Source organism: Gammaproteobacteria bacterium (genome assembly GCA_016705365.1).
In the GTDB taxonomy this organism is placed as follows: Bacteria; Pseudomonadota; Gammaproteobacteria; order Pseudomonadales; family UBA5518; genus UBA5518.
Genome location: JADIYI010000009.1, coordinates 1 through 57671 on the forward strand (window position 1 = coordinate 1; position 57671 = coordinate 57671).

Below are 57671 nucleotides of genomic sequence, written 5' to 3' on the forward strand. Positions count from 1 at the left end.
GAGGAATCCTCAGACTGGCCAGCTCGGTGGCGGCGTGCAGTTGCAGCAGCTTGCGTCGCGCCACGCGCTCGATGTTGCTGAAGCGCGGCACCGACTGGCTATGGAACAGCCTCTCGGTGTCGGAACAGGCGAACGCGTGGATCATGGGCGAGCATGTTCCGTGGCACGGAACCTGTCAAGCGGAAAGGGTGGTTCCCTCACTCCCACTCAATTGTCTCGCACGCTCGCAAGCTGCTGCTGCATCAACACTTCTTTCTCGAACCTTGCGATTTTACCGTCAGTCCGACCGACGATTTGCGCCGCTTGAAGGCGTGGCGTGCCGATAGACTACGAACCATCGACTGCAGAATCCTCAAACAGGCACCCCAAACCAGGATCGCCTGATTCTGCTTGCGCTGCGTTGTGCCGCGAACTGGTCTCGAGGTTCGAGACATCTACCGCGCCAGTCAGCAACGCAGATCCAGTTGTCCTCGCGCATGGCCGAACGGAACCTTCAGCGTGTCACTCCAGCCACGCACCCGTCGTCACCACATGAGGCGCGAGATGGGTCACCGGCACTCGAGGTAATCTCAGGCGTCTCGCCCAACCGGGCATAGACCAGCAGTTCGCCGATAACCGCGCCCAGATGCAGGTCCTCGACCGCCCAGTCGACTGAATCGAACGCGACCTTCGCCGTCGAACACCACAACGCTGGGGTTCCTGTAGCTCCATACGCACGCATCGTCAGCGGAATCGAACTGTCGTGCGCCGCCTGATCGATCCCTGACGGGGAAGCGAACCGGTATTCACTCAGGAACGCCCGCAGGGCCTTCGGCCCCATGACGTCGTGGTGCTCGAAGACCGTGTGCAGCCCGATCACCGCGACCCGCTCGCTCGGGAAAATGGCGTTGATGCGTGCCGCTTGCGGCAGGCCGTCGGACACGCACCCCGGGCACAGCATCTGGAACGCATGCAGCACGACAACCTTGCCTCGAAGGCCGGCCAGCGTCACGGGATGAGGGGTATTCAGCCACTCGCTGACTTGCCAGGGCGGTGATGGGGTGTCTGTCTCAACCATGCTTGGCGTCCATACTGGAAGAAGCCCGACGCCTGCGCGCCGGGCTATTTGAACTCGCGAGTGGCTACGCGACGCGGCGCAGCTTCACCGCCGGAAAATCCACGGGGACAGCGAACGCAACGTTCACGTAGTTAGTGAACAAGTTCAGAGCCACGTGTGCGACGATTTCGACGATCGCTTCGTCGCCGAAGCCTGCATCGCGCAAGGCTCGCACGTCGGAGTCACTGACCTTCCCCCGATCATTGACCAGCTTGAGCGCAAAGCGCAGCGCGGCCTGCGTCGCGGCATCGGCAGAGCCTCCGGCCTGGGGCGCTGCATTCTCGGCGGTCGCACCGGCGTTCCGGCCGAGCGCGTGTGCGCGGCCAGGCAGTACTCGCATGCGTTGCGATCGGCCACCGCCACCGCGATCTGCTCGCCGAGCTTTGCCGGGATCACACCGGCACTAAGGGCACCGAACGCGCCCCACATGGACTTGAGCGCGGCCGGGGAGTTGGCGACAGTCCAAAACATGTTGGGCGTGGTACCGAAAGCACCGTGGATCGCATCGAGGAGGGTCTTGCTCTCGGCGCGGGCTTCGCTTCTATCAATCAGAGGTACACGATTCATGTGATTTCCTTGGTTCTCAGGAGAGTCTTGAGGCAATGGGTCGAAGTCGGCAACGGAGCAGAGATCAGAACCTGCCCTCGCGCACATACGGGTAGCTCCACAGGATGGTCTGCATCAGCACGGACTTCACCCAGGCGGCGTGCATCTTCTCGACATCTGCCGGCGAGGCGCCCTTCTTGGCGAGGAACGGCTTGAGCGTCGTCGTGACCGGAATCGTCAGTGCCGACAGATAGCGAAAGTTCACTGACGGCACGCTGTCGGCTTTGTCGGTATGATTCTTCTTTGATTCGTGTGGCGACGGCCGATTTCGTACTGATAGTCCAGCCACGCCTGATCGTAGTTGGCATCGGCTGTGTCGAGTATCCACTGCGCGAATCGCTTCCGGACAGCAGCCAGATATGCCGCGTCAGGTGCCCCGGTCTTGTTGTTCTTGAAGGACGCAACGAGCTCGGGGGTCGATGCCACGAAGCCGTACCAGACATCGAGGATTGCATCCGTCTGATCGGCAAGGATCGCCTTGCTCATGCGCAGGTAGCGGACGTCCTCATCGGTGAAGATCATCGTCTTCTTAAGCGATTCAAGATCCTGCAGGTGTACGGCGCCCTGGCCAATGACTTCTGGCCATGGGTATATCCGGGAACTGCGGGCCCTGTCTGCGCCATTGCCCCGTGGGACACGAAGGCGGACAGGGAGCCCACCAGCACGGTGGCAAGCACTACACGAGTTTTCATGAATGTTCCTCTGGTCGATTGCGGGAGTGGCGGTTCTGCACTTCGGTGCACAGACCCAGTATCCAGCCCGATCCGGACTCCGTGTTATCCTACCGTCGCTGAAACATATCTTTCGTCCATCCGGCAACCTATGCCACGAACTACGCCCGTATCCATAGATCGCCTCTCCGCCCTTCTCGATCGCTTTCGCGTTCGCACCCACCTGTTCCACGCCGGTGCGCTCTGCGGTGTGACTCGCTTCGAGGAAAAGCCCGGGCGCGGGTTCTTGCACGTGCTGCGCCGAGGGGAGCTTGTCGTCACACATCCACGACGCAGCGGCGGCCCTGCCAGGATCAAGGTGAGCGAGCCGACGCTGCTGTTCTACCCGCGCCCGCTTGAACATCAGTTTCGCAACGCGCCGGTTGATGGATCGGACTTCGTATGCGCCACTGTGGATTTCGAGGGTGGCGCCCGACACCCGATCGTTGCCGCGCTACCGCCGGTGCTGGTCGTACCGCTGGCAGCGGTGGACGGTCTTGACCAGACCCTGGCACTGCTTTTCGCCGAGACCGAGCGCTTGCGATGCGGCCAGCGCCTGCTCGCCGACCGCCTGTTCGAGGTTCTGCTGGTGCAGTTGCTGCGCTGGCTGCTGGATCACTCCGGAGCAGTGGGTGCGTCTGGCGGACTGATGAACGGGCTAGCCCACCCAAAGCTTGCACGCGCGCTGACCGCGGTGCACGAAAGGCCATCTGCAGATTGGACGCTGGAGTCGATGGCCAACGTCGCGGGCATGTCACGCAGCGCATTTGCGTTGGCGTTCAAGACGAAGGTCGGCGTGACGCCGGGCGACTATCTCCTGCAATGGCGCATCTCTGTGGCCCAGTCAAGACTCAGGGCTGGCGCATCCGTCAAGGGCGTGAGTGAAGAGCTGGGGTATGCGAGCGCCGCATCATTCTCTCGCGCGTTTTCTCATGCGATTGGCCCATCGCCCAGAAAATGGCTGCAGATGGAGAGGATGAAGCGGTCTGACGGACGTTCTCCTCTCAGGATGCGGACAGACTTCGCTCGAAGGCTTTCGTGCGGCCAGTCCAGACTGCCAGCACCCATGCCTCCGTCCTGTATGCCCATTTGGCGGCGATAGCAGCCGAACGATCACGACTGGAGGCCGCGCGCCTGCTGCGTAAGACTACGCATGGCGCGCACCTCGTGAGCAGCGCTTCAGCGCGTGGGAGTCTGCCCCTTGCCGGGCATGAATGCCCTGAACATGAACCATGCAAACGCGACAACACCCACGCTGAAGACAACGTCGCCCGGCACCTCGCCCAGACCAGCGCCTGCATCAGCGGGCTGTGAATGAACTCTGCCGAACGGGCATAGGCATAGCCGTGTTCGATGCTGGCGTAGGTCTGCAGGACGCCCTGCGGGAGCAGGGGACAGGAAAGTCATCATCGCGATGCCGATGTTGAGTGACCAGAATGCGGTCCCGAGCCATCTCTGGTTCCACAGCGCGACGTCCGTGAGCCCACGCATGCAGTAGAGCGTAAGGCCCAGGCCGAGCATGCCGTACACGCCGAACAGGGCGGCATGGCCATGATTGGCCGTCGTATTCAATCCCTGCATGTAATAGAGCGCGATCGGAGGATTGATGAGAAAGCCGAACAGCCCTGCGCCCACCAGGTTCCAGAACAGGACGGCGGAAAAGAACATGAATGGCCAGTGGTAGGTCCGCTGCCATGCGGCTTCATGTTCCACTTTGTACCTTGCATAGGCCTCAAAGCCGACCACGAGCAACGGCACCACTTCCAGGGCCGAAGCCATCGCGCCGACCGCAATCGCTGATGTCGGAGTGCCGGAGAAGTAGAGGTGATGGAAGGTGCCGAGCACACCGCCGAACAGGAAAATGATCGTCGCGAACAGCACCATCACAGTTGCCGTGCTGGTCCTCAGAATTCCCATGCGGACAAAGAGCAGGGAAATGATGGCGGTGGCGAAGACCTCAAAGATACCTTCGACCCACAGATGCACTACCCACCAGCGCCAGTATTCCATCACGGCAATGTGCGTGTGCTCGCCCCACATTAATCCGGCACCATAAAGCAGGCCGATAGCCAGCGCCGAAACGAGCACCAGGTAGATCAGCGATTTGCTGCCTTTTTCCTGAAGCACCGGCCACAGCGCACGCACCACCAGCGCGACCCAGAGCAGAAGGCCGACAAGCAGGTATATCTGCCAGAAGCGGCCTAGGTCTACATATTCATAGCCCTGATGCCCGAACCAGAAGTTGGCCTTCAGCGTTCCGAACAATCTGTGTACGGCGGCCCACTGGCCGGCGAAGGACCCGACCACGATAACGAGCAGACTGATGAACAGGAAATTGACGCCAAACCGCTGGTATTTGGGATCACGTCCCGCCAGCATGGGCGCAACGTAGAGCCCGGTCGCCAGCCATGCGGTGGCGATCCACAGCACGGCGAGCTGAGTGTGCCAGGTGCGTGTGACGGCGTACGGCAGATATTCGGCGAACGGCAGGCCGTACAGCCCTTGTCCCTCCACCGCATAGTGTGCGGTGACGATGCCGAGCAGCACCTGCGCCACAAATAGTGCGCACACCACCCAGAAGTACTTCGCGGTCGCCCGCATCGAAGGCGTGATGGTCGCACCGCTCAGCACATCCGACGCTGCCATGCCCTTTTCCGGAAGCATGTCGACGCGCCAGACATCGAACTGCTTGGCGTAGTAGGCGATCAGCGCGCCGGCAGCAGCGAGCAGCAGAATCACTGAGGCCAGGCTCCACATCAAGGTGCCGGTGGTTGGCGTGTTTCCAACGAGCGGTTCGTGGGGCCAGTTGCTGGTATAGGTGATGTTCTGACCAGGGCGGTTCGTCGTCGCGCCCCATGCCGTCCAGAAGTAGAACGCTGAAAGCTGCTTGGCTTCCGTAGCCGACAACCGGCCATGGACCGGGAAGGCATAGCTGCGGCGCAGATCGAGCGAGGCTGCGTCATCGCCTACATACAGGCTGACGAAATGCGCCTGCACCTGCTTGATGGCCAACGCGCGCGTGTTGCTCACGGTTATGACGCCCGATGCGGGGTCATAGGTGTTGGCACGCATCTCGTTCTGCAACGCAGCCTTGCTGATGGCATCGGCTTGCGCCGGGGATACGCCTGTCGGAGCATTGGATGACGACAATGCCAGCAGCGCCTGCGCTTCCCGGTGCAACCAGTCAGCGCTCCAGTCTGGAGCCAGGTAGCTGCCATGGCCCCAGATCGACCCTTGTTCCATGCCACCGATCGACTGCCAGACATTCTGCCCAGTCTCGATATCGGCGCGAGTGAACAAGGTCTCGCCATTCTTCGCTGTCACCGCTTCAGGGATGGGTGGCGCCAGCTGGTAGATCTGCCGCCCCATCAGCAGCAGAACGCCAAACATGACGAACATGCCCACCGCCAGAACTGTCCACAGCCGCTTCACGCTGAATGTGGTTGCGTATTCCTGCATGACCCTGCCCCCTGGTTCTGAGGAGTCGGCGGTTGTCGCCAACGTCGCCAAAGTTGATGCTTATTAAAGATGTATATGCTATACCTCTTTTATGAGGTTGTCCGTTCAATCCGACTATGCCTTGCGAACATTGATGTTCCTGGCAGCACGGGACGGCCATCATTCGATCGCCGAGATTGCCCGCGCCTACGGCATCTCGAAGAACCACCTGATGAAAGTGGCGCAGCGGCTGACGGCCGAGGGATTCGTCGAAAGCGTGCGCGGCCGGGGCGGCGGACTGAAACTCGCGCGATCCGCTTCTGTGCTGAACGTCGGATCAGTATTTCGCGCCATGGAAGATACCGGGTCGTTCGTGGAATGCTTCGACGCAGCGACCAACACCTGCGTCGTGACACCGGCCTGTGGTTTGCGGCATGCCTTGTCAGGCGCACTGGAAGCCTTCGCGCGGCATCTTGATCAGTTCACGATTGCCGATCTTGTCCCAGATATTGAGGGCTATGCCCGCCTATTGGGGCGGCGAAAAACCAACGTCTCGAAGTACCGGCCAATGGGTACTACATGAGCAGCACACAGCCGGAAGCCGAGAGGCGAACCCGGATCGTTGAGCAACTCCAGGCTGACACTGGCATTGACGAGGTGATGATCGAGAAGCTGGTGCATGCGTTCTATGCCCGGGTGCGCTGCGACGAACTGATTGGCCCAATATTCGCGGCACGCATCTCGGAATGGGACCACCACCTGCAGCGCCTGTGTCAATTCTGGTCGTCGGTAGTCCTGATGAGTGGGCGCTACCATGGATCGCCCATGCAGAAGCATCTGGCGCTGCCAGTCGAGGCGGCGCACTTTGATCGCTGGCTTCAGCTATTCAGGCAGACGGCCCGCGAAGTCTGCACCCCGAAGGCCGCAGCCGTCTTCGTTGAGCGTGCCGAGCGCATTGCCCGCAGCATCGAGATGGGGGTTGCCAGCAGTCGTGGCGTGCTGCTTGCCAGCGGTCAGCGCCTGGTACACGCGACGCCGGAGGCATGATTGTGAACAATTTACTTCCCGCTGGACTCACTGCCTACAAGCAGACGCCGATTTTCGATCAGGACAGCCTGCCGGCAGGTCTGCGCCGCGAGCACCGCACCAAAGCCGGTGTCTGGGCGCTCATACACGTAGTTGAGGGCAGCCTGCTCTACCGCATTCTGGAACCGCCCAGCGAACAGGTTTTGCTGGTCGGCGTGCCAGGCATCGTCAGTCCCGAGCAGCCTCACGAAGTCTCGCCACTCGGTCCGATGAGGATGTTCGTGGAGTTTTACTCGGCGGGAAGAGTTGAGCGCGAGCCGCATACCAGTCAGGTCCTATGACCGCCGCTACATCCCGATAGCCGCCCTCCATCGCCCTTAGAGCCTGGCGGATGGTTTATGAAGCAAGGCTTTGAGTCACCATAAGTGAGCATTTCGGACCAATCTCAAACCACCTGCGCGGCGTGAAGCCAGTTCCCGGAAGTTTCACAACCGACCTCAGGCTTGTCGCCCTCGATACCCCGTAGTTGGCGCCGCCCGGCCGACGGATCGACGCCGGCCGCGAGCAACCGCCGCGCCGCCCGATGGCGAGACTGAGCGCGTGTGAATGGGACGTCCGGATAGGTCCCAAGGGAAAGCGACTTGCGCTTGCCGCCGTATCGGCACTTGATGCAGTTGCATGCCGATAGATCGCGAAACATCGCCACCAAAGCCACCGCCTTCCGTCCCGTATCCGTTGACTGAACCACACGATCTCCCGATCAAGATGTCGCGAGGCCTGCGTAATGTCATTTCTGCTCCCTTCACTCGAATGGCCTCCCCTCGCCAACTTCCTCATGGGTCACGCCGTCGCGGATGTGATAGATCCGCTTGAACGTCGGAATGATCTTCTCGTCGTGGGTGACGACGATGATGGCGGTCTCGAACTGACGCGCCATTTCATTGAGGATGCGGATGACGACCATGGCGCGCTCGCTATCGAGTGGCGCCGTAGGCTCGTCGGCCAGAATCACCGGCGGGCGATTCACCAAGCCACGCGCGATAGCCACACGCTGCTGCTCTCCTCCGGAAAGCTGCGCGGGCATGGCCCGAGCCCGGTGCTGCACATCCAGCGCCGTGAGCAGCGCCAAGGCCTGCTGGCGCGACTCCGCATTGGCGACGCCTGCGAGCATCGGCAGCAGCGCCACGTTGTCGGTGACGTCGAGAAACGGGATCAGGTAGGGCGCCTGAAAGACAAAGCCAATCTTGTCGCGCCGCAAAGCGCGCAGGTCACGCACCTTCCAGCCGTTGTCATAGATCGTCTCATCGCCAAGCGTCATGCGACCCGCGGTCGGATCGATCACCGCGCCCAGACACTTGAGGAGCGTGCTCTTGCCGGAGCCCGACGGGCCGATCAATCCGACCACTTCGCCCGGAGCAACGACCATGTTCACATCTTTCAGGGCATCCACGGCCGTGTCACCCTGACCGTATCGTTTCCGCAAGCCCTCGATGCGAATGCCTTTGCCGCTCATTTCAACCCCCGATGGCCTCGGCGGGATCGACCTTCAGCGCCATGCGAATGGCAACCAGGCTGGCGAGCACGCAGATCAAGAGCACGGCGAAGAACCCCGCTATTGAGTCGGTCGGGATCAGCAGCACGTACTTGGGGAAGAGTGGCGCGGCGAAGGTTGCGGTGATCTTGCCGACGACAAACCCGATGACACCGAGTGCCAACGCCTGCTGCATGATCATTGCGGCGATCGTCCGGTTGCGCGTTCCGATCAGCTTCAACACCGCGATCTCGCGGATCTTGTCCATGGTCAGCGTGTAGATGATGAACGCGACTATCGCGGCGCTGACGACCGCCAGGATCACCAAGAACATGCTGATCTGCTTTGCAGACGTCGCGATCAGCTTGCCGACCAGAATGCCTTCCATCTGCGCGCGCGTGTAGACGGTCAGCCGCTTCCAGCGCCGGATGGAGTCCGCCACGTCGTCGGGCGCATGACCCGGCTTGAGCCCGACCAGCACCGCGTTGACGAACGAGTTCGTGCTCTGGGAAGCGAGCACGGATTCCAGCAGACCGGGGACGCCGGGTCGATTGAAGGCCGGATTGGCTTCGGTGCGACGCCGGCTTTGCCAGATCGCATCGTTGTCCTTCAGGAACTGCGCTTCCTGGGCGTCCTTGAGTGGAATGAACACCATAGGGTCGCCGCTGGATGAGACCATGCGGCGCGTCAGCCCCACGACCAGATAGAGATTGCGGCGAATGGCAATGCGATCGCCGAGTTTGAAGCCGGCGGCGATATCCACGACGGCCTCGTAGTGACCACGCGTGATCTGGCGTCCGGCGACGAGATACGGCGGCCATCCCGGCGTGGCACCCAACGCGCCGGGAGCAATGCCGACCACCATGGTGCGCACATCCGCCTCGCCCTTTCGCACCTGCATGGTCAGGTAGGTCACGTTCGCCGCCTGCGAGACTCCGGGCATCGCCAGGATGGTGCGATAGGTGTCGTCGTTGAGGCTCGACGGCTCGGCATAGGGACCCAGCGTGTCCCGCTGCACGACCCAGAGATCGGCGCCACTGTTGTCGAGCAGCGCCCTGCCGTCATCCACCATACCCCGATAAACGCCGGCCATGATCAGCGTGACGCCGATCAGCAGGCCGAGACCGAATCCAGTGAAGACAAATTTTCCCCAGGCATGGAGAATGTCGCGGCCGGCCAGGCTGATCACTCCGCGACTCCGGCGATTTGATCGACCACCTTGACGCGGCTTCGGCCCGTCAGGGCTTTCTCACTGTAGGTTACGATCTGATCACCGGTACGTAGGCCCTCGCGCACTTGCACGAAGCCATCGAGATCGGACGCACCGACAACGACCGGCGAGAAGCGCAGCGCGCCGTCCACGAGCTGCCAGACACCGACCTTGCCGCCTTCACGTCGGACGGCGGCGTTCGGAATTACCGGCGAGGCCGGGAGCGCCGGCAGGTCGACGGTGACTTCGGTCAGTTCACCCAACGGCGGGATCGGGTCCGGCAGGTCATCGAACGTCGCCTTGGCGAGCGTCTCCTCGGTGATCGCATCGGCCTTGGGCTCCACACGCAGCACGTGTCCTTGTACGCTCGCGCCAGCGCGCGACCGCAATGCGATCCGCGCCGGCAGTCCTGCGGCCAAACCCGCCGCACTGATCTGATCGAAGCGTATGTTGATCCACAGGCTCTTCGGATCGATGACTTCCACGACCGCCTGGCCGGCGACGATGGTCGTGCCCGGGTCGGCATTGCGCGCGACGACGACCGCGTCCACAGGTGAGATTAGGCGCAGATTGCTCCGTTGCGCGACCAGTCCTTCACGGTCCGCGCGTGCCCGATCCACATCTTCCCTGGCCGCGGACAACGCAGCATTGGCGATCTGCAGCTCCTGTCGCTTGGTCGTGACCAATTCCTCGCTGACCGTGTGGACGGTGAACAACTGCTCGTACCGGCGCGCCTGGGCCTGTGCGTAGACTTGTCGTGCTTCCGCCTCGCTCAGCGCCGCTTCTGCACGCTTGAATGCCGAGCCCTGCGATCGAACGCGATCATCCAGATCAACGGGCTCCATCTCGCCAAGCACCTGACCTGCCCTGACCTGATCACCCACATGAACATCCAGGCGTCTGACACGCCCGGCAAAGGTGGGTCCGATCTGGTAGGTGTAGCGAGCCTCGACGGTGCCGATACCGAACAACGCGGGCGTGATTGCTCGAGACTCAACGTTCGTGACGGTCACGGCCACCGGCGCCAGCGGGCCAGATCGAAGCCCAACGTAGATGAAGAGTGCGAGGAGCGGAACGATCACGGCGATGAGCGCCAGCGTGCGACGCTGCAGCGGCAGGCCTTTCATGGCGTCCCCCGAATCCCACGCAGGTAGATCTCAAAGACGCGTGGCGCGTCGCGTCGGATGCGGGCGACATCGCCTGCCAGGAGCGACTGCATGACCAAGCCCTGGATCGTGCCAATGAATAAGATGGCAGCAGCCTCGCTGTCGAGAGCGATATTCAACTCCCCCTTTGCCTTGCCTGCTTCGACCAGCTCTTGCAGCCGTTGTCCGTACTTCTGGACAAGCGTTCGTGCCAAGCGCTTGGCACCCGACTTCTCTGCGCGCTGCAACTCTCCAAACATGATCCGCGGCACGCCGGGGTGTTCGACCACGAAATCCACGTGCGTCATGAAGATTGCCTCCAGTGCGGCGACCGGAGACCTTGCGGATTCGGCGGCTTGGTTCACCCGGGAAAGCAGACGTTCCGCCACCCATTCCATGACGGCCTGCAGGATCGCGTCCTTGGTGGGGAAGTGACGAAACAGCGCGCCATGGGTCAAGCCCATGCGCGTGGCAATGGACGCAGTGGTGATGTCGTTGGGATTCTGCTCGGCCGCCAACTGAACGACGGCTTCGACCGTCACGGCGCGCCGCTCATCTGCGGGCAGGGGCTTTGCACGGCTGGGCATCGTCGTCATCGCCTCTAGTGAGTAAGTGCTTACTAGCTTATCACACAGACGGTTCGCAACGAGTAAGGACTTCCCCGGGCATGAGGTCAGCCCCCCCCCTACCCCTGCTCACCGCCGCCATTTCAGTCACTCACGGTGACTATTCCGGACGATCCGCAAACCGCTCACCCCGCCTGACGCCAGAGCCCGGGAGTTACGGCGGCTACCGCACTGCCGTCGCCGTCCATCAACCGCAGTTCGCGCCGCCGGAGCGACGGATCGATACCCCCTGCGAGCAACCGTCGGGCAGCCCGATGTCGCGCCTGCGCCCGGGCGACAGGGACGTCCGGATAGGTCCCGAGGGAAAGCGTCTTGCGCTTGCCGGCGTACCGATAGTGGTAGTGCCAGTACCGCCCACCCTGGGGCCGAACGAGCAGATACAGATTTCCGCCGAAGGAGATCTTGCGCGGGTATCGAACCTGCCCGTCGATCCGCGGACGCTCACGCGGCCATTCCAGGCCAGTGCGTGAGTTCTGGTGCATTGGCGAACATTGCTCGCCGCCTGCACCGTGAGGCACGGCGGAACCCGCCAGAGCCGCGGTCCACGAGTCCTTGAGAGAACGGGTCCGTCCATTCGCTCCGCTGTGCACCGAATACTGCTGCTTGCGAATCCGATGGGCGAGTTCAATGCCGGCGAGCGTGGTCGCGGCCGAGCGGAAACTCTTCAGTCCCAGCATGGGCGCGCAGCGTTGCTTGATGGCGCGATGGTCCTGCTCGACCACGTTGTTGAGATAGCGGCGCGCCCTGACCTCCACGTCTCGCCAGCGGAGATCTTCTGCCGCCAGCAAGCGCAATCCGCGGTGCGTGGCGCTGTTGCCGTCGACGTTGATCTTCTTCGGCCATGGCACGCCCTCCTGGCTGACTGCCATGCGGAAAAACGCCTGCGCCGCCTCCATGGTGCGATCACTGCAGAGCAACGACGCTACCGACTTTCCGCGCCGATCCACCGCGCGATACAGGTAGTGCCGCCCGCCCCGGACCGAAACTGCCGTCTCATCCATGCGCCAGGACGATCCCGGCGATCGCGCGAACCGCGACCAACGCCGTTCGTACTCGGGCACGTAGCGCAACACCCAGCGCATGATCGTCGTGTGGGACACGACGATCCCCTGCTCCGCCATCATCGCGACCAGATCGCGATAGCTCAGCCTGTAGGTGATGTACCAGCGCACGCAGGTTTCGATGGTCTCGGCGGAGAAGCGACGGCCGCTGTAGATAGGGTCGCGCGCAGTACGTCTGGCCATCCGGTCCGTCCTCTAAATGGGAGGCGAATTCTAGGGCCCGGACGCCAATGCACCAGAACCCAGATTGACCGTCAATACATTCCGCTTACAGAAGGCGGCCGGCGATAGATGGCGAAAGACAATCGCCCTACTAGAACTTCAGAGCTGCCGATCCGCGTCCTTCGCGGAGCCCTATTTTCAGCCATCGCCAAGACATCACCAACCTTGGCACACCCCACCGGCAACAACCGTCGCTGTAGTTGCAGGCGTTGTAGTTGATCTTCGTCAATCCCAAGCAAGCCGGACCGGGCCGGGAGGTTCGGGGCATCGGCCCGGTGCGGAGCAGAGCAAGGTACACGGGTCAAGGGGTCCGGGGGTCCGGGTCCGCACCAGGCGGCGCGGCACCTACCCGCGTGTCCACGGGTAGGCGTTTCCGGCGCCAGGATCACGGGGTCCCGCGCATGACCGGGTAATCGCCGTTCCGAAACAGCTTCATGTCGCCGTTCGTGGTCTGAATCCTGACGCCCACCACGTTGGTCTCCGGCGGCGCGGCTTCCGTGAACGCCTGCCACTCCTCGTCATTGAAATTGGTTCGCCCGTGGATGAAGAACTCTTGCGGCGGCGTACCGTGCTTCTCGGTAAAGGTCTCAAGCACTTTGGCGATTAGCCCTTTTGCTTCTGCCGACTTCAGGTGGAACTCCCATTCGCCAGTCTTCCACGGCCCATTCGCTCCCCGAAACACGACACCGTCGCCTTCATTCAGAAACATCTGTGCCGCGCAGCAAGCGTGTTGCTTCATCATTCGGAATCAGCTTGAACACGAGTCCGATGTAGCAGACGCCTGGCCGGACGGCCGCCAACTTCCAAGGCGGATCAGGTTGCGTCTTGTAGTACAAGCCCGTCGACAAGTTCCACGCCACGCTGGCAGGTTCCTGCAATCGCCGCTTTGGATATCCGGCCTTGTTCAGGAATGCCTCAGGGGCCAGGGTCGTCTCACGGACCAATTGGGATGTATGTCCGAGCCTCAGCAACCTCGCCTTCACCTGTCGGTGAAAGTCAGGAACGTCATCAAAGATCTCCTCGTCAGTCTGGTCGATGACTCCAGCAAAGAGCGGAATATCCGTCTTGTCTCGCTGCGACTTCGCGAACTCGCCAGGATTCAACTCAAGACCGATCCGCCGCGCCAGTGGTTTGCAGCGCTCAAAGACAATCTCCGGAAGAACGAATATCCAGATGTCCACCCGGCGCTCCTCGTTCCGGTCGAAACGCTCAATCTCTCGGACAAAGAGATCCACCGCCTTGCGTACCGCCTCATGTTGGTTGACGGTTCGGGTTGCCTCATCCAAAGCGTCGAGGTCGATGGTTCGTTCCACGAACTCACCGGACCCAGCATCAGGCCAAATGCTTCCTCGATGCCAGGGAAATTGGACAAGTGAAGCCGATGCTCCTTGTCCATCTTGCCTTTGGGGGAATGGAGATGAAACCACCAAGCCTGATGGCCCAACCCGAAAATAGGTCAATCCTTCCTTCGTTCCAAGGACGCCAACCGAAATCTCCTTTGAGCGTACCGGGCCGTTGTGCGGACCGTAGAGGAAAAGGCCATCCTTAGGGTGATCAGAAACCTGTCGATGCCCGAATGCTAGATCCGGCTCCGGCACGTAGATCACTTCCATCTGCTTGCCCACGCGCTCACTGCTCATCCCCAAGCGCGCCGCCCCGAGCGTGGAATCATCCTGCTCCTCGACATCCCTCCTCCAAGGCGTCCGGCAACTCCGTTGTGACGGGAGCTGTGACTCGATCGGCCTCGCGGCCAAGCTGAACCAAACTCCTCTAGCCAGGGGTACTTCAATCGTGGTCTTGCCAAGTGACAGGACTTGAAGGAATGCCATCAAGCGGCCGTGCCACGCCTTGTTTCGCCATCCCTTACAGACGCTACGCCGAAGGCTGTGCTGCTTGTCCTTGTCAAAGACATCGCCTGCCTTTTGGCTGGCGAGCGTCGAGAACAGTACCCTTGCTTTGAATCGCAGGTGCGGCTCAGGCCACAGGCTTGGAATCACCGTCACTCCGTACTGCCAGACTCTGCCTGCGGCCGTATTGCACAACATCGACGCGCGGCGGCGACTTCCATTGCTCCATGCGATGAACTTGCCAATGGGCACGGTCTCGTCGGTGACGTGAAATCCGATTTGCCTAGACGAGTACTCGTATGGACGTAGTCCCTGGCAGCACAGAAACCGTTCCACGCCCGACGCAGCATCGAGACCAGCAAGCGCTCCGCCTCCTTGGCATGGATACGAGCATCACCGCTGCCCTCTCCAGGAATTTCCGCCATCGGAATCTCCACGCGGACAAAGAAGCGCCCCAACTGAGCAAACCGCTCGTTGACTTCCTCAGCCGATGCGAAGGTGAAGAATCCGTGCTGAAAGGGCTCCACTGGAAAGGGTGCATCCATACAAGCCTTTGCCAGCACGTCTATGTCCATGGCACCCGAAGGCTGGAAGTAACGGATGAACGGGGGAAACGACTCAATCCGCACCCAGTTGCTCGTCAACACCTCGGGTGCCGATTGAACTCGGATGGCGAGGCGATTCTTGTAGGCCTCCCAACTCGCGTTAATCGCGGCCGTGGGACTTCGCGGGACCCCTGCCGCTCAGGGCCTCAAGCAGCTCCCGCAATCCTTGCCCAGCTTCCGACGGGGTCGATCCGCTGCAACTCGCCGATTCCGAAGAGCTTATGTGCAGCGAGTCGCAGGGGAATGATGAACTTGTCATCCCCCGTTGCTCTGACGACATCCTTACCGATACCGATCTCCTCCTGGACTCCTCTTTGTTCAAAGTGACATCGCGACAGCACAGAAGCATCTTGACGGCACGATCCTGAAGCGTGTTCGTGAGTGTCTTCCGCCACCTCTCACCTGGCTCCAGGCTCAGAATGTCTGCGAATACCGAATAGCCAGCCGCCTCCAAGCGCGGAGCAATCCAGAGTACGAACTCGTCATCCTCCGGAGTCGCTTTGCTGATGAAGAGGACATCTCTTCCAGGCGATGGATGCGATTCGTCTGCGCTCATCTCGGGCAGTTCATTCGAAATCCGAATTCTTAAACTTTAGGACTTTGCTGTTTTCTTTCACGGTTCGTTGCAGACCCGCGTCGAATCCGGCTCCCGACTCCGCCTGAATCTCCACCGATATCTTCACCGCCACCCCTGTCCGAGTCGTGAAGTTCTGAACTATTTCGTCAACGACGTCCGCAAACTGCTTCTTTGCCAGAATCGGGTCGAGGTCAACGGTCCCATAGAACTGCGTCTTGGTTGGCTCACTCGACGGGCCTGCCGGAATCCCGCCAGATCCACCCTTCCCTTCAAGAATTGCACCGACCGGCGCAGGCCCATCGCCCGTCCATGTGCCCGGTGCCTTTGCGCGGGAAGCGTCTTCAGCGGCGCGAAGGTTCTCCAGATCGCGGCGGTCGCGGGCTCGATGAGCAGCAGCGACGAATCGAGTATGGGCGTCGTAGACTTTCCGTAGATGAAGCCGAGATACTTCTCTTGCTCCTTGCCCTGAGCGAAAGCAAAGAAGTCGCGACTCTCTGCGCCTGCCGCCAATGTCCGCTGGAAGACGTTGTCGTCCTTCAACCGCGGCAGCATAGCTGCTGACAGCTCTGCTGCCAAACGTTGAGCGCGCTGACCTCCTTAGCGTCGTCCTTCCAGAACCAGTCCTTTAGCACCTTGGCAAGATGGATCGGCGCCCACTCGGTGATAAGCAGCTCGCTTTCCTTGAGCACGCGCTCGATTTCCTGTGACCAGTTCTGCGCGCCCGGGTTGACCTGGAAGTGCTCCCACCGCAGCTCGGACAAGCCCTTGCCGGGTCGGGCCTCCTGCATTGGTGCCACGATCCACTTGTAGGTCTCGCGGATCATTCGGCGCACGGTCTCCTCAGCTTGCTCCAGGCTGGCGTTCGCCTGCTTAGCCATCAAGTTGTCGAGAACGATGCGGTTGTCCTTGTAGTCGGCGACGATGCTGCGCCAGGCTAAGAACGAGCGGACATGGTCCTTCAGCCGGCTGACGCTGTCGTAGTCGGCCGCCAAGAAGATCAAGCGGTTCTGTTTGATCCGTGGCTGCTCGCCGCGCTTCTTCAGGATCTCAGCGGCGCGGTCAATGGCCAGACTCTGACCACTCTTGCTGAACGCCGCGTCGGGAGGCAGCACCACCAGACGCAACGCCCAGTCGTCGGGCACGTCGCCGCTGTCCGTGAATACATGAGTGCCACCGAACACACCGCTAGCGAAGCCGCGCTGCACGCGCTCGCGTACGGTCGGGAACACATCCTCCTTGTCTTGGAAACGGCGCTTGCGCTCCTCCATCTCGCGCCGCAGGTTGGGCCGCGTATCGAGCCAAAAGCGGTTGTTGGCATGGTTGAGATAGTGGAGGCGCTCACCAAGACGTCGCAGGGCGTCCTTGAATAGTCCGATCTGTTGGCCAGGTTGAATGATGCCGAGAATTACGCGCTCGAGCTCCAGACCGCGCACGAGTTGGTTCGTGGTGCTGGGGCGCTGCCGAGAACACCGACCACGCCGCGCGGCAGGCCTGTACGCTCCCAAAGCGCGTGTCCTTGTTCTCGATCTCGGTGGTCTCAGCGCGCTCTCCGTCCACGTCGCGCTCCAGTACTGGGTCCCATCCAGGAGGCAGGTAGTAAATGACCTCGTTACGCACGTCCGCGTCGTATAGCGGTAGGCTGCCCGGCATGATCAGCGGGTCATTGTTGCCGTCCTTCCACAGGCGATGGATGACCTTGGCCATAAGCTTCAGCACCCCGCGCGTGCGTTGAAAGCTGTCCAGCGTGGACCAGTCCTCGTAGAGCCGATCGAACACCTCGGGGTGGATGGGGTAGGCGTGGACCAGACGATCGAAGTAGCGGCTTTCCTGCGTCTCCTGCGGGAAGTCGTCGCGGTTTGCGGTGTAGAAGTCCGCGAAGGCACGACACACCGACTCCATCGCCAGCTTGTCGTTGATCGACGCGAACAGGCGCCGCCGAACGATCTCGAAGGCTTCCTCGGTGGCTACCGGCTTCCACAACGCCTGCACCCGCCCGAAATAGTGCGCTAGCGCTTCCAGCGCCTTGACGCCGCGCTGACTACCCGCTTCCTTATCCGACTCGCAGGCAGCGACGCCAGCAGCACTGCCGTCGGAACAGCCTTCAGTGCCTCTGTCAGCGCCTGCACGAACGACAGGTTGGAATCGAACGTGCCCCACTGGGAGGGCCTGCCCTCTTCGAACTGCCGCACATAGGCAACCAACTCGTAGATCAGGATCACGCACGGCGCGCATCGCGCCAGAAGCGTTGCCAGCACCGCCTTGCCCGGTGACGTTCCCGACGTGTCGGCATCAGCCACCAAGGCGTAGCCTTCCGCGCCGCCGAGTTGCCAGGCTAGATCGCCCCACAGCGTGCGAACCACTTGCGCATCGCGCTTGATGGGTTGGTTGGGCGACGACTTGATGCCGTCGAGCACGGCGATGCGAGCGCGTGGCAGTTCCGTGATCTCCGCTGAGTCCAGGATAGCCGCGACGCCCTGCAGGTCGCTGGCCGGAACCTCGCCCTTGGCCAAGTGATAGACCGCAAGCATCGTGTGGGTCTTGCCCCACCAAACGCGGTCTGCAACTGTATGACGGGGTCGCCGCCCTTGCCGCATAGGCGTTTGACCACCGAGTCGAGGCAGCAGGCGCATGCCCTCAGTAATGAAAGTGCGCTGAAAGAACAGCTCGGCGTTCTGGTATTCGGGTGCGGCCGAGCCTTGATGAACTCTCGAGATATCGGCCGCGAACTCAGCCTGTTGGAACGACCCCTTGAGAACATCCTCGTGAGGAATAGCGACTTCACGCCAAGGTTTAAGCGCCATGCTCTTCTTCCCCCTCGCCTAGACTTCTAACTGCGTTTGCGAACCGAAATGACCCTTCACGCGCGAGGCAGCCTCGACGTTGACCCAAGACGTGATCAGTTCGTTGTACGCCTCTAGCGTCGTCCGCCCAACCCTTGCGCTCGCATAGGTGCAGAGGCGATAGGCAAGGAGCGGATTTGGTCCGCGCGGGCCGGCATGCCGGCCAATAGCTCACCTGCCATAGGTTTCGCCGACCCAACTGCAGCGCTCGAATCATTGGTGCAGGGCTTCCCCAAATTGGCGTGTTGTTATCGCTCTCTGGACGCCAATCTGCGGGGTATTCCGCCGGCTTGAATAGGCGCACGCTCCCTGCACCGGACTTAACCACTCCCGAAGCGGCTACCGCTTGGACGCTGGTTCCCTTCGCGCGAGCCAGCACGTCGGCTTGCCCAAAATCACCGCCTACCCAACCTTGCTCGTCGAACCAGGCTAGGCAGAACCGAGTGTCGGCATCGAAGTCGTCCGCGCCTTCTGTCAAGGTCTTGTTGATTAGAGTTAGTGCCGTATGGACGGACATCGGAGTGCCATCCGCCTCCAGCACCGCCGAATACTTCGAGAACACCGCCATGCCTGGGCCAATCACTGCTTGCGCAAGATCGACTGGAGCTACGGGCGAAGCGCCCTCGACTCCACCGATCATTTCATCAAGCGCTTCCGCGAGGTGCTCCTTGAGCTCCCGCTGGAAGTCTCTGCGAGTGGTGCTTCTCGCGTCGGAGTCTCGTTTGCGACATACAAGAACGATCGACGATGCCAATGCGTTTGCACCGATAGCACGGCCTCGGCTACCGCGCTCCGTCCGAACTGGCCAAGTTCCAGTAATGACAAAGTTGGCGTTGATCACGGACTCCAAAAAAGCTCTCCCAGCCCGACGACGCTGTGCCGCGTGCTCCCGTATCGCTTTGCTTGAACGCGTAGTAGATCGTCACCGGCACTGTGTCATTCGCTTTGGCATGAATCTGGCAAAGCGCCTGAGTCATTCCGTCCGTGAAGTGGCGCATAGCGTCTTCGATCTTCGCGTAGAGGCTATGCGATGCAACTAACTCGTCTTCCTTTGGGGTCTGCCTGTAGCGAAGATCGCTGGAAACACATCGCGCAGACAGACTCGCATCCAGATATAGAAGAAGTCTGATAAGTTCGAATATGGAACGTTGTCGTAGTAAGGAGGGTCGGTGGAAACTACGGTCTGGTTCTCTGTAGGAACAGTTCCTCTTGCAGCGTCGAGCTGGAACGCATGGCCAGGCGCATTTGCGGGCAACAGATCGATAACACGCGCGATCCAGCCTAACGCACTGATCCACGACCCTCCGCCATCAGAGAGCGGATTGTTTTCACCGTAGTCCCAAACTATGGGTAATGCGTGCATGGTGAACGCGTTTTTTACGAACTCCCCGCCCGACTCCCATGACGTCAAAGTGTTCCAATAGTCGGCTGCACGGCCAATGCCGCAGGCGAGATAAACGGAGATGGCTTCCGCGTACGCCGTCGCTCCTGATCCGCCATCGCGGAGTGCAATTCCGTCATCTGAGAGACCGGCTCGAATTGCATCGAGCTTTACTACCTCGCGGGACTCGATCACAAGGGACGAGAACGTGCTTAGAGCCAACTGCTGCCGAAGATTGAACAGGCTTGCAAAAGTCTTCATGCCGTAGACCACTACGTTGGTGCATCCCGCCCAATGAAGGATCTCAGCTTCCGGGGCGGTCGGAACCAGTCCGGAAAAGTCTGGCGGCACGACGTCGCTGGCCGGGATGTACGCCTTACCTTTCGGCGTCTTAACGACAACAGCCATAAGCCGCTGCCCCATTCGACCGGCGATGCCCTCAGTTCGCCGTCACGCGCAGAAAGCTGAAAAGACTTCGCAAGCGGTACGTGACATCCTCTTGCCGCCGGGTTCGGGCTTGCCACGGTACGACACCAAAGCCACGTAACTACGGTGCCTTTTCCGCCGCCGAGTCGGCGAGGCAAGTCCACCTGTGGGTATTGCGAGGCAAGTCGTTCGACTGCGTGCTTCCATACCCAATGGCCATAGCGTCTAAGGTCTTCGGAAAGTCCCCTCGCACCAGTCCAGCTCTCATCTAAGCGCGCCTGCTTGGCCGCATACTCCGCTGGCCCTACTGGCGGTAGGTTCCTAAACCTAGGGGGTATTTCCAGCATCGCTTTGTTGAGCACCACTGGACTGGGTTCAGGTCAGTGGCGTAGGTCTCAAAACCCAAGCGCTGCGCCTCAAGGAAGAAGGAACCGCCTCCCGCGAACGGATCTGGAAGACCGGTAGAAGATCAGGATCGACCCAGGCAGTCCGGCATTGAGTTCGCAAGTTTCTCTCCAAGACTTTCGAATTTCTTCGCGAGCTCGATCGAGGACTTCCTGGTTTTCAGTGTTCTCCCATTTCACTAGGTCTCGGATGATGTTGAAGAGGCGTTCGCGCTCCAACTTCGCCTTCTCTTTGTTTACGCCCCTGCCGAGGTGCCGTTCAAATCCTGGATCGTTAACCATTTGGGCAAAAAGAATTGCCCGAGCGGCAGCCAGTGGTCGGCGAGCGAACCAAAGATGAAGGGTCGACGGATGACCATGGCGGATGGACTTTTCCTTCGAAGACGCGATATTGATGTCGTCGAGGGGCAGCGCGACCTCGATCAGTTTCTTGGGAGCCTTAATGGTCGCCATGTGTTCTTGTTCCCTTAGGCCGGCTGCTTCGCGCGGGCGAGCAACTGATCGAGATCGAGGTTGATGCTGGTCACGGCCCAGTCGGGCTCCTGGGTGAAGGGCTGCCGCACGTAGAACGGCCCTTCATGCTGTTCACCTTCCACTATCACGATGGCCAGGATGAACTTGTCGGTCTGGTTGAGCCCGTAAAGGATCTCGTTGCGCGTGACCGTGATCGTGGTCTGGCCCTTGGCGCGGCCCTTGACCTCGATGTGCCGCGACAGTGGCAGCTTGCCGTCCAGCGCCTTGGGCAGGCTGGTGATGTCCCAGCCGCACTTCTCAGCCGACACATCGATGACGTCGTGTCCCAGCGCGCGCTCGGCGTTCATTACGGCGCGCATGGCGATATGCTCGACGCGGGCCCGCGCGGCGGCGTCGGCCGTCCATCCCGGTTGGCCTTTGCGTTGCAGAAGCAGGCCCGCGGGGATGACCAGCGAGCCGCCCAGGATCACAGGCGTAGCGGAAATGACGTGGCGCATGGCCAGCAGCTCCTTTCGCGCGACTCGCGGCGGGCGGTGAGGTCATCAATAGTGCGGCGGACGTTCTCCAGCGTCAGGCGCACGTCCTTGCCGGCCGCGATGTCGTCCTGCAGCTTGATGTAGCGGTCGGACCAGAAGTTGATCTCCCTGACCAGGCGCTCGTGGACGGCGGCCAGCGTCTTGTCCACGGTCTTCTCGCGACGGGTACGGACTTCTTCGAAGTGCTCGGGCACGAGGTGCGTCGAAGCATGGGCCAGCGCGACCTGCTCCAGGTCCTTGGCGATCCAGGGTGCGGCCAGCACATCCTCGATCAGCGCCAGATCGGCAGGCGCCAATGGTTCCAGGTCCAGGTGCGGCGCCCAGCCGGCGTTGATGGCGTTGCCCTTGGGGTCGATTTCGACGAACTGCATGCGGCGTGACACCACTGCGTCGGTCGGCGCCTTCCTTCACCGCGTGGTCGATGATGAACATCACCTTCGGGGTCAGGCCCATGTCTGCGGGGTCGACCAGCACGGCACCCTGCTTGAGCTTGTTGCGGTGCTGCTTCGAGCACCAGGTCGGTCACCGACTGCATCAGCGGGTGGGCCGGGGTGCAGCAGGCTGGCCATCGGCGCGCCGACACGATCCAGCACGCGGACGTACTGCTTCTCGAAGCACACGCGCTCGTAGCGGCGCAGCACGGGGTCGGCATTGCGTCGGTCACGCCCGGTGATCTGGCGGTCGCGCTCGCGGATGATCGCCGGGACGTTGGTGATTTCGTAGCGACCCGGTTCACGCGGGCGCAGTTCGCCGCCCAGCTGCTGGAAGGCCTGGCTGAAGAAGGCGCGGATGAAGTAGGGCTGCAGCTTGCGGGCCTCGGCCTTCTCCATCTCCTCTTTGACGGCGAAGAGGCGCTTCTCGTCCATCACCTCTTCGCACAGGGCGTTGCGCTTGATGATGTCTTCAATATGGCGGGTGTCCAGCGCGCCATCCACCTGGCGGTGCAGCCGGGCGCGCACCTCGGGATCGTCGCCGTAGCGGATGGCGTCGATCAACAGGTCCTTGAGGCTGCACTCCTCGAACACCTCGCCCAGGATGTCGAACACCCGGCCCTCCAGCGCCGCACGCTCGATCTCGATCTTCTCGAACAGGCGCTGGAAGACATCGCCCTCGCGCGTCTCCGGGCCAGCATGTTCCAGAGGTGGCAGACCTCGGTCTGGCCGATGCGGTGGATGCGGCCGAAGCGCTGCTCCAGGCGGTTCGGGTTCCACGGCAGGTCGTAATTGACCATCAGGTTGGCGTTCTGCAGGTTCACGCCTTCGCCGGCGGCGTCGGTGGCGAGCAGCACGCGCGCGGTCGGGTCGTTGCGGAACAGCTCCTGCACCTTGCGGCGCTCTTCGCGCTTCACGCCGCCGTGGATCATGACCACGGCCTCCTCGCTGCCGATCAGGCCGCGGATCTTTGTGGCGAGGTAGTTCAGCGTGTCGCGGTGCTCGGTAAAGATGATCAGCTTGCGCTGGCGACCCAAGGAGTCATGCATCTCGGGCGTGTTCTGCAGCAGCCTCGAAAGCTCGTCCCACTTGCGGTCCTGGCCGGAATGCACCACCTGGCGGGCCTGCTCTTCCAGGTCTTCGAGGATGATGATCTCTGCCTCGAGCTCCTGGATGGTCTGGGCGGCCGTGGCCTGGTCGACGACAGCTTCTTCGAAATTCTCGTAGTCGTCGGGCGACAGCGCGTCGGCAGACTCCCAAATGTCATCGGGAACACCGTTGGTCCCGGTGCCGACGAGCGTCTCGGCCAGCGACTTGCCGCGTTGGCCCAGCTTCTCTTCCTCAACGCGACGCTTGAGCTTGTTGCGGCGGCGCTTCAGCGACTGGTAGATCGCCTCGGGGCTGGAGGCCAGCCGGCGCTGCAGGGAGGTCAACGCGAAGCCGACGGTGCCCTTGCGACCGCCGTCCGCCAGCTGGTCGGCACGGGCGAATTCGATCTTCACGTAGTCCGTGACGGCAGCGTAGAGCGCGGCTTCGAGATCGGAGAGCTTGTAGTTGGTGGTGTAGGCGCGGCGCTCGGGGAACAGGCGGAGTGCCGTCGAACTTGAGCATGTCTTCCTTGACCATGCGGCGCATCAGGTCGGTGACGTCGACCTTGTGCGCGCCGTCGCGGAACTTGCCGTAGAAACGGTCGCTGTCCAGCAGCGACATGAACAGCTGGAAGTCCTCTTCCTTGCCGTTGTGCGGCGTGGCCGTCATCAGCAGGAAGTGGCGCGTGATCGAGCCCAGCAGCTCGCCGAGCTGGAAGCGCTTGGTCTTGTTGACCTTGTTGCCGAAGTAGCTGGCCGACAGCTTGTGCGCTTCGTCGACGACCACGAGGTCCCAGTGCGAGAGGCGCAGCTTCTCCTGCAGGTCTTCAGCGCGGGCGAGTTGGTCGACGCGTGCAACCAGCAGGTCGATGTCGTCGAAGGGATTACCGCTTCGGGACTGCTCTACCTGTTCGCGCGAGAACAGCGAAAATGTCAGACCGAACTTCTCGAACATTTCGTCCTGCCACTGCTCGACCAGGCTGCCCGGCGCTACGATCAGCACCCGCTTGGCGTCGGCACGCATCAGCAGCTCGCGGATGAAGAGGCCCGCCATGATGGTCTTGCCGGCGCCGGGATCATCGGCCAGCACGTAGCGCAGCGGCTGGCGCGGCAGCATCGACTCGTAGACCGCCGTGATCTGGTGCGGCAGCGGCTCCACGTTCGATGTGTGCACGGCCATCATCGGATCGAATAGGTGGGCCAGGTTGATGCGGCAGGCCTCTCAGGGCGCGAGCCTGCACTCCCGCGGGGCGCAACGCCAAGGCCGCCCGGCCTCAGCTAGTGAAAGGTTGGCCTCGTCCGCGCGGAACAGCATCCGCTCCAGGAGCTTTCCGTCTGCGGTCTTGTAGTAGACGGTCAAGGCGTTGTCGCCGACGGACTCCGTAGTCGACGCGCACGACTTGGCCCGGTTCCAAACCGGCGATCACTGCGCTCTTCTGGATCTGTTCGAGTTTCCAGCACGATGCTAGTGATCCCTGTCGGTGCCTGAGTAACCCGGCGCAAGCAATAGGTTGGAAACGCCGTACAGCGCCTGTCGATTGCGAAGCCAGAGTTGGTATTCCCCGCCCTTCAGGCTGTGGTCGTTCGTGCAGTCAACATTCCAGCGGCGAAGCAAGTAGCCAGCGAGCGCCGCACGCACTCGAACCTTCAGAACCCCGCCGTTCATGCCGTACTCAGATTCGATGGTGTCCGGGTGCTGAACATTTGCAGGGTGCGGAACGAACTCCAGCTCCGTAATGCGATTCCATTCGATGTCGTCGGCCGACCGTTCGTTGTCCATGACGGGGCCACTCAAGATTCGGGCGTCTGTCAGTCGGGCAAGCACGAAGTCCCGAAACTCTCCCGTTCGGCGATCAAAGGCACGGACGTGCCAGCGCAGACCACTGTCCGCGAGCGCAAACGGAACAATCTCGCGCGTTGTCAGGCCACTCGACATCGCGCGGTAGTAGACCTCCGCCGCGCAGCCTTGATGAATTGCACGGGTCAGTACCGAAACAAGCTCTAGATCGACGTTGCCAGCGAGGCGGGTACCCTCATGGGGCACTACCGGTTTGCGAGGGACGGGCTCGCCGTCTGCATAGCCGCGCGACAGCCAGGTCAGAACCCGGTCAACAGGGAAATCAAAGATGGGCCAGAACCGGGCGGCCCGGACGTACAGCTTGTTCTTGGTGTCGTACTCAAGGTTTCGCGGCGCGAGGTTCCTGTACTCGGCGATATCCCGAGTGGCAGCTGCCGCCCGAATACCGAATCGCGCAACCAGTTCTTGGCGCCGCAATTCGCCGCAATAGCGCAGACGCAGCTCGATGAACGCCAGGCGGTCGCGCTGAGCCTGCGTCAGGTCAGAGGACTTGGGTGAACTCACAGGGCTGCCTGAGTGTTTTATTTAAGAGCATGTCGCCGCACTATTATGATATTGGATCATACGCTATAATGACCGTCGCTGCTAATCATTTTGATGATGATATGCAACATTTCTCAGCTAGTCGGGTGAGACGGGAAGGAATTTGGGGTTCCAAATGGCAACCGCAGAAAACAGTCGAGACGCCCACCCGCTTCATTCGGCGGATCGGTCGACGCTGCGCGAAGCCAATGCTCCAGACGGCGTGCCTTTCCGCGTGCTGTGCCTCGACGGCGGCGGAATGCGCGGCATCTATCAGGCCACGTACCTTCACACCCTCGCACAGCGCGTCGAAGACACCGCGGGCCGATACCCCGACATCGGCGCCACGTTTGACCTTATCGTCGGGACCAGCACCGGCGGGATCGTTGCTTGCGCGCTCGCAGCCGGCACGCCGCTTTCGAAGTCATCAATCTCTACAAGGAACACGGTCGGAAGATATTTCCACGGCAGTGGCTAAGATCCTTGCCCGTTCTGGGCACGGCGGTTCGTGCCTTCTTCCCTGGAAATCGGCGTGGCGAACACGCGCTGCGCCACGCGCTGGAATCTACATTTCGAACTCAGACCGTTGCGGAGGTGTACGCGAGGCGTCAAATCGCCGTAGCCATTCCAGCCGTCGACCTCACTCGCCACTACGCAACCGTCTTCAAGACGCCGCACCTGTCGCGACTGAATGGTCGCGACAACGAGCGAACCTTGGTGGATGTGTGCCTCGCCACCAGCGCTGCCCCGATCTTGCGGTCGGTAGCACGGCTGCCCGACACGAATGGCACCGACGCTCACGTCGACTATGTTGACGGCGGTCTCTGGGCCAACAATCCAGGCCTCGTAGGACTAACCGAAGCCTACGAGATACTTCATAGCCGCCAAGAGAAGCGCCCTATTCACCTCTACACGCTCGGCACGTTGCCAGTACAGGGCGGCGAGGTTCTCAAGTTCAATCGCTCGCGACATCGCGGCGCGCTACGTTGGAAGTTCGGCATCAAGGCGATCGAAGCAGGGATGAATGCCCAGTCGGTCGCCTATGACTACATCGCTTCAAAGCTCGCTGAAATGCGAAACGACGGAAGCTTCGTCATGCGATTGCCGGCGCAGTGCCCGTCCGGCGAACTACACAAGTATCTGCAGAACATGGATGACGCGCGCGAGATCGTCCTGAACGCGCTCTCCCGCCAGGCCTCCTCGGACGTGGACCTCGCGTGGGCCGCATTCGAACAGAATCCCAAGCTTCGGACCCTTCGCGACGCGCTATTGCCAGACACCCACGCTGCCAGTTCAAAAGAGGACCGTCACAATGTCGACAATTGATTGCCACGGCGACCTCAAGGGATACCACGACAAGAAGGTAACCCTCGGAACTGCGGAGCAGGCTGACATGCGCACTCGCCGTGACGCCGGTCGCACGCGCATGAAGAACGGCCTTGCGGCTGCCGAGCAGCCCGCTCCAAGCGCCTTCCATGCGCAAGGCTCCTACGCCATGCGAACGATGGTTCAAGACTCGCAGAATGACTATGACATCGACGATGGTGCGTACTTTGAAAAGGACGATCTCCGCGACGCGAATGGCAACGACTTGGCGCCGCGGGACGCCCGACAGCGCGTTGCAAGCGCCCTAAAAGGACGACCGCCTCGCGTACGACGCAAAAGTGAAAAACAACTGCGTTCGCCAAGCGTACCCGCCGGGCTATCACATCGACATTCCTGTTTACCGGGTCCTGCGCTCCACGGACATTTTTGGCAAAGAGAAAGCGGAATATGAGCTGGCGAGCGGTGACGAGTGGGTCAAGTCTGACGCTCGCGAGGTTACCAGCTGGTACAAGTCGAAAGTTACGTCAGAACTGGATCGCGGCCAGGAGGACACCAGCCAGCTGCGTCGGATTACAAAGCTGACTAAGAAGCAGGCGCGCAGCCGCCTTTCGTGGAAGTCTCAGACGACAAGCGGCATTGCGATCACAAAGCTCGTAGTCGACCACCAACGACTGGAGGCCGGCCGCGACGACCTCGCGCTGCGTCGCACTTGGCAAGCGATCAAGACCCAGTTGGATTTCTCGCAAAGCATTTCTCATCCGATTGCAGGAAACCGCGATCTTGCAAACGAGGGAGATGAGGCGGTCAAGTTCTTCCGTGATCGTCTTGCCGAAGCATTGGAGACGCTCAAGATCCTTGATGATCCAAAGTGCACCAAAATCGCAGGCTCGCGAAGCCTGGAATACGGTTTTCAATACAACCTATTTCTCTGATCTACCGGACGACGGCACAGGCGGCGGGACCAAGGCGAGTGGTCCTTTCGTAATTTCTTCCGGGAAAACCACAAAGCGCGACGACGACAACGGCAGGTTCGGTTGAGACGACGTGGATTTCGAACGCTCCTATGTACCAACAATTGAGCAGGCCTTCGAGACGCAAGCAAGTCTCCGTGGCCGATGGCGTCGATTGGCTTCCGCTGATTCCAATCCCAGCGCCAAGGCACGGAAGGCTGTAGTTGCCTGGAAGTTCGAATTCCGCCGAATGCGGTGAAGTGCCCGAACGTGGATGAACTTTGGGTTCTCCTCGATGATAAGTTTCCCTACAGCCAGCCGCGCGTGCTCTCCCCCGCGCTTCGTGAGGATTCTTGCAATTGGCCGCACATCGAAGATGCGGGCCTGCTCTGTCTTCCATCAACCGGCTTGCGCGATTGCCCAGGACTCCGTGTGCTGCGTCATCTTGAGGATGCGCTTCAGCTCCTAAACCTTGAGGAAGCGGATCGGAAGCGCGACTTTCAGTCTGAATTTGCGACCTACTGGGCACGCGGTGACGTCGGAAAGCCTCTGCCCAGTCATTGGAGTCTCGCAACCCCGGTCGGTCCGTCACGAGAGGTCTTCCGGTATCACAGCGTCGAGGCCAACAGGTACATCTGGGCCGACACGAAACCAGAGCTAGAACATTGGCTAAGAAAATGCGGGCCGAAATCCGAGCAAGAAGTCTATCGAGGGTGCGTGGGCGGTTTGGCTACCCGAAGCCCCTACTCCTGCTCAGTTCCCAAAGCTTGGGTCCCATGTACTAGCGCTCATCCCGTCAGAAGCGAAGGCGCGACTGATCCATCCTGGCGAGAAGCTGCCGATTCTCATGGGCGCACCCACGGCGAACGGTCCGGTTTGGGTCGCAGCCATTCTTGACATCGCATCGGAACGGGATCTCCAGAACGGATTCCGCAGTGGCCGCATTCCATTTGATCGCGCCAAAACGTCTATGGCTGCCCGCCCCGTACGACGACTCAAGGTCGAACGCATCGACGGCTCGTATGTCCACGGGCGTGACCGCAACGAACAATACCAAGCGCTCTCCCGAAAGCGCGTCGCGATCCTCGGTTGCGGCTCTCTAGGCAGCTCCATCGCCAGAATCCTAGCGCAAGGCGGCGTCGGCAGTTTCATGATGGTAGATGACGACATCATGGCCGCCCACAACACGAGCCGCCATTCTCTGGGCAGCAAGACGATTGGTCTTTTGAAGGCCGACGCGCTGGCCGACTCCATCGAGGCGGACTTCCCGCATCACGGAAAGCATGCCCGGCTAAAGAGACGTGTTGAGAACTTGACCAAAAAGGATTGGGAAGAAGTTGCCGAGTGCGATCTCATTGTCAGCGCAGGAATCGACTTCCCCGGCGATATGCGGATCGCTGCGTGGCGTATGAGCGTTGAGAATCCACCTCCACACGTTTGCACTTGGGTCGAAGCCTTTGCAGTAGTCGGACATGCGGTGGCCCTATTTGGCCGTGATGACCTAGGGATACTTTTTGACGCCGACGGGAAGCCGCAAATCGCCATGACTCACTGGCCGGATACGACTCCCGTGCTTTTCAGAGAGGCCGGTTGCGGCAACAGCTTTCAACCACATGGTGCAGTAGACCTGCAGCGGACGGCCACGACAGCAGCTACTCTGTGTTTGGACATACTTGTGGGTACCGTAGCGGACTCCTGTCGTCGTACCTGGCAGGGTGACTTGACGAAACTGACCACACTCGGCGGTGTGCCGTCGCCGGATTTTCAAGTCAGCAATACAGAATCATGTTGGCCATGGGACGCTCTCGCGAGCGCCTCCTCAGGATGAGCCTGTCTTGGCGCTGCCGTGACTTCCGGCAGGTACTCGTCCTATCGGATGAAGTGCTTTCGTACGTTCGTGCGCACAGGCAGCTCGAACACTGTGCAAATGAAGCCGGAGGGCAACTCTTCGGCGTGGTTAGCCCGCAGGAAGTGTTGATAACTGTTGCGACCGGCCCCTATGCCGAAGATACGCGATCGAGATTTAGCTACCGTTCTTCCCCTCAAGCCGCAAATGCAGCAATCGAGACCCAGGAGGGCGGCGGACTCTCTTACCTTGGTGAGTGGCACACTCACGCCGAAGGCAGACCAACGCCGTCGTCGTACGACAAGGCGACGATGTCTGCGATATCCAAGAAGTCCACGCTGCGTGCCGGCGCAGCTACGATGCTGATCGTTGGCCAGTCGGATACCACAGACGGGTTGTATGTCGGAACTTTCGAGAAGGGCCGGTTCCGTCGCTGGCTAGCGGAATCCGGAGGTAAGACCAATGACGGGCTGATGCACCGACTATGGGAGATCTTTCGGTAGGTTCGTAGCGCCAATTTTCCGCGGTTAGCGAGGCCCCCTGCTCTTCGGCGGGGACTGACGCAGCTGAGGGCGAGAACTGGTTGTTAACTCTTCGGCGATCCGATCCCTGTCGGTAGCAGGGTCGCGCAGCGCTCGAGAGAACTTAGCGACGTCAGCGGCAAGACCCACCTCACCACTACGTTCGAGAATGTGTGCAACGCCTCTCCACCCATCTGCGACGTTGCTCCAGGTCTTCAACAGCGATTGCTTGCCAGATTGGGGTCTGACGACGCCGCTAACCAACTCTACGGCTATTGACTCGACACGGGCTCGAATGAAGGACGAATCGCCTCTTAAGCTCGCTCGGTAAATTCCATCCTTTTTGGCGCTTCGACTCTCTCCGCGAACCGCACGCTCGGTGGCATTCGCCGCCACGCCCAGCCCGCGCAGGTGACTCGCGAACTGCGACCGCCAGTGCCGCAGGGTCGCCTTCTTGATGTTGAGCCGCACTCCCTGCTCGCTCACCGCCTTGAGGACCAAATGTACATGCGGATGTGGCTCGTCCGTGTGCAGCACCATCGCGTACCGATGCTGCCCATAGAACTCCTCGCGCGCGAAGTTGCGCACCGCCGAGAGGACCTTCTGTGGAGGCGTGCCTGGTGGCATCGAGAACATCAGTTTGTGGACCAGCTTCGGGGGAGTCCGTTTGCTCGCAGCCGCCAGACTCCCTTGCCGTCTCACGTCATCGACGTCGAGATCCCAGTCCTCCAGCAACGCATCTGCGACGCGCCCCTGCAGCCGCTCTCCGTCGTCGCCCTCCAGTTCCAGGTTCCCCCGCCGACCGATGTAGTCGATGTGCTTGCCGACGGCCTTCAGGTCGTTGCTGCTCCGGGGCAGCACCTTCACGACTGCCTCAGGCGCGCGGTTGACGGTCAGGCGGATCTGCTCGATCTGCGACGGCGTCAGCCGGTCTGCCGCCCGCGGCCCGCCCCGCGCGTAGCTCGCGATGTTCAGCAGCGGCTCCTCCTTGGGGAGCCTAAATGTCTTCGCCATGCCCGCTCTCCCAGCTCGTGACGTTCGCCTTCAGCAGCCCCTTCGTGTTGTCCCGCAGCGCCTCACAGACCTTGAGCATCGCCCGGAACTCCTCGCGCGCCGAGCCGGGAAGGCGCCCTCCGTCATTGGCTGCCCTGGCGATCTGGTTGAGGTTGCGGCCGATCGCTGCCAGCTCGCCGATGCTGCGCCGGAGCGCCAGCAATTCGTCCTTCGGCAGCGGCGCCAACCGGCGGAGGTGGCTTCGGGTCAGGACCGCGACATAGGTCGCCGGGCGCATCCCACGAGCCTCTGATCGCGCGTCCAGCAGCAGGCGATCCTCGGTCCGTAGCCGGATCAGGATGGGGCGCTCACAGGGACCGCCACGGTGTGCGCCGTGACGCCGGACTCCCTCAACCCGACGTGGGGCAGCCTGTGTCCCGGCCGGATCACGAGCAGCCCGCATCTCCCGGATGAGCAGGCGTTTCAGCCAGGCCGACTCGGTCAGATTTTCACGCGCTGCAGCCTCTGCGATCTCTCGCTTCGTCTCTACAGTCACGCGCGCCTTGACGACTTCCGTACAACTCATGGGTCACAATGTGTCCCAACGCTAAGCCGCAGGCTATCCTGCGTTTCAAGCGAAATGACCCCCTAACCTCGCAGCGAATCCGCGCCCCGAAGCCACTCCCCGCCGTCTCCGCTCCTCCCGCTCTGCTCCGCCGACTTCGCCACTTCGGAACGCAATCATCAGCAGGGAGGAGCGACAACCGCCGCCCCTCCCCGCTCGATCGGGCTACAGCACCCCGCGCTCGGCCAGCGACACCACCTGCGCGCCGGCCACGATCAGGTGGTCCAGAACCCGGATGTCCACGATGGCCAGGGCATCCTTCAGACGATGCGTGATCAGCTCATCCGCCTGGCTGGGCTCGGCCACGCCGGACGGGTGGTTGTGCGCCAGGATGACCGCTGCGGCGTTCTGCGCCAGGGCCTGCTTGACCACCTCCCGGGGATGGACGCTGGCACCGTCGATGGTCCCGCGGAACAGCTCGTCACAGGCAATCACCCGATGACGGTTGTCGAGCCACAGGCAGCAGAAGACCTCGTGCTCCAGGCTGGCGAACCGCAGGCTCAGGTACTGCCGCGTGGCCCTCGGACTCTCCAGCCGGTCGCCCCGCACCAGCTTCGTGGAGACGAGCTTCAGGGCCGTTTCGACGAGGGTGTCGTCACTGATGAGGGTGCCGGTCGCCGAGGACCAGCCCGTGCTGAACTTCGCCTCGGCGACGCCAATGGCGCCAGAGGCCGAACGGGTGTTGAGGGAACGAACGATGCGCTGCCGTGTGGTCATGGGAAGTCTCCAGACTGCGCAGGCGGGATTGCCTGCTGGGCGCTTCCCAACACGGCGCGCGGAGCGGTCAAGGATCGAAGACCGCCGCAGGCGGCGACCGCGTCCCCGCGGTCGTCCTTGACGGCGAGCACGGCGTGTTACGCTGAAAGCCCCTCCAGGCAATCCCGCTTTCTTCCTCTCGTCTCCTCGTCTCGGCGGGACAAAAAAAGGGAGAGAGCACCGAAGCGGCGCTCCCTCCCGAATCCCTCAGGCTGAGAGCAGCCCGGACGCCAGATCCCACAGGCCGCTGTTGATGCGCACGTCCTCGCGAATCGAACTGATGCGACGCGTACGGGTCAGACGGCCCGACGCTGACCGCCGGCTGAGGCCGCCACGCATCAGGTTCTCCTGCACGCGGTTCAGCACGCTCCACAGATCGGCACCCGCGTCATCGACGCGCCGCACCGCCAGCAACGCCGAAGGCTGCATGCCGGCCAACGCCGCGTCCTCGAACCGCAGCGCCAACGCGCGGTCCGCGAAGTCGTGCTGCTCGTCCTTGAACAGCTGGCGATGCTCCATGCGCTCGACCTGACCGGCCAGCGACTCGAAGCGCTCCGCGATGTTCAGTGCAGCAGCGACGACCTCATCCACGACGTTGCCGCGATGGGACACGCAGTAGGCCGGGAAGGCACCGCGAGAGACGATCATCCCGTTGGTGCAGACGACCCGGAACAGTCCCATGCGCAGCTGGTAGGCGCTGCTGCCATCGTGACTGTTGAGGAAGACGATCTCCGGGATGCTGTCCCGAAGCTGCACGGTCTCGAAGCGACGACGCAGCCGCAGGATGTGACGCGCATGCACCGGACTGCCACGCCGAGAGATCGCCTGGCGCGCATCGACCGGCACGAACCCGGCGCTCATCAACCCCGACAGCACACGCTCCGTGGGGATGAAGGTGTACTTCGGACTCAGGCTCTGGTGCGCCGCTGGCGCGAACACGGCAGGCACCCTGGCGCGCAGCGCGTCGAGCGACAGCGACCCCGTGAAGACACTGGACACGGTGGAGAACGTCAGCGAGTTGGAAACGGCATTCATGATTCGATCCTCGATTTGATCTGGGGCGGGATTGCCCCGCGCTCCCACCATCACGACGCGCGCAGCGGTCAAGGATCGAAGACCGCCGCAGGCGGCGAGCGCGTCCGCGCTCGTCCTTGACGGCGAGCACGTCGTGATAGGCTCGCCACTCACAGACAATCCCGCCCTCCTCCCTCCTCCGATCGTTCGACGCGCTGGCCCGATGGCCAGACCAGCGCGCCGAGACACCATCAGTCGATGGCAGCGAAGATCGCACCCGCTTCGACGTGATCCTTCGCGTACTCGAGGAGCCAGTGGTAGTGCCGGCTGAAGATGTCAGTGGTGTACTCGAAGGACAGATGGCTGAAGGCAAACAGGCACACCGTGATGCCCGCCGCGTCAGCGCTCATGTGTCCACGGAATCCGTTGCCGTGAATCGTGAGTTCGTAACTGTCTTCGGGTGGGCTCATGTAGAACCCGCCGTTGCTCAGTTCGAAGAACTGCCACAGGCCGCCGTCATAGGACGGGCAGAACTGCGACAGGAAGTCGTAGATGCGACCCTCGACGGTGAGCATATGCATGCCGAAGTGACGTGGCAGCGTTCCAATGCGGGCGTGTTCCGGCACGGGCCAGGCTTCAACGCTCTCGACGGTCGTTGTGGAAGTGTTCATGGATGTTCTCCGAGTTCTCGGGCGGGATTGCCCGCGTCCCGGAGATCACGGCGCGCGGAGGGGTCAAGGATCGTTAGACCGCCGCAGGCGGCGAGCGCGTCCGCGCTCGTCCTTGACGCCGAGCACGGCGTGACAGGCTGCGCACTTCAGTAATCCCGCCCTCCAATTTCCGAGGCTCTTCCGTCAGACTTGTGCGGGAATACATCCGAACGGCGGCCAGGCACGATCAGGGAGAAGGACATGCGCTGCTCGATGACGGGACAGCCGCTGCGTGACACGTCGGACGGCATCTACGACGACGGCGAGTGGATCAGCTGGGACTGGATCAACGGCCACATCGCCGATCAGGAGCTGCGCGGCGAATTCCCCAATGCCAATCTGGAGGTCGTGAAGATCTTTCAGGAGCTGGTCGCGCTCGCCGAAGCGTACAAGCTTGAGACCGGCCGCTACCTGCAGATCTGGGGTGAGCTTGGTGAGCTGTACGCGGAGATCAAGTTCGGCGTCGTGCGGCACCAGCCGGGAACGCAAGGGTCCGACGGACGCATCGGCAACGACTGGGTGGAGGTCAAGACGATCTCCCCCGAGAAGCTCAACGAAGTCATCCAGGTGAAGCGCGCCGGCAACTTCAACAAGCTGCTGGTGGTGAAGATCTCCGAGGACTTCGAGTTCGATGCGCGACTGATCGACCGCAAGCTCCTGCGAAAGGGCAAGGGCAAGCACGCGAAACTTCGGTGGGGCGAGCACCAGGACCCAGCGGCCAAGGACACGGCGCCCTGAACTGTCTGGTCTCTCTTGGCCCGGCTACCGCGTCGGTTCGTCGCGGTCCGTGGTGCGGGTCGCGCGCGCCGGGCGATCGTCCACAACTCGCGGCTCCGGGACCGGCGCGCCGTTCCTGACGGATGCAGCCATCACGGCCTTGATGCGGGTAACGAACAGGTCCCGATCGCGGGGATCGCGGATATTCTTCTCAGCGTACTGCTGCGCCACATGCAGGCTGATGAATGCGCTGCGTAGTTCGGGGCGCTCCGTCATGGCGCGCTTGTCTTCCAGACGGGACTTCACTGCGCGCTCGGCGCTTTGCATGGACTTGGCGAGATAGGTGACTTCCTCCACCCGCCAGCGCGCGCGGTGGAAGGTCCGCTGCTGATCCGTCCTGCGCTCTCCGTCCCGCGCCGGAATCGTCACTGGGTCCGACCCCACGCGCTGCACGCCTACGACAGCGCCGATCTTCGGCTGCGATTCCGATCGCGCGATGGCGCGTTCGAGATCCGTGCCCCACAGCGTTTCGGGGCCGCGGCTGGTCAGCAGCGTCAGGTAGTAGGACGGGCTGCCGTCCGGCTGGAACTGGTAGTTCGCCTTGCCGTGCTCCTGCAGGCGCCCAGTGATGACCTCACCGCGGCGGCCGCGCGGTGGCGAACCTGCTGAACGCTGGTCGCCCACAGCAAGGCTCAGCGGGTGGGTTGGAAGTCCCGATCCTGGCTGCGCGGCGCAACGGTGCGCTCTTCGCCACGCAGCATGACCGGATCGAGGGGCTGACCGAACTCGATGCGCTGCGCGATATGCGAGCGCAGATGATCCACGAACTGCTCGCGTTGCGCCTTGTCGCGGAACTGTTGCTCGGCCAGTGCGCGTCCCATCTGCAGCTGCATATAGGAGCCTTCCAGCTCGGGATGGCGACGGATGGCATCGGCCGCAGGCGTCTCCGTGTTTCGCAGCACTTCGGCCATGCGCTGCCGTTCATCGAGGAAGTCCTTCCGCTCGACGATCCACTGGTTGCGATGGGTGTCGAGCGGCGCCTGGCCGGTCTCGCGACCCTGGGCGTCGAGCTTCGGCGCGAGCACGGTGACAGGCTGCCGGCCGACAGAGCGGACGCCGATCTCGTCTCCGATGCCGGGGGTACTGAGCGATTGCCGAAACGCGCGCTCCAGGTCCACGCCCCAGATCTCGCGGTCACCGCGCGCCGTCTCCACGCGCACGAAATAGGACATCGGCTGCTTTGGATCATGCCCATAGGGCGCAGCGCCGTGGTCAACCAGACGGCCCACGATCAGGTCGCTGGCCTGTGGGCGCGGCGCGGGCGCACCCCCGGACTCGGGGGCCCTTTCGGCGGGCCGCGGCTCGGCGGGCACCGCAGCGGCTTCAGGCGCCCCTGGATTGCGCCGCGCCGCGAGCGAGCGCGCCAGCCGCTCGCGCTCGAAGTCAGTGGGCTGATAGCCACGGACCTCCAGCCCCGCGAGGCTGGCCGCGAACCAGGCCTCCTTCTTGAAGAATTCCGTGCCGCCAACGGTGACCGGACCTTTGCCGTTCTCACGCGCGATCGCCACCATGCTCTGGATGACGACGGAGTTCTCCGAGCGCGTGGTCAGGCGATTGCTGTCGTGCGTGAACGCTTCGGTGCCGTCCGGGAAATGGAACTTGTTGCCGATCTGGATGAAGCGCTCCTGGACGGAGTCGGGCACGCGCAGCTGGCGCGGGGCCTCTTTCGTCGCCTGAGCTGCGGCACCCGCTGGGCCCCGCCCTTCCTTGCGGTTCCTGTCGTCTTCCTGCTCGCGTCCCGACTTGGTGGGAAGACTGATGGTGTTCTGCGGGCGCCCCGCCCCTTCGGTCGGCGTGAGCGCGATGAAGTTGTCGTCGTCTTTGGTGCCGGCGGCCGGTCCAGTCGGCGGCGCGACCGGTTGCGACGGCTTGCGGCCCGCCCTGGCGCGCTTGCTGTCCGAGGGAGAACCGGAGGAACTGGAAGGCGTCTTGGGCATTGATCGGTCCTAGCGCTCCTGAAGCGCGGAGAGAAAGGATTCAACGGCGGAATCGAGTTCCTGGGTGGTCAGTCGCTCGCCTTCGGGCTTCTGGGGCAGCTCCACACCGCTGAGATCGACGTCGAAGTCCTCCAGTTTCATCTCGTCGATCCGCTCGATGTCCTGCGGCGTGGCGCGACGACTTCGGCGGCGCGGCGGACGCTGCGGCTGAGGCGTCGAGTCGATGCTGATGGAGCCCACCTCGCCGGCGGACTCCGCTGGCAGTGGCTGCACCGGCGCTGGCGGCGGCGGCGCTTTCATCCCGGGTGCGGCATGCCGAGGTGGCGGACTGATGAGCCGCTTGAAGCGACGCTCGCGGAAGTACCGGATCTTCGTGCAGCGGATCGGCCGGATGCCCTCGTAGAACACGATGGCCTGATCCGCGCGCATGGCCTGCACCTCCTGCGGCAGCATCAGCGACCGGCGCTGCTCGCTGACGTTGACGCTCGGCGGACGGTGCGCCCGGCTGAACAGGTCGAAACCCGGTTTGGAAACGGATTGGGTCTTCACCGTGATCGTCCCCAGCTCCTCGGAGATCTCGCGTGCGTCGCTGTACTCGTCGGCACCAAATACTACGCGTGCAGCCAGATTTCGGAGGATGGTTTCCGCGGCATTTTGCCCATAAACCTCACGCAACTGGGACCGTGCCTGGATCACGAGTACCACCCGGATGTTGTAGCCACCCATCAATCCGATGGCCTCGGCAATGATCGGGATGCGCCCGAGCGAGGTGAACTCATCGAGCAGGAACATCACCTGGTAGACGAGCGCCGGGTTGTGCTCGGGCAGCTGGCGCGTCTGCAACGCAATCGCCTGCTGGAAGAACAGCGAGAGCACCGGCCGGAGACGGTGCAGGTCCTCCGGCAAGACCCCGACGTAGATGCTGATGCGCTTGGAGCGAAGCTCGCGCAGATCGAAGTCGTTCGCCGATGTGGCCCAGTCCAGGATCGGGTTCAACCACAGGTCCAGCCGCGAGGTGAAGGTCTTGCGGATGCTGGAGGCCGTGACCGGCGCAAGGTCGATCACATCGCAGAGCGCCCGCACGCACTCGGGCGACAGCGGATACTTGCCGCTGCCGCGCCCCTCGATCAGCCGCTTCCAGTGGGCTCCGAAGCCCTCGTCGTCCGAGGCCATGCCCTGCCGCAGGATCTCGCCGATCGTTCGCGGGAGTCCTGGCGTCTCGAACACGTAGAGCCCGATGCCGAGGAACAGCGTGCGCGCCGAGGCGGACCAGAACGGATCGACGCCCGGCGCCTCCTGGTAGAGCATGTCGGCGATGCGCTGCAGGCCGTTGATGCGCAGCGCCGGGTCGTCGGGGATATAGCCCAGTGGATTCCAGCGGGCCGTGTTGCGGGTTTCGGAGAACGGCGCGAACAGGTAGACCGCATGGCCGCTTCGGGCGCGATGGCCGGCGGTGATCGTGTAGTTCTCGTGCTTCGGGTCCACGCAGATCAGCGAGTCCGGCCACTCGAACAGGTTCGGGATCACGATGCCCGCGCCCTTGCCGCTGCGGGAGCGGGCAATCACCGCCACGCCCTGCTGTCCGGGCAGCCGCAACAACCGCCGGCCCACTCGCGCCAGGATGATGCCGACCGGCGAAAAGAGCCCTGCCTGTCGCGCTTCCCCGCGCGTCGAGAATCGGGCACTGCCGTGCAGCGGCCGCGCGCGGGGCCGCAGCGCGAGGATCACGGGAAGCATGACCAGCGCGAGACCTGCACCGGAGCTGACCCACAGCTTGCGGCGGATGTCGCTGCGCTCGCTGAAGTAGTAGCCGTAACGCGCGACCGTCAGCGGCGTCGCCGTCTTCGGGTCGCTATGCACCCACTGCAGGAACAGGAATCCTGCCAGGTACTGCGCGGCAAGCACGACTCCCACCAACAACAGGAGAGCCTTGCATGCCAGCGCGACCCAGCGGTTCCTAACGCGCGGCCGCCAGCGTGCGGTGCTTGCGGTCGGGGTCATACCAGATTTCCTGAATGCAACGCTGCCGGTGCTCAACGCCGAACTGCACGACCACGTCGATCAGCAGATACAGCAGGTGCTTGATCTCCTCGCGCGCCAGCTCCTGGCCGGCGCGGCTTTGCTTCACGAGCAGCACCAGCTGCTCGAACGCAAGTTCAGCACTCGCGGCATGGATGCTGGTGATGGAGCCCGGGTGTCCGGAGTTCACGTTGCGCAGATAGTCGAACGCCTCCTCACCGCGCAGCTCGGCGAGCAGGATGCGATCGGGCTTCATGCGCAGGCAGCTCTCCAGCAGCTGCTTCGGACTCACGCGCGCGAGACCCTGATCGTCCTTGGAATAGAACAATCGCACGTGGTTGTCATGACGGTCGAACACCAGCTCCTTGGCATCCTCGATGGTGATCAGTCGCTCGTCGGCGGGAATCTCGCGGATCAACGCCTTGGTGAACGTGGTCTTTCCGGAACCCGTGGGACCGGACACGAGGATGTTCCGGCGGCACTCGACGGCCCGTCGCAGGAACGCCTGGTAGTCCCGGGCTTCCAGAAGTCGCAGCAGCTCTGCTTCAGTCTCGTCCGGGCCCGTCGCAGCCCGCCGCGTCGTGCGAAACAGTCCGCGCTGCTCCAGCTCCTCGAGCGTCCAGACTTCATCGGCCGGCCGGCGGATCGTGATTGCGACCGTGCCGGGGGTCGTCGCGGGCGGCAGGACGATCTGGATGCGCTCGCCGCCGGGCAAGGCCGCCGACAGCAGCGGGGATTCGGCATCGACGCGCTGCCGCGTGGAATTGGCCACCAGCTTCGCGAGCGAGCTGCACCACTCGAAGGTCGCGAACGCGAGCGGCACGCAGCGCCAGCCGGCGCGCGTCTCGATGTACGCCTCGCCGGGACGGTTGATGCAGATCTCGGTGACTTCGCGGTCGGTGAGGATCGGACGCAGCGCACGCAGCGTCAGGTCGAGCGCCGAGGATTCCGCCACGGCCGGCGGCCGCGTGAAAGCTGGACGACGCGACCGCAGCGACCGGGTCCGGTACGAGAACGGGCCTAACGACTGGCTGGTCGAAGCTCATACACACTCCGGAAATCCAGATCCCGCGCCACCAGCACCTGGATGCGATCACCCTGCGGCTTCACGACGGTCGGGGGAATGTTGATCGTCGAGCGCAGGATCTCGGTCATGATGTCCCTCGAACCGGACGGGTCCACGACGACCGTCGAGCCGTTCCCGCGCTGCGAGGCCACCTCCGCCTGGATGGCACCGTCGATCACGCTCACGAGGATCGCTGCGCCAAACCGCTCCATGAAGTGACGGTCGACGCGGCCCGGCAGACCCGCCCGCCCCAGCTCGTCCGTGCCCGGCGAGGCCAACGGCACGACAACGCCCTTGGAGGTGCGCGCCTCGGTCCACAGGACGTAAACCCGCGCCGAACCCTGCCGAACCTGACCACGGGTCTCGCCGACGAGCTTGGTGCCCCGCTCCAGCAGCACGACGCTCCCGTCCGCGCTGAACGCATCGGTCGCCAGAATGCAGGTCGTCATCCCCGGCAAGGTCGAGTCGAGCGCCGTCTCCAGCGTGCAGTCGAGGAACGCGCCCTTGGGCAGCAGCATCCGCCGGGTCGGCAAGACCTGGGCCTGGACGGCCGGCGTCACGCTGGGGCGCAGCAGCGCATCGAGATCCCCCGCGGGTGCAGGACCCTCGGCGCCGACGCTACCGACGGCCTCGGCGTCCACGGCAGCCGCAGTCCGATCCGCACTGGTCACGAACGCCCGTCCCGACAACTGCCTTTCGAGCCGCAGGTCCCGCGGCTCCTGCACGGGTGGCGCATAGCCGGGCGACCGGGTAGACGGTGGATCTTCCGCTGGTCGCAGCCAGGCTTCCGGGATGTCCTCCGGCGGGGGTTCCTCGGGTGCATCACCCAGCACGTTCTGGACGAGCGCCGGTGGGTCCACCCGCCCGAGCGGGCGCAGGTTGATCTCCCCTTCCGCCTTGCTCTTGGCCGACGATTCCGCTGCGGTCCGCGCAGCCGTGCGTGAGGTCATGACCTTGCCGTAGTACCAGCCGAGCAGCCCCAGCCCGATTGCCGCCATGAGCCCGAAGGCCAGCAGATTGCTGACCCTCGACTGCAGCGACGGCGGCCGCTGCACGGCACTCGCGGCACGCTCTCCCTCGACCCCGGCTTCACCGGCTACCGAATCCGGAGGCGGTTCGGCGGGCGGCGTCCGGAAGCGATCGAGCAGGCTCATGGCCGCGCCCCCTTCACATCGCGCTCGATCTGCGGCGACACCGTGCCGGAGTCCAGACGCAGACCCGCGCCCGCATAACCCTTGTTGACGATGCAGCCTGTCGACTTGCCCCGCCGCAGCACGAACCTGGAAGCCACGCGATGGATCACCACATCGCCGGAATCCATCGAGAAATTCAGCAGCGACTCGGAGCCGTCCTCGTTGCGCACGAAGATCGCCGGGATCTCGGATCGGTCGCCGAAGGTGATCCGCGTGTGCACGCCATCGTCGGAGGTCGCCACCGGCTGCAAGCTGCGGTTGCCGCAGTACCAGTAGTCGCGGTTTCGGGGCCGCGCGGCATCCGCGGCGGCGAGGTCGCGATCAACCTTCGCCTGCGGGTCGTCCCCGCTCGCGGTTCGTACGGGGGGATAGGTGAACCGCACGGCATACATGACCTCATCGGTCAGCCGGTTCGGAGCGCGCGCGGCGACCGTGTAGTCGAAGCGATACGCGCGCCTGTCGGTGAACACGACGAGGTTCGTGGACACGATGGCTGCGCGCGGCTTCAGCAGCACCGAGCTGCCATGCGCATCCACGGTCACGCCCTCCAGGTCACCGCCACCGGTTCCGGCGAACCGCTCGCCATCCTCGAAGATCAGCTCGACCGCATAGCCCACGAACCCGTAGAGCTTGTAGACCTGATCGGGGTTGTAGGCGGCAGTGCGCACGCGCGCGTCCACCTGGCCGCGCACCGGGACCGATTCGGCCTGGCCTACGGAGCCCAGCAACAGGCCCGACAGCAACATCACACCGGCCACGATGCGCTCGTATTTCACGGCGCACTCCCGGCGGCCGTCGCAGCAGTGGCGGACGGCGGACTCGCCTGCTCGGGCTGCGTGGCCTCCGCCTCGGTCCGGATGTCGACGATCTTGAATCCCAGTGGATTCCAGCGGCGCATCCGCGGGTCCTTGGACGGCGCACCGTAGACATACTGGACTGTCGAGATCCAGTAGCTGCGCTGCTCGTTGCCGTTGCCCGTGCGAAGCGCCTTCACGTACCGGACCTGCGCCAGATCCTCCGTGCCACTGCCGCGCTTGAAGAACGTGATCGAGCTGACCTGCACGCGCACGCTGGAACCGTCCTTGTGGCGGTTCAGCGGCGACTCCGGATTGCTCCGGTCCCACAGCGTCATCCACTCCTGATGGCGCGCCGGCCCGTGGAAACTCGAACACTCCTCGTAATCGCTCTCGGCGGTCGAGAAGTTGAAACGCTCGCACACGGTCAGATAGTGGTCGAGGAAGTATCGGGTCACCACCTCCGGCATGGCCGCCTGGCCGGCGAACACGGGCACCACGTCCACGATGCCGGTTGCGTTGTCGACGCGGATCACGAACGGGTCCACACGCTTCAGCGGCATCAGCAACACCAGCGCGAAGATCGCTGCCACCGCGAGCACGCAGGCGCCGACAGCAACGCGCCACGCCGTGCGCACACTGCGCTCGCTTGCCGCCACGCGATCAGCGTCCCAGGACGCGGCCTCCGCGAAGTACGCCTGCAGGGCGGCATCGCGCTTCATGGGGTCTGCTCTCTTGCCGGATTGACTGCGGCAGGCGCGCTCACCGGCACGGGTGCGTTGATCGGTCGCAACCGGCCGTCGCAGTCCACGCGCCGCGCCTGCGTGCTGCATCCAGTCACGAGTCCTGCCATGACGGCGGAAAGTGCGAGCGCAACTGTTGCCTTGATCCTTGGCATGGCGATCACCCGTACTTCAGTGTGTTCTGGCGCGGACGCTTCTCGCGGGCCATGCGGGCGCCGATGAGTCGCTGGCCTGCTTTGCGGGTCATGCTGTCCCAGCGGCTCTTGTCCTGGTCCAGGAATGCGCCCCGGGAGAACTCCCCCATCTTCCCGAGACCGGAGCGGCCCACACCCATGCCCATTCGCAGCACGTTGCCGACGGCACCGAAGCCCGAGAGCGCGATGCCGCTCGCCATGCCCTGCGCCATCGACGGCACCTGCCGCATGATCAGGAACGTGAGCGCCGCGGCCGCGCAGACCTGCAGCGCATTGGCGATGCCGATGCCCCCGCCAGCCGCGACCGCCGACTCCGCGGCCGTGGAGATCACCTGCAGCATCAGCGCCGCGACCAGGATCGTCAGGACGGCGAGGAACGCATAGTTGCTGAGCTGCGCGAGCCAGGCCTCGAAGAACCTTTTGCTGGAGTCGAAGAACAGCAGCGCGAGGAAGATCGGCCCCATGGCAAGCAGCACGGCCAGCGCGATGCGGCTCATCGCAAGCAGGAACATGGTGTAGACGGCGGTGAGCCCGACGATCAGGTAGATCGCAAGTGCGCCGAAGTAGAAGACGATGTCCCGCCCGAATATCTCGCCCTTCTCCATCAGCAGCGTGGCGGCATCGTCCCCGTCGAAGAAGATCTCATCGACCACGGCAACGGGCTGGAACGCCGGCCCACCGGGATTGCGCGCGGCAATGATCGACGCCGCCAGTTCTGTGGGGGCGTTGAAGAACGTGTCGACGAACACATCGTTGTAGAGCCACAGCTGCAGCGACAGCCCCAGCACCACACCGAGCGTCAGCAGCCGCTTCGCTCCCTCGATGAACGGCTCCTCGATCCTGCCAGTCAGCTGCAGGTATCCCCAGACGATGACGTAGAGGACGCCGAGCGTGACGATGACCGGCTCGAGGATGCCGGCGATCACGGCGAGGGTCTGCCCGATGTACGCGTTCAGGATGCCGGTCAGCCACGCGTTGAACTCGCCGAAGAAGCCCATGCCTCAACGCCTCCCGCTGGGATCGAGGCCCACCGGCCCCTGGTCCCGCAGCGAGCCGTGGCTTTCCAGCCGTTCGGCCTCTCGTGCATTGACGCAGTCCGGCGTCTGGCCGAGCCCGCCCGGATCGTTCAGGCACCGGGTGAACACATCGCGCCGCAGCGTCGCATCGGCGCGGTAGTCGGAAACAGTGTGCTCAGCGACGGGCGGTCCCGGCGCGCAGGACACGGCCGCCCCGACGAGCGTGGCCAGAAGGATCAACACGAGCATGCCGCGTGACATGGCGACCTACGGATTGAGGCCGACGGCGGGGAGGCGGCGCAGCGAGCCAAAGTTGCTGATCGCCAGTTCCCGCGCCCGCTGCTCCTGGGCGCGCTGCTCGGCCTCCGCCGCCTGGTTGAGCACCATCAGCTTCGTGTGCTCGTTCTGGAGCATGGCCTGCTCGGCGCCGATCCTCGCCTGAAGGTCAAGGACCGCCTTGGCGTCCGTGGCCCGGGGGATGGCGTCGATCAACCCCTGCAGGGATGCGAATCGCTGGCTGCTGGCCTGCAGGGCTTCGCGGCTGGTGGCCTGCAGCAGCGCCACGGAACGGCGCGCCGCTTCGAGCTGCTCGACCTGCTCGGGGGACATCCGTGCCGTCTGCGCCGGGGTCAGCACCGTCACATCCCGGATCGCGGCCTGGATCTGCGCGCTGAGGGCCGCGTAGCTCGCCTGCGCCCCGCGCAGCGTGGCTTCGAGCGTCGCCCAGTCCGCCGGCAGGTAGTTTCGCGTAACGCCCGAGAGCAGCTGCTCCATGCCGCGCTGCCCCGTCAGCGACTGGAACTGCTGCTGGGCCTGGGTGAGCTGGTTGCGGGCCGTGGTCAACTGGTTCTGCAGGACCTGCAGCTGCTGGGCCATCTGCACAATGGCGCGAATATCGATCACGGGCATCGCCGCGTGGCCGACCGACGTACACAGGACGCAGGCGATAGCGCCGACAAGTGCGTTGGATACTTTCACGATGACTTCTCCGGTGTGAGAAATGAGGGCAGCCACTGCCGCGGGTCGGGACCGGTCCGCGCGATGAGCCGTTGCAGCTCCTCGACGGTGCTCGCCCGCCCCGAGATGACTTTCAGCTCCGCGTCGAACCCCTTGAGGTCGAGCTGGCAGACCACCGAGTAGTGGCCCTGCTTGATGAGGAACTGCCGCGAGCCTGGCTCGATCTGCTCCTTGATGAGCTTGAACTCCCGCTCCGACAGGCCGAATCCCTCGATGTACTCGGCTGCGTTGGCATCCGGATTCGGGAACAGGATCTTGGTCGGGGTCTGCTCGATGATCGTGCGGCTGATCGGGCTGTCGAGCACGTCGCTCGCGCTCTGCGTCGCGAGGCACATCACGCCGTTGAGCTTGCGCCAGGTCTTCGGGCCGTCCTTGGCGAACCCCTCGAAAGAAGGATCGGACAACAGCTTCCAGAACTCGTCCATCCAGCAGACGAACTTGCGACCATCCAGCAGCTGGCGGATGACGTGGAACAGGTAGAGCGTGACCGGCGCGCGCGTCAGCGCGTTGTCGAGGAACTCGGTTACATCGACGCCGAACAGGCTGGCCTTCGCCAGTTGCCCAACCAGCGAGTCCTCGGCGTTGTCGAACACCCAGGCATAGTGGCCCTGGGTGCTCTCGCACCAGCGGGCGAGGCGCATGTGGATGCCCTCAGATCGCGTCGCATCGGTGAACTCGATCAGCCGTGAGAGGCGGCGTGCTGAGGCGTCGAGCGCAAGGGTCCCCATCAACGCCGCGTCGAGATCGCCCTCCTCCCGGATCGTCAGCGGGACGGTCCCGCGCACCAGCGCACGCAACCAGACCTTCAGGAACTCGATGGTCTCCGCGGTCGGTGGGAGCTGCAGCGGATTGAAGCCGGTGGGCACGCCATTCCGCAGCGGCAGATAGGTGCCACCCAGCGCCCGCGTCAGGATGTCGAGGCCCCGGTCCTTGTCGAATATCACCTGCGTCACGCCCTGCCGGGCGAGCAGAGTCACGAGAAACCCGATCAGCACGGACTTGCCCGATCCCGTCGGTCCACAGATGAACGTGTGCCCGGTGTCCTTGCGGCTGCCGCCGTCCGGGTCGTGGGGATCGCTGGCGTGCAGCGAGAAGTAGTAGGGTGAGCGGGCACTGGTGACGAGCAGCGCCAGCGCATCTCCCCAGTGATTCCCGGTCGGGCGTCCCGCCGGAAAGTTGTGCAGCGGCGCCATCGCACAGAAGTTGCGCGAGGTGATCGGCGCCTTGCGCGGCCTCATCGGGAAGCAGGCCGGCAGCTGCGCCCAGAACGCCGCCTCCAGCGCCAGATCCTCGCGCGCGGTCGTCATGCCGGTGTCGGCGAGGATCGCCCGCGCCAGCGCCACGTCGTCATTCAGTGACTTCAGGCGCTGCTCGTTGGAGTTGCCAGTCTGTCGATCCACCAGCGGCGTCAGCACCTGCAACGTGAAGTGATGATCGCCCATCACGAAGTCGTTGGAGGTCAGGTCATCCAGGGCGTCCTTCAGCTGCTCGGCCTGGCTCACCGCGAAGTCGCCGGCATTGGCCATCTGGTTGTACTGCCGCTGCAGCAGGCCCTGCCCCGCCGCCTTCGTCAGGAACGCGAACGACTGCGTCAGCACGAACTCGAACGGCGCCGAGAGCAGCACGTTGTACATCCCGACCGTCGTCGGCGAGGCGTACTCCTTGATGCCGAGAATCGCTCCGAAGCGCGTCTGGGTCGGAAGGCGGTACTCGATGGTCTCGCTGCCGAAGATGATCCGCGTGGTCGCTAGCACTTCGTCGAGCGGTGCCGTTGGCAGCGGCACGGGCGACAGGTCCGCATTCACCAGCTGACCGAAGAACTCCAGCACACGCGAATACAGGCGTCCGCTGGACTCGTAGACGCCGAGCCGCTCAGGATCGTAGCGGGCAAGTGAGGAGCCCACGGTCTGCGCGAGCTTCTCGCAGGCATCGAGCGCATCGGTGTGTTCCGCGAGCCGATGTTCTCCTGCCTTGGCGCTAAGCAAGCGCGCCACCAGATTCGGAGCCGCGCCAGCAATCGGCCGGTAGGCCACCGACAGGTACAGCTCGTTGACCATCAGGGTCTCAGTGGACAACCGGGCCTGGTAGCGGCCGGCAAGCCGCTCGGCGAAATCTGCCGCCGCCGAGTCGTCATGGTCTTTCCGGACCGAACCCGCTCGCGCCGACGGATCACGTGCATCCACAGGGCGACGTTCGGCGCGGCGATGTTCCGCCACAGCACGTTCAGCCGTTCGTGCCAGTTGTTCAGCACCTCGTCATCGGCGGTCTCGAAGCTCGCGCCGTCGAGCCGGAACACCTGGACGTAGTCACCTGCCTCCGTCCGCACGACGTGCGGCGAGAGCTGCACGCGGTACGGGATGCGGAACGCCGCCGGCATCTCACGTCTCAGGGCGGTGGCGCGCTTCATGAGAGCCGCACCGTCGCGATGGCCTTGCGCCGACCGTGTCGATCCGGCAGGTCGAGTTGCAGCGGGCTGTAGCTCGCGCCCTTCCAGAATCGGATGCTGCTGAAGTACGCAAGGAGTCGGGTCTTGGCCCACATCAGGAGCAGGTCGAAGTAGCGGGCGTCCCGCGCGCACAGCAGCATGCAGATACCGTGGACCGGCAGCATGATCAGCAGCACCAGCAGGTTCTTCGTCAGGAGGAAGACCTCCATCGTGAAGGCCGCATTGAGCAGCAGCGCCGCGTACGTCACGCCGAAGCGCATCGGCGGGCGCGTCACCCCGACGAAGAGCGGATCGGCAGTGACCCCGGCATTGCGCGGTTCCACGGCCGATGCCCCCTACACGCCGAACAGGGTCCGAATCCAGGCCACGATCTGCGGTGCGCCGAAGATCGCCGCGATGCCGATCAGAGCGCCGATGACCCAGCCCCAGGAGATCCGGCCCACGGCGGCAGCGATGGCGAGCGCGATGACGATCAGCACCGCGACGGGCGTCGCGATCGTCAGGGCAAAGGTCACCAGTGAATTGGCGCCGGTGTCGAACGGAGATGCCTGCGCGAAGGCCGCGCCAGGCGTTAGGAGTGCCGCTGCGGCGGCGAGGCGAACGATCCGTTCGTTGCCTCGGCAAGACTGGGTGCGCTGTTCCACGAGTCATCCCCTCCTTCCCCTGGGGATGTCATCGAATCACGCGCGCCGAGCGGCGAAGCAGTACAGGTTTCCGGGGAAATCCACCTGAAACCCCGCATAACCGAGGGTTTCGGCCAGGAACTCTATTGTCATTCCTCCTGCGCAGCGTCCATCCTAGTCTCAGAAATCAACGGGATGGGGGCGCCACCAGCAGGTTGGGCATGGATCAGCTCTCCGCAGAAATGCAGCTTCGCCTCGCGTCGGAGCGCCTCCAGTGCGGCGTCGTCCGGCTCGCGTGCTGCCAGCAGGAGATCGCGCCACAAGCGCGGATGGTTGTCCCAGCGCAGGCGCAGGGATTTCGCGCTCTCGACGGCGAGTGTGCGTACCTGCTGCATCGTCAGGGTGGCGATGCAATCGGCCACGGACGGCGGCATCGCGAAGATCATCGAGGCCACGCTGCGATCCTCGCGGGCCACCTGCCAGCCGAACATCAGGGTCTCGAGGGCGAGCCAGTCCCAGCGTGTCGTGGGCGCCGCGCCGTTGACGTGGCTGCGCGCATGCGCGCCGTTGCCCACGGCCATTCGCCACCACGCCACGTCGCCGAATCTCAGGTCGACGATCACGAACGGAAAGAGCGACAGGCGTTGTCGCGCGACCGGATCGAGGTGGCGCCAGAGGTCCCGGTACGAGCCGACGACCGGGAACGGATGGCCCGTCGCGCCGTCGAGCGAAAGCTCCCAGCAGAGTTCGATGAACTGCTGGTTCAGTTGATGGGCCAGGCCGATCGACCGGGCGCCCTTCCATTTGTGTTGCGAGAGCTGCTGACCGTCCGCCCCCTCTCCGTCGCCAGAATCTTTCGTGCGCACCGTCGCCAGATCTCCCACACAAAATGGCATTGTTGGGAGCCGTCACGGCGGAAACGCCCTCAGGTTTCTGGGGCATTTATGGCAGAAACTTCAGCAGGTTGACCTATGGACACCACCAGCGGCGACGCGCGGTTCGACCGCTACTACCGGAGGATTCAATTGGGTCTGCGGCTGCTGTCGCACGGTGCCCGTGCGCAGACCGCTTGTGATTGGAGCGGACTCACGCCTGACCGGCTCATCACGCTCAAGCGACGCTGGCTCCCCGATGCCGGCGACGGGTTCCGCGGACCGGCGCCGACTTCCTTTCAACCGTTCTTCCGCTCCTCCGTGCGTCTCAGTCATGCGACCGTCTTCACCAGCATTCATCAGGCGGTGTGCCAACGCACCATGTCGCATGGCAAGTCGTGGGACCTTCAGCCGGGGCTGGAGAACGGCGAGCGGCTGTGCACCGCCTACGAAATCTTCCGCGAGTGGGAGCCATCCGCGGACATGGAATTCGACCAGGCCGCGCTGCTGGCACGGGGCGCGGCGAGTTCAGAGGACATCGAGTTGTTCCGATGCCTCCACTGCCAGAGCGCCATGCTGATCGACAAATGGGCGCGGCGACGCGAAGTCTGTTCGGGTTGCCGGGGTCGGCGCTCTGCTAGTCCCTGACGAGCACCATCAGCGCGAGGTGGTACAGGGCGGCGAACAGTCCGAACCCCAGCGCCATGCCGGCGATCTGCAGGAACGGGAAGCGCGGACCCACGGCGGAAAGCTCGAAGGCAACGGCCGCCACCAGACCGAAAACCAGCACGAAGGCGCAGAGGGCGTCCACGATCGGCTTCAGCAGCAGCAGGCCGGCAATCAGCGGGAAAGACACGACTTTCCAGGTCATTCGGGCCGATGCGCCCAGGGCGGGATGAATTTGCGCCATGCCTGCCTCCCGGTTCGGATACCACGCAAAATAGTCACTAATAGTGACTATAAATCACATTCCATAAACCTCGACTTGTCAATGGTTTACGGAATGCCTATTTTAGTCACCATGGGTGACTCAAAAAACGAAAAGCTAAACCGACTTCTGGAGACCCTCGGGGACACGACCCTGGTCTCCAGCCGGTGGCTGCGCGCCCACGGTTACCCGAGCAACCTGGTCGCCCGCTACATGGCGGGCGGCTGGCTGCAGTCCCCCACGCGTGGAGTCTACCTCCGCAAGGGCGGCAAACCGACCTGGGAAGGGCTCCTGCGAGCCCTGCAGCGCCTGGAACAGCTGCCGCTCCACGTCGGCGGCCGATTCGCATTGGCCCGCCAGGGCCATGAGCACTACCTGCGCCTTGGCGAGTCTGCGACCCTGACCCTGTATGGCCCGGCGAAGCTGCCGGCCTGGGCAACCAAACTGACACTCCGCGAGCGCGTGCAGGCATGCGGCAAAGGGCCGTTCGACTGGCCGGCGCTCTCCTTCGGCCCCGATACACTCGATGGAACCTTGAACGCACAGGGGCTCGAACGCGCATCGGAGGACACGGGCGCGGCCGGCGTCGCGTTCTCCACTCCCGAGCGGGCAATACTGGAACTGTGCGACGAGACACCAGACAGCGCGCTGGTGCACGAAGTGAATGCCCTGATGCAGGGACTCTCTACGCTCCGGCCGCAGCTCGTCAGCGAGTTGCTGCAGCACTGCGACAGCGTCAAGGCAAAGCGGCTGTTCCTCGCCCTCGCCGATCGGCATCGTCACGCGTGGCTTGCGCATGTGACCTTGCAGAACGTGGATCTCGGCAGCGGCAAGCGCGTCCTCGTCCCGGGCGGCAAGCTGAACGCCAAATATCAGATAACGCTGCCCGCCGACCTCGATGAACAACTGGGATAACCGCTACGCCGAGCGCGTAAAGCTGCTGGTCGAGATTCTGCCGACGCTGGCGAAGGAGCAGCGCTTCGCGCTGAAGGGCGGAACGGCGATCAACCTCTTCGAGCACGATCTACCGCGCCTCTCCGTCGATATCGATCTGACCTGGTTGCCCGTCGGTGATTTCGCGAGCGATGTGCGCGATATCACCGCGGCGCTGGAAGCCATCGGCGAGCAACTGCGCTCCGGGCCGTTGCGACTGCAGGTACAGACCAGCGGAACCGAAGCGACGGGCGTCCATCGCCTGATCGCAAGCCGCAACCGCGCGCGCGTGCAGATCGAAACGACGCCGGTGATGCGGGGCACTGTCCATCCCGTTCGGACAATGCGCGTACGCCCAGGCGTCGAGCAGAACTTCGGATTCGCCGAGATGCAGGTGCTCGACTTCGCGGATCTCTATGCCGGCAAGCTTTCCGCGGCGCTGTCCCGACAGCATCCCCGCGACCTCTTCGATTTGCAGCCGCTACTCGATGAAGGCCGACTTGATGAACGGCTGTGGCGAACGTTCCTCGTGTATCTCACCTGCAGTTCGAAGCCAGCTGCGGAAATGCTGTCGCCGCAGGCCGCGAGATTTCGACGCCGACCTTCACGGCACATTTTCAGGGGATGACCGCCGCCCCCACCGCCCGCTTGCTTCCAAGAGTGCGCGCAAGACTCCTGCAGCGCATAGCAGAACTGCTCGACTCGCCATCGCGTGCCTTTCTGGAATCCATCGAGCGTGAAGCGCCCGATTTCGTTCTCATCGGACTACCGCACGCCGCCGACCTGCCGGGGGTTCGCCGCAAGCTAACGAACATGGGTCAACGCTCCGCTGCGAAGCGCACTGCCGACTACGAGCAGCTCAAGGCTTTTCTTCGCCGCTCGTCATAAACCTTAAGTCGCGGAGTTTCTCAGGTGCTTCACCGGAAAACCTCGAACAACTGCTGAGCGCGTCGCACATTCAGGCGGTGTTTGACCCATCTCTTCCCTGAATCCGCGCTGCTTTTCGCGTCTCACTTCCACATTCTTTACCCCATCACATCACGTAGATGAGGCAAGAGAATGGATACCCGATCGACCAGTGAAAGGCCCTATGTCGCCCCGACGATCATTCGCGCGCCGCAGGACCTTCGCCTGCCTCGGTGGGTCAACGAGCCACTTCCGGACCTGCGCGCGATCCTCAGCGCTAGCGAAATCTCCCGCCTGACTCGACGCCCGCGCTGGCTACTGCTTGGTCTGGCGGTACTGGGACACTTTCCGAAGCAGCGCACGCACTGTGGAAAGCCGGTCGGCTGGCATCGGGCCGACGTGCTCGACTGGCTGACGCAGAACATGGCGATCGAAGCAGATCGACCGCGCACCACACGCCATCGTCACCACACGAGACCCAAGCAGATATGCCTGCCGCTTCAGGTCCGGCCGAGCCGCCAATCCCTGCCAGACGAATGCCGGCGCTGCCATTCCAGTGGAAGGGGTCTCCTGTGAGTTCTTCAACGCCAGTTCCGGCTGCAAACGGAGACGGGATCTGTCAGCGCGCCGTCCGTCGAAGCGAGCTGCGGAAGATTGTTCCTCTCGCGGATACCACCATCTACGAGATGGAGCGCCGCGGCGAGTTTCCCCAGCGCTTCTATCTGACTTCAAAGTGCGTAGTCTGGGACTTGGGTGAGGTCGAGCGGTGGCTTACGGCTCGGCGGGCGGAATGCCATGCAGGACGGGCGAAAATCGCCACCGGCCCTAGCGTCCAGTCCCGCCGCTATCGGCCAATTGGCGACTCTGAGAACAGCTAGAAATCAGCGGCCAGCGCCTAAGCCCTTCTCTGCGTCGCGGCAAGTCAGCCCGAACTACCAGAATGTGCGATTGAGCACCCAGCCGGTGGAGCCTATGAGCCAGGGTCGGCGCTAGGACCGGCTGTTGGCGGTACCATAGGCCTGCGCGTCCGGCGGGATTCCTCCGCGACCTAACCAGACTCGAATGCCGCGCAGGAGACGCCTAACTGTGGCACGCATCCGCAAACTCGAGATTCAGAATTTTCGCTGCATCCGTGGACTCACCTGGACCCCTTCCGATGGCATCAACTGCCTGGTGGGACCCTGTGACAGCGGCAAGTCGAGCATCCTCGATGCCATCGATCTTTGCCTAGGGGCACGGCGAAACGTCGCATTTGGTGACACCGACTTTCACAGCCTGGATGTCAATCAGGCTATTCGCATTGAAGCAACGCTTGGGGATCTCCCGGACGCGCTGTTGAACCTCGACGCGTATGGCGAGCACCTTCGCGGCTTCGACCCAGCCACCGGCGCCGTCGAGGACAGACCGCGGGCCGGCATCGAGACTGTCATTACGCTTCGGCTGTTGGTCAACGCTGACTTAGAAGGGCAATGGACGTTGTATTCCAGGCGTGCCGAAGCTCAGGGTCTAGAGCGATGGCTCTCTTGGAAGGATCGACTTTTGCTCTCCCCAGCGAGAATCGGTAGTTACGCCAACTCGAACCTGTCATGGACTCGTGGATCAGTTCTGAATCGGCTGACCGAGGAACGAATTGACCTCGGCGCTGAACTCGCCAGCGCTGCCCGCGACGCGCGCACGAGATTTGGGGATCAAGCCTCCGCGCAGCTCGCCCAGACGCTCCAAGTCGTGACCGAGACCGCTAAAGACCTCGGCGTTCCTGTCGGAACGATGGCGACGGCCTCTTGGACGCACTCGGTATCCATCGGCGACGGCGCGATTTCACTACACAGTGAATCCGGGATTCCCTCCGCTCGCTGGGGACTGGGTCTGCGCGACTACTTGTCGCTGGGCTTCAGCGAAAGCGGCCGATACCGCCACCATTGCGCTTGTAGACGAAGTCGAGCATGGACTTGAGCCGCATCGACTTGCGCGGCTACTTGACTCTCTTGGCGCCAAGGATACTCCGCCGCCACTTCAAGTCTTCATGACAAGCCACTCTCCCATTGCGCTCCGTGAACTCTCCGGAAATCAGGTGTTCGTGGTTCGTCCGGGGGCTGGTTCGCATGCCGTTCAGAGAATAGGAACCGACGACGACGTCCAGGGGACGCTTCGTGCGGAACCCGGGCATTTCTCGCCAAGTCGGTCATCGTGTGTGAAGGCGCAAGTGAAGTTGGCTTTGCACGTGGACTTGATCAGTTCTGGGTTAGTCAGAATATCCCCTCCTTCTTTGCTATGGGTGGCGCGTACGTCGACACTGGTGGAAACCAATCCAGACCGAGCCTACCTACGCCGGCACAGCACTTTCAAAGCTCGGCTATCGCACTCTGGTCCTTGTTGACGCAGATCGCCCTGCGACGCAGGCGGGCACGGTCGATGCATTTCATTCTGCCGGCGGCGTCTCCTTGACCTGGCGCGCCGGCCGGGCGATCGAGGACGAGATCTTTCAGAGTCTGAATGACCTTTCGATCATCGCCCTCATCCGGTTGGCGAGCGAGGCGCGGTCGGCCGAGATCTCGTCGAACGGCACATGACCTCTCGAAGTCAACGGAGACGCGCCGCCTGAGCGATATCGAAACCGAGTCATTGATCGGCGGGATATCACCCTGACGCGTCAAGACGATTCTACCCCGGGGCTGCCGCTCGCGTGAAGGGAGCCAGACTGGTTCGTCTGTTACATTCCAGCAGGTTTCGAGAGAAGTGGTAGGCCCCAACCTCGCAACCGCTGACGGGGAATTCCAGAGGCTCGTCGCGAAACTACAGGCGTGGATGCATGCCAGTTGAGATTGACCTGCTGTCTGTTGACAGAGGCTCAGTTACAGCTCCGGCAGGCTGCGGAAAGACGCAATTGATTGCGGACAATTTGGCGCAGCATCGCGACCCGAAGCCGGTCTTGGTGCTGACCCACACGAATGCTGGTGCTGCGGCCCTGCGAAGTCGGCTACAGCGCTCCCGTGTTCCAACCAGCGCATACCGAGTTGCAGACGATAGATGGTTTCTCAATGCGCTTGATCTCCACATTTCCAACGACGGGTGGTCCACGACCCACAATCCTGCGGATCTCAAACCCGCGCAACGACTCCCCTGCGATCCGGCAAGCCGCTAGACGACTGCTCCAGTCTAGAGATGTCAGCGAGCCGCTGCGCGCGACTTACATTCGACTGCTCGTAGACGAGTATCAGGACTGCTCAGTCATCCAGCACTCGATTATCGACGCACTATCCGCAGAACTTCCGACTGTCGTTCTCGGCGATCCAATGCAGGCAATCTTTGGATTCGCCGGAAACCAGCTTGTGCATTGGCAGAATCACGTCGAGGCTCAGTTCCCGACTATTGGCGCCCTCGCGACACCATGGCGTTGGCGCAATGCCGGATCTGAAGAACTCGGGCGATGGCTACTGGATGCCGGACCTTCTTCGGCGAGGCGGTCCGTGGACGTGCGCACCGGGCCACCGGAAGTGGCGTGGGTGCAGCTCAATCCAGGCGACGAGCCGATCAGCAACGGCGCGCGGCTGCTGAACCCGAAATAGTCGGAAACGAGCAGAAAATTGCTGATCATTGGAGATTCCCGAAACGTCAGCGGACGGCACCTGTTGTCGAGCCAGACGCCGGGTGCCACTTCGGTGGAAAAGGTGGATCTAGATGACTTAGTTTCCTTTTCGCAGCGCTTCGACATTGCCGCGCCTGATGCGGTTCAACAGATCATCCATTTTGCAGGCGGCCTGATAACGCAGGTTGGCGCGACCGAATGATTGCTCGCGTCGAGACGATTCGTGGCGGTCGTGCCAGGACCGCGCCTTCGCCAGGGGAGTGGCCGACATGCGATCGAAAAACCAATCACTGTGCGGGGGCGCTTCTACTGTGGGAAGAGGCAAAGCGGTGCACGCGCCTATAGACCAGAGCTTTTGCGATGCCTGATCTGCCCTTCGGATGACATCTGCAGGGGGAACGGCTTTGCGTGATGCCGTTGTCCGCGTTCGGGAGCAGAAATCGCTATCTGGGTAGACCGGTTTCTCGGCGCGCAGTTGGCAGCACTTTGCTACTTAAGGGACTGGAAGCGGATGTAGCGGTCATCACGCATGCGGACGGCATGGACGCCCACAAATAAGATGGTTGGCTCTGTCCCGTAGCGACGGCGGCCCCAATCGTGTGACAGCACGGGGTCCGCTTCTGGCGCCGCCTTAGGGCACTCCGCATCCACAAATTCTTTAGGAAGTCTTCTGCGCTGGAACCCGTCAGGTCAGCGCCTGTGCAGCGATTACCTTCATCGACGACGGCAGCAAGACTGGCGAGTGCGTCTTACCCGCCACCCACGCGTCGATCATGTCCGCCCATTCCTGCAGCATGTGCCGCCGCTGCTCAGCGTACTGAGCGCGGTTGTATGTGCCGCGCGAAGACTCGTTGCGCTCGTGCGCAAGCGCCTTCTCGATCCAGTCGCGGTTGAAGCCCATCTCGTTGAGGATTGTCGAGCCGGTCCGGCGCAGGTCGTGAACCGTGAACATTTCCAGCGGCAGATTCTCTGCCTTAGCCTTCTCGGCAATCTGCGACGTGACCCGATTGAGCGTGCTCGCGGCGATGTGAACATCCGCGTCATAACGGGAAGGGAATACGTAGGGCGAACTTCCGGCCATCAGCTTCAGTGCGGTGAAGATCTCCAGCGCCTGACGCGACAGATAGACGCTGTGCGGCCGACGCGCCTTCATGCGCTCCTTCGGAATCGTCCAGACGCCCTTGTCGAAGTCGATCTCGCTCCACATCGCCTTCGCCAGCTCGCTCTTCCGCACGAGCGTCAGAAGGATCATCCGCAGCGCCAGGCGGTGGATATGGGCGAACGACACCTTGTCGATCAGCGTGAACGCGATCCGGATCTCCTCGGGGCTCAGCGCCCGCTCGCGGCAGAACGTGGCGATGGATGTCAGCGCCACCTCGTTAGCCGGGTTCGGCACCTTGTGCCCGTGCGGGTTCGCGAAGTTGTATATGCCCTTCACGATGTCCCGGACGTGGATGGCCGTCGCGGGCGACCCCCGGTTCTTGATCTTGAGGCACAGGATGCGCACGTCGTCCGACGACACCTCCGGCAGCAGGCGGTTCGAGAGTTCGGGCTCGACCTCGCGACGGTAAATGCCTTTGCGCATGGTGCGGGTGCTCTCCGCCATGGGGCCCTCGTCCAGCCACTTGGTGGCGAACTGGCCGAGGGTCTGGGCGGCTGCCAGTTGGCGCTTCTCCCGCTGCTTCACTCGGGCCGGTGAGTGCCCCTGGGCGAGCGTGTTCCGGGCAGCGATGCACTTCTCGCGGGCGGCGGACAGGGTCAGCCCTGCCGGACCGTAGCGACCCAGGGTGAGGTCTCGCGCCGGTTGCTGATCCGGTAGTCGAACCGGAACGTGATCGTCCCGGCCGGCGAGACCGTCGTACATCCCATCCCGGTCCGTCACTTTGTACGGCTTTTCCCGGGGTTTGAGCTTCTTCAGGGCGATGTCGGTAAGCATGGCGGGCCCCGTTTTGGCGCGACCCCGGTTTTACCGTCAGAACCCTATTCCTCTCAATCCGTGCCGCGAAAACCAGGGGTTTCTGCCATTTTCCCCTGAAATTCTGCGGTTTCTTTGTTCGCCTTACCGTCGACCGTATGACGGTAAAACTCAGGTCATTTTGGCGTTCCAGAAACCCTTACCGTCAGTTTTACCGTCAGAGTGTCCCGCTTGGTGCCGATAGACGGCGAACGGAGCGGAGAGCTTATTTCTTTTTATTCAGTGAGTTAGGTTCGCATTTCGCT

At 62.9% G+C, this 57671-nt stretch carries 45 protein-coding genes and 11 pseudogenes; 17 read left to right on the forward strand and 39 right to left on the reverse strand.

The features are described from left to right. From IPF49_18125 to IPF49_18140, 4 genes and pseudogenes are all read right to left on the reverse strand, one after another. The coding region (locus tag IPF49_18125; protein MBK6289517.1) for an excinuclease ABC subunit A at positions 1–145 on the reverse strand (145 nt) is incomplete at its 3' end. Positions 146–493: 348 nt separating this feature from the next. Then, on the reverse strand, positions 494–1057 hold the full coding sequence (locus tag IPF49_18130; GenBank protein ID MBK6289518.1) for a TlpA family protein disulfide reductase: 564 nt from the start codon (positions 1055–1057) through the stop codon (positions 494–496). A 64-nt stretch (positions 1058–1121) separates the two neighbouring features. Next, positions 1122–1663 (reverse strand): annotated as a pseudogene (locus IPF49_18135) (carboxymuconolactone decarboxylase family protein). A 64-nt stretch (positions 1664–1727) separates the two neighbouring features. Continuing rightward, positions 1728–2325: pseudogene (locus IPF49_18140) on the reverse strand (protogloblin ApPgb). A gap of 199 nt (positions 2326–2524) precedes the next feature. Here IPF49_18140 and IPF49_18145 point away from each other — a divergent pair. Then, the gene (locus IPF49_18145) at positions 2525–3514 is read left to right on the forward strand and encodes an AraC family transcriptional regulator (GenBank protein ID MBK6289519.1); all 990 of its coding nucleotides are present in this window, start codon (positions 2525–2527) and stop codon (positions 3512–3514) included. 77 nt (positions 3515–3591) lie between these two features. Here IPF49_18145 and IPF49_18150 read toward each other — a convergent pair. Next, positions 3592–5871, reverse strand: a pseudogene (locus tag IPF49_18150) (nitric-oxide reductase large subunit). A gap of 91 nt (positions 5872–5962) precedes the next feature. On the opposite strand from IPF49_18150, the gene IPF49_18155 reads away from it, so the two are divergent. The 3 genes from IPF49_18155 to IPF49_18165 are packed head-to-tail and all read left to right on the forward strand — an operon-like array spanning position 5963 to position 7217. After that, positions 5963–6433, forward strand: coding sequence for an Rrf2 family transcriptional regulator (locus IPF49_18155; GenBank protein MBK6289520.1), 471 nt, complete (start codon positions 5963–5965; stop codon positions 6431–6433). After that, complete coding sequence (locus IPF49_18160; GenBank protein ID MBK6289521.1) at positions 6430–6897, forward strand: group III truncated hemoglobin; 468 nt, start codon at positions 6430–6432, stop codon at positions 6895–6897. Before IPF49_18155 ends, IPF49_18160 begins: the two co-directional genes overlap by 4 nt. Next, positions 6894–7217, forward strand: a complete 324-nt coding sequence (locus tag IPF49_18165; GenBank protein ID MBK6289522.1) for a DUF1971 domain-containing protein — start codon at positions 6894–6896, stop codon at positions 7215–7217. The genes IPF49_18160 and IPF49_18165 overlap by 4 nt, the downstream gene beginning before the upstream one ends. A gap of 461 nt (positions 7218–7678) precedes the next feature. Here the strand turns inward: IPF49_18165 and IPF49_18170 are convergent, their stop codons facing one another. The 13 genes and pseudogenes from IPF49_18170 to IPF49_18230 form a co-directional block, all read right to left on the reverse strand. Continuing rightward, positions 7679–8389: an ABC transporter ATP-binding protein gene (locus IPF49_18170; GenBank protein MBK6289523.1), complete on the reverse strand. Its 711-nt coding sequence runs from the start codon at positions 8387–8389 to the stop codon at positions 7679–7681. Between the two features lies 1 nt (position 8390). Continuing rightward, positions 8391–9596: an ABC transporter permease gene (locus IPF49_18175; GenBank protein MBK6289524.1), complete on the reverse strand. Its 1206-nt coding sequence runs from the start codon at positions 9594–9596 to the stop codon at positions 8391–8393. Beyond that, positions 9593–10744 (reverse strand): efflux RND transporter periplasmic adaptor subunit, encoded by a 1152-nt coding sequence (locus IPF49_18180; GenBank protein ID MBK6289525.1) that lies wholly within the window; start codon positions 10742–10744, stop codon positions 9593–9595. The genes IPF49_18175 and IPF49_18180 overlap by 4 nt, the downstream gene beginning before the upstream one ends. Continuing rightward, entirely contained in the window at positions 10741–11349 is a 609-nt protein-coding gene (locus IPF49_18185; protein ID MBK6289526.1) for a TetR/AcrR family transcriptional regulator, read from the reverse strand. Before IPF49_18185 ends, IPF49_18180 begins: the two co-directional genes overlap by 4 nt. A 164-nt stretch (positions 11350–11513) precedes the next feature. Continuing rightward, positions 11514–12632: an IS6 family transposase gene (locus IPF49_18190; GenBank protein MBK6289527.1), complete on the reverse strand. Its 1119-nt coding sequence runs from the start codon at positions 12630–12632 to the stop codon at positions 11514–11516. Positions 12633–13056: 424 nt separating this feature from the next. Beyond that, the gene (locus tag IPF49_18195; GenBank protein MBK6289528.1) at positions 13057–13380 is read right to left on the reverse strand and encodes a hypothetical protein; all 324 of its coding nucleotides are present in this window, start codon (positions 13378–13380) and stop codon (positions 13057–13059) included. Then, positions 13367–14311: a hypothetical protein gene (locus IPF49_18200; GenBank protein MBK6289529.1), complete on the reverse strand. Its 945-nt coding sequence runs from the start codon at positions 14309–14311 to the stop codon at positions 13367–13369. Before IPF49_18200 ends, IPF49_18195 begins: the two co-directional genes overlap by 14 nt. A 359-nt stretch (positions 14312–14670) precedes the next feature. Beyond that, positions 14671–15093 carry a hypothetical protein gene (locus IPF49_18205; GenBank protein MBK6289530.1) on the reverse strand — a complete coding sequence of 141 codons (423 nt, stop codon included), beginning with the start codon at positions 15091–15093 and terminating at the stop codon, positions 14671–14673. Between the two features lie 130 nt (positions 15094–15223). Then, entirely contained in the window at positions 15224–15679 is a 456-nt protein-coding gene (locus tag IPF49_18210; GenBank protein ID MBK6289531.1) for a toll/interleukin-1 receptor domain-containing protein, read from the reverse strand. A gap of 10 nt (positions 15680–15689) precedes the next feature. Then, a pseudogene (locus IPF49_18215) lies at positions 15690–18501 on the reverse strand (ATP-binding protein). Positions 18502–18519: 18 nt separating this feature from the next. Next, positions 18520–21204 (reverse strand): annotated as a pseudogene (locus tag IPF49_18220) (DUF1156 domain-containing protein). A 14-nt stretch (positions 21205–21218) separates the two neighbouring features. Next, a pseudogene (locus IPF49_18225) lies at positions 21219–24788 on the reverse strand (DUF3883 domain-containing protein). Continuing rightward, positions 24746–25642, reverse strand: coding sequence for a WYL domain-containing protein (locus tag IPF49_18230; protein ID MBK6289532.1), 897 nt, complete (start codon positions 25640–25642; stop codon positions 24746–24748). Before IPF49_18230 ends, IPF49_18225 begins: the two are co-directional and overlap by 43 nt. A 154-nt stretch (positions 25643–25796) precedes the next feature. Here IPF49_18230 and IPF49_18235 point away from each other — a divergent pair, with 154 nt between their 5' ends. The 6 genes from IPF49_18235 (at position 25797) to IPF49_18260 (ending at position 30285) form a co-directional block, all read left to right on the forward strand. Next, complete coding sequence (locus tag IPF49_18235; protein MBK6289533.1) at positions 25797–26138, forward strand: patatin-like phospholipase family protein; 342 nt, start codon at positions 25797–25799, stop codon at positions 26136–26138. Between the two features lie 5 nt (positions 26139–26143). Next, on the forward strand, positions 26144–26986 hold the full coding sequence (locus IPF49_18240; protein ID MBK6289534.1) for a hypothetical protein: 843 nt from the start codon (positions 26144–26146) through the stop codon (positions 26984–26986). Positions 26987–27324: 338 nt separating this feature from the next. Beyond that, a complete protein-coding gene (locus IPF49_18245; protein MBK6289535.1) occupies positions 27325–27918 on the forward strand; it encodes a hypothetical protein in 594 nt (197 codons plus the stop codon). Positions 27919–28206: 288 nt separating this feature from the next. Next, positions 28207–28833 carry a hypothetical protein gene (locus IPF49_18250; GenBank protein MBK6289536.1) on the forward strand — a complete coding sequence of 209 codons (627 nt, stop codon included), beginning with the start codon at positions 28207–28209 and terminating at the stop codon, positions 28831–28833. Beyond that, on the forward strand, positions 28784–29764 hold the full coding sequence (locus IPF49_18255; GenBank protein ID MBK6289537.1) for a ThiF family adenylyltransferase: 981 nt from the start codon (positions 28784–28786) through the stop codon (positions 29762–29764). Before IPF49_18250 ends, IPF49_18255 begins: the two co-directional genes overlap by 50 nt. Continuing rightward, positions 29761–30285 carry a Mov34/MPN/PAD-1 family protein gene (locus IPF49_18260; GenBank protein MBK6289538.1) on the forward strand — a complete coding sequence of 175 codons (525 nt, stop codon included), beginning with the start codon at positions 29761–29763 and terminating at the stop codon, positions 30283–30285. The genes IPF49_18255 and IPF49_18260 overlap by 4 nt, the downstream gene beginning before the upstream one ends. 24 nt (positions 30286–30309) lie before the next feature. Here the strand turns inward: IPF49_18260 and IPF49_18265 are convergent, their stop codons facing one another. The 5 genes from IPF49_18265 to IPF49_18285 all read right to left on the reverse strand — a co-directional run bounded on the left by IPF49_18265 (position 30310) and on the right by IPF49_18285 (position 34362). Further along, on the reverse strand, positions 30310–31317 hold the full coding sequence (locus IPF49_18265; GenBank protein ID MBK6289539.1) for a relaxase/mobilization nuclease domain-containing protein: 1008 nt from the start codon (positions 31315–31317) through the stop codon (positions 30310–30312). After that, a complete protein-coding gene (gene mobC / locus IPF49_18270; protein MBK6289540.1) occupies positions 31301–31759 on the reverse strand; it encodes a plasmid mobilization relaxosome protein MobC in 459 nt (152 codons plus the stop codon). The genes IPF49_18265 and mobC overlap by 17 nt, the downstream gene beginning before the upstream one ends. A gap of 327 nt (positions 31760–32086) precedes the next feature. Then, positions 32087–32638: a DNA repair protein RadC gene (gene radC, locus IPF49_18275; GenBank protein ID MBK6289541.1), complete on the reverse strand. Its 552-nt coding sequence runs from the start codon at positions 32636–32638 to the stop codon at positions 32087–32089. A 246-nt stretch (positions 32639–32884) separates the two neighbouring features. Next, positions 32885–33712: a DUF945 domain-containing protein gene (locus IPF49_18280; protein ID MBK6289542.1), complete on the reverse strand. Its 828-nt coding sequence runs from the start codon at positions 33710–33712 to the stop codon at positions 32885–32887. 230 nt (positions 33713–33942) lie between these two features. Then, a complete protein-coding gene (locus tag IPF49_18285) occupies positions 33943–34362 on the reverse strand; it encodes an antirestriction protein (GenBank protein MBK6289543.1) in 420 nt (139 codons plus the stop codon). Positions 34363–34614: 252 nt separating this feature from the next. On the opposite strand from IPF49_18285, the gene IPF49_18290 reads away from it, so the two are divergent. Then, a complete protein-coding gene (locus IPF49_18290) occupies positions 34615–35139 on the forward strand; it encodes a hypothetical protein (GenBank protein ID MBK6289544.1) in 525 nt (174 codons plus the stop codon). A 24-nt stretch (positions 35140–35163) separates the two neighbouring features. On the opposite strand, the gene IPF49_18295 is transcribed toward IPF49_18290, so the two are convergent. The 14 genes and pseudogenes from IPF49_18295 to IPF49_18360 all read right to left on the reverse strand — a co-directional run bounded on the left by IPF49_18295 (position 35164) and on the right by IPF49_18360 (position 49122). Further along, positions 35164–35802 (reverse strand): hypothetical protein, encoded by a 639-nt coding sequence (locus tag IPF49_18295; protein MBK6289545.1) that lies wholly within the window; start codon positions 35800–35802, stop codon positions 35164–35166. 8 nt (positions 35803–35810) lie between these two features. Further along, complete coding sequence (locus IPF49_18300) at positions 35811–37115, reverse strand: hypothetical protein (GenBank protein MBK6289546.1); 1305 nt, start codon at positions 37113–37115, stop codon at positions 35811–35813. Between the two features lie 9 nt (positions 37116–37124). Continuing rightward, the gene (locus IPF49_18305; protein ID MBK6289547.1) at positions 37125–39116 is read right to left on the reverse strand and encodes a type IV secretory system conjugative DNA transfer family protein; all 1992 of its coding nucleotides are present in this window, start codon (positions 39114–39116) and stop codon (positions 37125–37127) included. Then, positions 39073–40089, reverse strand: coding sequence for a P-type DNA transfer ATPase VirB11 (virB11, locus tag IPF49_18310; GenBank protein ID MBK6289548.1), 1017 nt, complete (start codon positions 40087–40089; stop codon positions 39073–39075). Before virB11 ends, IPF49_18305 begins: the two co-directional genes overlap by 44 nt. 65 nt (positions 40090–40154) lie before the next feature. Next, positions 40155–41354 (reverse strand): type IV secretion system protein VirB10, encoded by a 1200-nt coding sequence (gene virB10, locus IPF49_18315; protein ID MBK6289549.1) that lies wholly within the window; start codon positions 41352–41354, stop codon positions 40155–40157. After that, positions 41351–42169 (reverse strand): TrbG/VirB9 family P-type conjugative transfer protein, encoded by an 819-nt coding sequence (locus tag IPF49_18320; protein ID MBK6289550.1) that lies wholly within the window; start codon positions 42167–42169, stop codon positions 41351–41353. Before IPF49_18320 ends, virB10 begins: the two co-directional genes overlap by 4 nt. Continuing rightward, on the reverse strand, positions 42166–42909 hold the full coding sequence (locus IPF49_18325; GenBank protein ID MBK6289551.1) for a hypothetical protein: 744 nt from the start codon (positions 42907–42909) through the stop codon (positions 42166–42168). Before IPF49_18325 ends, IPF49_18320 begins: the two co-directional genes overlap by 4 nt. Before the next feature lie 181 nt (positions 42910–43090). Next, the gene (locus IPF49_18330) at positions 43091–44122 is read right to left on the reverse strand and encodes a type IV secretion system protein (GenBank protein MBK6289552.1); all 1032 of its coding nucleotides are present in this window, start codon (positions 44120–44122) and stop codon (positions 43091–43093) included. A gap of 3 nt (positions 44123–44125) precedes the next feature. Then, positions 44126–44401 carry an EexN family lipoprotein gene (locus IPF49_18335; GenBank protein ID MBK6289553.1) on the reverse strand — a complete coding sequence of 92 codons (276 nt, stop codon included), beginning with the start codon at positions 44399–44401 and terminating at the stop codon, positions 44126–44128. A gap of 6 nt (positions 44402–44407) precedes the next feature. Next, positions 44408–45118, reverse strand: a complete 711-nt coding sequence (locus tag IPF49_18340) for a type IV secretion system family protein (GenBank protein ID MBK6289554.1) — start codon at positions 45116–45118, stop codon at positions 44408–44410. After that, positions 45115–47564, reverse strand: a pseudogene (locus IPF49_18345) (VirB4 family type IV secretion/conjugal transfer ATPase). Before IPF49_18345 ends, IPF49_18340 begins: the two are co-directional and overlap by 4 nt. Further along, the gene (locus IPF49_18350) at positions 47561–47863 is read right to left on the reverse strand and encodes a VirB3 family type IV secretion system protein (protein ID MBK6289555.1); all 303 of its coding nucleotides are present in this window, start codon (positions 47861–47863) and stop codon (positions 47561–47563) included. Before IPF49_18350 ends, IPF49_18345 begins: the two are co-directional and overlap by 4 nt. 75 nt (positions 47864–47938) lie before the next feature. Further along, positions 47939–48247, reverse strand: a complete 309-nt coding sequence (locus IPF49_18355) for a TrbC/VirB2 family protein (protein MBK6289556.1) — start codon at positions 48245–48247, stop codon at positions 47939–47941. Between the two features lie 128 nt (positions 48248–48375). Next, positions 48376–49122 carry a hypothetical protein gene (locus IPF49_18360; GenBank protein MBK6289557.1) on the reverse strand — a complete coding sequence of 249 codons (747 nt, stop codon included), beginning with the start codon at positions 49120–49122 and terminating at the stop codon, positions 48376–48378. A gap of 75 nt (positions 49123–49197) precedes the next feature. Between IPF49_18360 and IPF49_18365 the strand changes: the two genes are divergently transcribed. Further along, on the forward strand, positions 49198–49746 hold the full coding sequence (locus IPF49_18365; protein ID MBK6289558.1) for a hypothetical protein: 549 nt from the start codon (positions 49198–49200) through the stop codon (positions 49744–49746). On the opposite strand, the gene IPF49_18370 is transcribed toward IPF49_18365, so the two are convergent. Continuing rightward, on the reverse strand, positions 49736–50008 hold the full coding sequence (locus IPF49_18370; GenBank protein ID MBK6289559.1) for a hypothetical protein: 273 nt from the start codon (positions 50006–50008) through the stop codon (positions 49736–49738). The two genes, IPF49_18365 and IPF49_18370, sit on opposite strands and share 11 nt — an antisense overlap. Positions 50009–50119: 111 nt before the next feature. Between IPF49_18370 and IPF49_18375 the strand changes: the two genes are divergently transcribed. The 5 genes and pseudogenes from IPF49_18375 to IPF49_18395 all read left to right on the forward strand — a co-directional run bounded on the left by IPF49_18375 (position 50120) and on the right by IPF49_18395 (position 55653). Further along, positions 50120–50941: a type IV toxin-antitoxin system AbiEi family antitoxin domain-containing protein gene (locus tag IPF49_18375; GenBank protein ID MBK6289560.1), complete on the forward strand. Its 822-nt coding sequence runs from the start codon at positions 50120–50122 to the stop codon at positions 50939–50941. Further along, a pseudogene (locus tag IPF49_18380) lies at positions 50925–51847 on the forward strand (nucleotidyl transferase AbiEii/AbiGii toxin family protein). Before IPF49_18375 ends, IPF49_18380 begins: the two are co-directional and overlap by 17 nt. 554 nt (positions 51848–52401) lie before the next feature. After that, a complete protein-coding gene (locus tag IPF49_18385; GenBank protein ID MBK6289561.1) occupies positions 52402–52743 on the forward strand; it encodes an AlpA family phage regulatory protein in 342 nt (113 codons plus the stop codon). Between the two features lie 208 nt (positions 52744–52951). Beyond that, positions 52952–54685 (forward strand): annotated as a pseudogene (locus IPF49_18390) (AAA family ATPase). Next, positions 54675–55653 (forward strand): annotated as a pseudogene (locus IPF49_18395) (UvrD-helicase domain-containing protein). Before IPF49_18390 ends, IPF49_18395 begins: the two co-directional pseudogenes overlap by 11 nt. Positions 55654–56136: 483 nt before the next feature. On the opposite strand, the pseudogene IPF49_18400 reads toward IPF49_18395, so the two are convergent. Beyond that, positions 56137–57387 (reverse strand): annotated as a pseudogene (locus tag IPF49_18400) (tyrosine-type recombinase/integrase). Between the last annotated feature and the right edge of the window lie 284 nt (positions 57388–57671).

Bases quoted from the DNA above. Each gene is read 5' to 3' on its own strand.
- IPF49_18130 (MBK6289518.1), bottom strand. From the start codon at position 1,057: ATGGTTGAGACAGACACCCCATCACCGCCCTGGCAAGTCAGCGAGTGG.
- IPF49_18145 (MBK6289519.1), top strand. From the start codon at position 2,525: ATGCCACGAACTACGCCCGTATCCATAGATCGCCTCTCCGCCCTTCTC.
- IPF49_18155 (MBK6289520.1), top strand. From the start codon at position 5,963: ATGAGGTTGTCCGTTCAATCCGACTATGCCTTGCGAACATTGATGTTC.
- IPF49_18160 (MBK6289521.1), top strand. From the start codon at position 6,430: ATGAGCAGCACACAGCCGGAAGCCGAGAGGCGAACCCGGATCGTTGAG.
- IPF49_18165 (MBK6289522.1), top strand. From the start codon at position 6,894: ATGATTGTGAACAATTTACTTCCCGCTGGACTCACTGCCTACAAGCAG.
- IPF49_18170 (MBK6289523.1), bottom strand. From the start codon at position 8,389: ATGAGCGGCAAAGGCATTCGCATCGAGGGCTTGCGGAAACGATACGGT.
- IPF49_18180 (MBK6289525.1), bottom strand. From the start codon at position 10,744: ATGAAAGGCCTGCCGCTGCAGCGTCGCACGCTGGCGCTCATCGCCGTG.
- IPF49_18185 (MBK6289526.1), bottom strand. From the start codon at position 11,349: ATGCCCAGCCGTGCAAAGCCCCTGCCCGCAGATGAGCGGCGCGCCGTG.
- IPF49_18190 (MBK6289527.1), bottom strand. From the start codon at position 12,632: ATGGCCAGACGTACTGCGCGCGACCCTATCTACAGCGGCCGTCGCTTC.
- IPF49_18195 (MBK6289528.1), bottom strand. From the start codon at position 13,380: ATGTTTCTGAATGAAGGCGACGGTGTCGTGTTTCGGGGAGCGAATGGG.
- IPF49_18200 (MBK6289529.1), bottom strand. From the start codon at position 14,311: ATGAGCAGTGAGCGCGTGGGCAAGCAGATGGAAGTGATCTACGTGCCG.
- IPF49_18205 (MBK6289530.1), bottom strand. From the start codon at position 15,093: ATGGACATAGACGTGCTGGCAAAGGCTTGTATGGATGCACCCTTTCCA.
- IPF49_18210 (MBK6289531.1), bottom strand. From the start codon at position 15,679: ATGAGCGCAGACGAATCGCATCCATCGCCTGGAAGAGATGTCCTCTTC.
- IPF49_18235 (MBK6289533.1), top strand. From the start codon at position 25,797: ATGGCAACCGCAGAAAACAGTCGAGACGCCCACCCGCTTCATTCGGCG.
- IPF49_18255 (MBK6289537.1), top strand. From the start codon at position 28,784: ATGGGCGCACCCACGGCGAACGGTCCGGTTTGGGTCGCAGCCATTCTT.
- IPF49_18260 (MBK6289538.1), top strand. From the start codon at position 29,761: ATGAGCCTGTCTTGGCGCTGCCGTGACTTCCGGCAGGTACTCGTCCTA.
- IPF49_18265 (MBK6289539.1), bottom strand. From the start codon at position 31,317: ATGGCGAAGACATTTAGGCTCCCCAAGGAGGAGCCGCTGCTGAACATC.
- mobC (MBK6289540.1), bottom strand. From the start codon at position 31,759: ATGCGGGCTGCTCGTGATCCGGCCGGGACACAGGCTGCCCCACGTCGG.
- radC (MBK6289541.1), bottom strand. From the start codon at position 32,638: ATGACCACACGGCAGCGCATCGTTCGTTCCCTCAACACCCGTTCGGCC.
- IPF49_18280 (MBK6289542.1), bottom strand. From the start codon at position 33,712: ATGAATGCCGTTTCCAACTCGCTGACGTTCTCCACCGTGTCCAGTGTC.
- IPF49_18285 (MBK6289543.1), bottom strand. From the start codon at position 34,362: ATGAACACTTCCACAACGACCGTCGAGAGCGTTGAAGCCTGGCCCGTG.
- IPF49_18290 (MBK6289544.1), top strand. From the start codon at position 34,615: ATGACGGGACAGCCGCTGCGTGACACGTCGGACGGCATCTACGACGAC.
- IPF49_18300 (MBK6289546.1), bottom strand. From the start codon at position 37,115: ATGCCCAAGACGCCTTCCAGTTCCTCCGGTTCTCCCTCGGACAGCAAG.
- IPF49_18305 (MBK6289547.1), bottom strand. From the start codon at position 39,116: ATGACCCCGACCGCAAGCACCGCACGCTGGCGGCCGCGCGTTAGGAAC.
- virB10 (MBK6289549.1), bottom strand. From the start codon at position 41,354: ATGAGCCTGCTCGATCGCTTCCGGACGCCGCCCGCCGAACCGCCTCCG.
- IPF49_18325 (MBK6289551.1), bottom strand. From the start codon at position 42,909: ATGAAGCGCGATGCCGCCCTGCAGGCGTACTTCGCGGAGGCCGCGTCC.
- IPF49_18330 (MBK6289552.1), bottom strand. From the start codon at position 44,122: ATGGGCTTCTTCGGCGAGTTCAACGCGTGGCTGACCGGCATCCTGAAC.
- IPF49_18335 (MBK6289553.1), bottom strand. From the start codon at position 44,401: ATGTCACGCGGCATGCTCGTGTTGATCCTTCTGGCCACGCTCGTCGGG.
- IPF49_18350 (MBK6289555.1), bottom strand. From the start codon at position 47,863: ATGCGCTTCGGCGTGACGTACGCGGCGCTGCTGCTCAATGCGGCCTTC.
- IPF49_18360 (MBK6289557.1), bottom strand. From the start codon at position 49,122: ATGCCATTTTGTGTGGGAGATCTGGCGACGGTGCGCACGAAAGATTCT.
- IPF49_18365 (MBK6289558.1), top strand. From the start codon at position 49,198: ATGGACACCACCAGCGGCGACGCGCGGTTCGACCGCTACTACCGGAGG.
- IPF49_18370 (MBK6289559.1), bottom strand. From the start codon at position 50,008: ATGGCGCAAATTCATCCCGCCCTGGGCGCATCGGCCCGAATGACCTGG.
- IPF49_18375 (MBK6289560.1), top strand. From the start codon at position 50,120: ATGGGTGACTCAAAAAACGAAAAGCTAAACCGACTTCTGGAGACCCTC.
- IPF49_18385 (MBK6289561.1), top strand. From the start codon at position 52,402: ATGCCGGCGCTGCCATTCCAGTGGAAGGGGTCTCCTGTGAGTTCTTCA.